This window comes from Pedobacter sp. V48, from assembly GCF_000523515.1.
Taxonomy (GTDB): domain Bacteria; phylum Bacteroidota; class Bacteroidia; order Sphingobacteriales; family Sphingobacteriaceae; genus Pedobacter.
On sequence record NZ_AWRU01000013.1, the window covers coordinates 143,129 to 200,799 of the forward strand.

Consider the following 57,671-nt stretch of genomic DNA (forward strand, 5'->3'; position numbering starts at 1 on the left):
TTTAGGAACCGGTTTTCGATCTGGAATTGCGGTATCAATGATGGCATTGAGCCATGAACCTTCTTCAACCTGATCTGCAAAAAGCCTGAGTTGCCCGGTAGTTCTTGCCAGTTCACCCGTTAAGCGTACTTTAGTTAAACCACTTTCCAACTGCGCACGCTGTACCAATTCTTCACTGAGATGCTCAAGTTCTTCTGCTATGCTTCTAAGAAAGGTAGCCCTGGTGCTTTTTGGGAGTTGTTTGTAATGGGCTTCTGTCGCTGCTGTCATTGCCTCATTCAAATCTTCGGCAACAGCATTGAAAAATTGCTCTTTAAGTAACTCACCTGATGCGGGATTACTTGCATAGAAGGCTTTAGTTGTCCTTTTTGAGTATTGGGATGCAATTATGCTGCTTCCGTTCATACGGTTGGTAATTCTAACACTCCCCAACTGTTTTCTGGCAGTACAGGCCTTGCCGCCAATGCATCATTAATAATCTTAAGCACACGCTCGCGTTCTTCACCCTTAATTTTTAATCGCGGTGCCCTTACGTTTTCTGTTCCTATACCGGTACCCACCTCAGCGAGTTTTATATATTGTACAAGTTTAGGATGAATATCCAATTCAAGAACCGGAAGGAACCACCTGTAAATTATTAAAGCTTCCTGTATCCTGTTAGATTTTACCAAACGATAAATTGCTACTGTTTCTTTCGGAAATGCATCTACAAGTCCTGCAACCCATCCATGCGCTCCCATTACCAGACTTTCCATAGCAATCGTATCTACTCCGGTAAAGATTTTAAACCGGTCTCCAAATCTGTTGATCATTCTTGTAATGTTCGAAATGTTCCTTGTTGATTCTTTAACAGCCTGGATGTTTTCATAGTTAGCAAGTTCTGCGAACATATCCAGAGTTACCTCAATTTTATAATCTACCGGATTGTTGTAAATCATGATTGGTAAGTCTGTACTTTCAGCAACAGCTTTAAAAAAAGCAAGCGTTTCTTCATCATCGGCATAATAACGCATTGGTGGTAAGAGCATTAAGCCGCTGGCACCTAATTCTTTAGCTGTTTTTGCAACTTGTACTGCTGCTTTGGTAGTTGATTCTGCAATATTCAGTAAAACCGGCACCCTGCCATTTACCAATTTTATGGTATGAGACAGTAACCCAAATTTTTCTTCGTTTGTGAGTGAACTTGCTTCGCCCAGGGATCCTCCCAGGATTAGCCCATCAACCCCCGCCTCAAGCTGGGCATTGATGTTTTTGTCAAATGCATTGAAATCTAACTCATCATTATCCGTAAACTTGGTTGTTACGGCTGGAAATACGCCCGACCATTTTATTTTCATAGCTTAATTTTTTTAACAAAAATAGCTTACTGAAAGACATGAAGAGATGCAGAATTTAGCTACATTTTCTAATAAATTGACAATATTGATAAAAGACGGTGGTGTCGCACAACTTGATGATTTTTTTTATCTTCCTAGTTCTCGATTAAAACCGTAAATTTAAAGTAATTAAGGTTTTAATATTTTTTGGGTATACCTTAATACTTTGGACGAGCGTATTGGTAAAATTTGAAAACTAATCAAAACAGCTTTATGGAAACCAAAATAAAAGAAAAGCAGACAGTGATCATGGATCCAGCCTTAACAGCAGAAACTGATAATTGGAATTCAATATTGAATGGCCCACCAGAAGACGACGATATCCAATTTGAAGATGATGATATGGACGATCTTGAGGATGATGAATTCCCAATTGAAGAGGATCTTGATAATCTCGATTTTGATGAAGAAGATGAGCTAGGGTTTGATGAAGAGGAGGATCTAGATTTTCTAGAAGCTGTATTGCATTGAAACAGTTATTCTACTCAAAGGACAGCGGACATCCGGATGACATCTATCATTATCGACCTGGAAAACCCTGGGTTAAAACCGCTGAACTTTTTTTTATCCGACCCGAAGGCAAACACCTGAGGGTAGAAAATAAAAATGTCAATTGTTTATTTAACAATCTGACCAGGGAATTATTTGACGTCCATTATAATCATTTTATACAGTTCCTGAACATAAATTTTAGTGCTATTAACGTACAAGAAAGAAATTATGAGCTACTGGGTTCAGAGCAAGAATTCCTGATACAAAAGATCATTACGAGCTGGATCTACTATTACACAATTAATAACCTTGAGGTAAAAGTTCAAAGGGATGATTTCATCCATCCCTATATGACTGATTACATTTTGAGCTTGCTGGATAAAAAATATGGCATAGATACACCTGCAAGCCTGGCGCTTGGTGCTCATCTATTGCGAATGAACTTAGACGATTATTGTAATACGGTTAAAGGAAGAAGAACATATTATAATCGTTAGGTCCATTCCTATTTAATCACTTTGATCTGCCCCTTCATTACCGTATAGTGGCCAGGATAAGAACAGATAAAAGGATATATCCCAGGTGTTTTTGGTACGGTAAAATAAATAGTATCTGATTTTCCCGGTTGTAATAATGCTGTATGTGCCAGAACCTTAGGGCTATTAGGGACAAAGCTATATTTTTCGCCATCGAGCCCCATTTTCATCACCATTTCTCCAACAACATTGCCTGCTCCTGGAGTTGTGAGCACAAAATTGTGCAACATGTCATCCGTATTGGCAAAGGTCAGTTTCACTTTAGTGCCTGCTTTTAAAGTCAAATTTGTAATGTCAAATTTCAATCCCGGTTTGGTTCCTAATAAAATGGTTTTATCCGGTCCGTTCTTCCAGCTTATTGGCTGTTTGGTAAGGTGCTTCCCTGCTGCAGTACTGCCAGTGATTTTGCTGTTGGCAGTTGTCATATTCCCCATGTGATGATGATCCATACTTTGTGCTGCGTTTGCAGTCGGCATGCTGCCAGTTGGTTTGTTTTCGGCCGTTGCCACTACTTTTTCTCCATCCGGAATCTTATTTAAAGTATAATATCCGTAATTGTGGAGCAAAGGAGTATTGCCATTTTCTGAGCGTAGTCCTTCAGTTCTGATCTCATGAATATACCCTTCTTTTAAACTATCAAGTACTAAACGTACGCGTTTATGATCTGGAGAAATTACGATTGCATTAATGTTGCGGGGAGATTGGTTTATCACCGGACTTCCGTAAATATGATGGTACTTATAAGTAAAAGTCGACAATTTATAAGAGCCAGCATTACGGGCAGTTTTTTCATCCACTGGCATGGTAAATTCCAGCTCGAAACCATCAGGCTGCGCCTTTACCGTCTGAATTTCAAAAGGCATAATGCCAGACCAGGTCAAACGCTGCAGTCCATATTCTTCTTTTCCGGTTGACGACCAGCCTCTTGAAGTCATACCTACAAGCATGCTGCCATCAGAACCCCAGTTCATTCTTAATATACCTGACGAAAATCCTTCGCGAAAAGGGAATACCATCCCTTGATAAACGCCTTTAACCTTTTCCAGGAATACCCTGCTGATTTTGCTCTGGGCCTGATCGCCAACAAACAGTTGCCCTTTAAAAGGGCCCATATTTCCATTATCTGAATAACTTAGGATTCCAGAAGTTGAATTGCCCATGATAGAATGCGGGATCCATACAGAAGGAGTTTTTAGTCCTGGTACTCTTTTAGCCACATCGTATTTGGGTTCACCTGTATCCGGAATGTCTTTTTTGCGAAGCTTTACCGGGGAGCCTGGCTGATCAGCCCAGATCAAGCCGGCAGGATTACCTAAAAAATCTCCCTCTTCAACATGTGTGATACTCCCCGAGCCTACCCAATCGCCCTGATTCTCTGCATAAAATATATCGCCATTGTCATTCAGAGCGAAGGCCGCAGGTGAACGGAAACCAGTGGCAAAGGGCTTCATTGCAAAATCAGGAGCGAATTTGAGCATCCAGCCGTGCCATTTGGACATGCTTTCTCCAAATCCTATCCAGCCTAAATTTAAGGTAACCACCATATTGCTATCCTTGTCGAGCATAGGGCCATAGGCATATTCATGATAATTGCCCGATAATGGCCAGGAATACATGGTTCGGTATTCATCGGCTTCACCATCACCGTCCAGGTCTCGGAGACGTGTCAGTTCAGCGCGTTGAGTAAGGTAAATATCACCTTTCACATAATTTAAACCTAATACCTCATGCATGCCATGTGCAAACAGACGATATTTAGGTTGTTGTCCGTTTTTCATGTATGGATTTGTGATAATCCATACCTCGCCACGGCGAGTAGCAACAGCCAACTCATCATTAGGTAAAAAGGTCATTCCACCAACTTCAAGTGCTATTTCTTTAGGAATAGGAACAGTAACGATTGGAAATATTTGACTTTCTGTTTGTGCGTTTGAATTTGCTATACCTGCACCTAGTAATAAAAGAGACAATAAGTATTTTGAATTTTTCATTCTTTGATTACCAGATTAGAGAATAGGTTAATGAATCAGTTCCATTGGCCAATGGAGCAAGTAGTTCCTGACCATTTTTTGTTTTTCTTATAAAAGCCTTTGCATCAGCAGAAACTTTTATAGTATATGCTTTATTTCCAATACTATAGGTATTGTCTTTCAGCGCATTGATAGTTTGTGCTGCTGCAATCCTGCAATAAAGAGGGCCCTTGCTATTGCTAATACTTATTGTACGGTCTACCCCACTCCCTCCGCTTTGCACTACTATTTTGTCACTTATATCAGCGCCATTTGAGGAATATAAAAACGTAGGTATTTTGCTCTTATCTAATACATATCCCTTGTTTTGGAGGTCATCAAAGCTTATTGAATCAGGCCATACCGCATTTTGCTCAGTCAGTGCTGTTATCGCAGGAGCTGCAGAAAGAGGTAACACAGTACCTAAAGGTTTAGCAAGTTGAGGCTCTCCTCTATCCTTCCACATCTCGGTCACATCAAGAAACTGCCCCCGCCATACCTGCAATAATGCTCCCTGTTTCAAATCATAAGAATAATTTACCTTTTCCGGAGTGCCCACGGAAATTACATGAGTATGCTTCTTTCCATCGAACATGAGATAACTACGCAATAAATAAGGTTTACTTCCTGCATTTAGGATATAAGGGTTGGCGCTTTGGGCCCAGGTATAAGTTGCACAGCAGGTGAAAAATGCCACGCAACACATAACTCGTTTACAGATCGTCATACTTTTATTTGGTTATTAAACAACGAAACAATCGATTGCCTAACAAATATAGAAAATTATTGTCTCACAGAAATAGCTGTGAGACAATAAAATGAATTATTTCAAACTCAATTCAATAACCGGAATTTGAAAATTTGGTTTTTGGGCTGGTAATTTCAAGACGAGACGACCAGAAGTCGATTTGTCTTGATCAATTAAGAGTTCTGAATTATCATGTAAAAACTGGGCATAAATGACATCGTCACCATATCCATCCAGCACTATTTTGCCATCTTTGGGATATTCAAAAAGATGAACGTAAAGTTTTTTGCCAGCTTTGTTGTAGGTAAGCTGGGTTCCCTGAGCAGGTTTAAATTTATCTGGTGCGAAAGTGCAACCGTAAATGGATTTAGAATTGGCATGCATCCAAAGGCCAAGACTATCTAGCGCAGTATTCGCCCGGTTATCAAACTCACCCCTGGCTGTTGGACCAACGTTTAACAGTAAATTACCCCCGTTGGCTACTGAAGTAATTAATAAACTCAGCAATTGTTTATTAGTTTTCCAGGTGTTTTCATCTCTGTAATAACCCCAAGAGCCTGAAAAAGTCTGACATGTTTCCCAGGTTTTACCTTTAAATTTAGCTAAAGCTTCGGTGCTTACCTGTTCTGGTGTTTCAAAATCTGCACCGTCTGTATAGTCATCTAAATCCAGTCTATTATCTACAATTATACCGGGCTGTAATTTTCTGATTTGCTTTAACAGGTCAACGGATGCCCAGTCTTCTTTGCCCTTGCCATGCTTGCCAGGGTATGAAAAATCAAGCCAGAGTATATCAATTTTTCCATACTTAGTTAAAATCTCGTTAACCTGATTGCTTAAATATTTGCGGTAATTGGCCATATTTCTACCTTTATTTAATGCCAAATATTGATTTTCATCGTTGTTCGCAGGTTTTAACGGATGGTATTCGTCGACCGTGAAATCTGGGTGATGCCAATCTATCAGTGAATAATAGAAACCTATTTTTAAGCCCTCCGCTCTAAAAGCATCAACAAATTCTTTTACTAAATCTCTTTTTGCCAAAGTATTGGTTGCTTTGTAATCGGTAAATTTACTATCAAACAATGTAAATCCTTCGTGGTGTTTAGTGGTTAATACAACATATTTCATTCCTGCGGCTTTCGCTTTTTTTGCCCATAGTTTCGGTTGAAACTGATCAGGATTAAATTGATCGAAATATTTCTGGTAACCTTCATTAGTAATGTGTTCATTACTTTTTACCCACTCGTGACGAGCAGGTAAAGCATACAAGCCCCAATGGATAAACATCCCAAATCTGGCATCTTTCCACCATTCCATTCTTTTGGCTTTTTGTTCAGGGGTTTCATTGCCAATCTTCTTTTGCGCTTGTACGGCTGAGGTGGCGAGCAAGATTAGCATCAAGCCCCATAATAGTTTTCTGTTCATGTTTTATCTGGTTTGTTCAGTTATGTGTATAAACAAATTTAGAAGATAAACAGTAGCAGAAATAAATAATATTGGCAATTGATTAAGCTTTTTTGTATAAAAAGTAAATTCTGTTAGCACATTGAGACTGATCTTGATTGAACCAATAAGTATGAAAACTTGCTGATCTGTCCAATTTTTAAATGTCGATTGTTTTCATGATAAAACAATCAAATTTTAAAATTAACATATGAAAATTGTCGTAATCGGAGGCTCTGGCCTCATTGGAACAAAGTTGGTAAAAACGTTAAGCGAAGCGGGTCATGAAGTACTGGCGGCTTCGCCGGGGACTGGAGTAAACGCTGTTACCGGAGAAGGACTGGCAGAAGCTTTAACAGACGCAGAAGTAGTAGTTGATGTGGCAAATTCTCCATCATTTGAACAAAAGGCAGTATTGAATTTCTTTGAAACTTCTGGACGCAACCTGGCCGCTGCAGAAAAAGTAGCCGGTGTAAAACACCATGTTGCCTTGTCGGTTGTTGGCACTGACCGCCCGAACGCCAACACCTATTTTCTGGCCAAACTTGCCCAAGAGCAGCTAATTAAAAAATCCGGAATTCCTTATTCTATCCTTCATGCGACACAATTCTTTGAATTTGTAGGAGGGATTGTACAGGCTGGAACTCAAGGAGATCAGATCCATGTTTCGTCGGCTAAATTCCAACCCATCGCATCAGATGATGTTGTTGCAGCTCTGGCTGATATTGCTGTGGGAACTCCCTTAAATGGTGCAACAGAAGTTGCGGGGCCAGAAAAAATTGGGCTTGATGAAATCGTAAGGCAATACCTTAGCCTTAAAAATGACAACAGGGAAGTGATCTCAGACGTCCATGCTCCATATTTTGGTGCAGAAATCAACGATCAGTCTCTTGTGCCCAGGGATAATGCCCGTATTGGTCAGCAAACTTATGGTGACTGGATTCGTAAACCAGGTAATCTAAGGTAGCCTAATACAAATTCTTCACCAAAAGGTTGCCTGCTGTATAATCAGGTAACCTTTTATGTTTTCTAAGAAGGCTTTTTAGTACCTTTAGCCAGGTTTAAAATTAGCTGAAGAACAACGTATTATAAATAAAGGATATATCGATGAAAAAATATACGGATACTGCCCAACTATTTCTTCGTATTGCGTTAGGACTTGGTTTTCTTTCTGCAGTGCTGGACAGAATTGGCTATTTGGGTACCGCAGGACAAGATAATATTGCCTGGGGTAACTGGGAGTCTTTCCAGGAATACACACACACCCTACTCCCATTTTTATCCAAGCCGATTTCAGATATAATGGGTTTTATTGCAACTGCAGCAGAAGCGCTATTTGGGTTGCTGCTTATTATAGGTTATAGAACCAGGCAATCCGCTATCGGAAGCTTCCTGTTGCTGTTGTCATTTGCATTCGTGATGACCATAACACTAGGGTTAAAAGCGCCATTAAATTATTCCGTTTTCAGCGCAAGCGCTGGGGCATTTGTACTGGCTACCCTGTCGTACTATCGTTGGAGCCTTGATAATTATCTGGGGAAAGTACCGAAGAATTAAGCAGTCAAGTGTTGAATGTGTCTGGTGATGGTTGCCTTGTCTGCATTTGAATTGGCGAGCAACAGTGCCTGTCTGTAATGTTGCAAAGCAACTGCATTATCAATATTTGTATACAGGTTACCCAGCAGTGAATAATAAAAAAGATTTCCAGTGAGTTTCAACTTTTCTGCTTCCACAATGGCTGCCGCCTTTCCATAAACCTTGCCCAGGGCAAAAGTTCTGTTCAAGGCAACAATAGGCGAATATTCTATAATCAACAGATTGTTGTAAAGTTGAAGAATTTGGAGCCATTTTTCTTGGGTGTCCTCTTTATGGGTATGCCAGTATGCGATACCAGCTTCCAAATGGTATTTGGTTAGCAGATTCCCATTGGCAGATAAACCTAAGTAGTACTTACCCTGATCAATCAATTCCTGGTTCCACAGGCTTTCATCCTGATCGTGATATAATATTGTTTCTCCATCCTGGTTTGCACGGGCATCAAAGCGAGAAACATGAAAACACATCAGTGAAAGCAATGCATTTACCTCGGGAAGATTTGTTCGCTCCTGATCAGTTAACAAATAGGCCAGACGCATCGCTTCTGCACAAAAATCTCTTCGGAGCGTTACGTTCTGGGTAGTTGAATAGTAACCTTCAGAAAACAACAGATATAAGGTGGTCAGGACGGTTTCCATTCGTTCGCTTATTTCAGCAAAACCGGGTTGTTCAATCCTGACATTCACCTCCTTCAACTTCTCTTTCGCTCTTTGAAGTCTTTTATAAACCACTTCTTTATTGGTGAGATAAGCATCAGCGATTTCCTGAATACCAAATCCACAAAGTAAATTCAATGCCAATGCTACCTGAGACTCGGTGGATATCTTGGGGTTACATACCGTAAAGATCATGGCAAGCTGACTATCCCCAATATTTTTGACAGACAGATCGAGCTCAAATTCTTCGGTTTTGGCGGCATGATACTGAATCTCCGGAGACAGTTTCTGCTGGAACAGATTATCACGCTTTAAATAATTTTTAGTTTTATTTTTAGCTACAGTATACAACCAGGCCGTTGGATTTTCTGGTATACCCTTGGTGCTCCAGGTCTCAGTAGCAGCAAGGAAAGTGTCACTAACAATATCCTCAGCTATTTCCATATGCGCGATACCAAACAAACGGCAGAGCACAGAAACGATTTTTTGGTACTCGCTTCTGAATAGATGTGGTATCAGCTCTTGTTGCTCCATGTAACTATAATTATCCCTCAGGATCGCTAGCCATCCTAACTTCTACAGTTCCACCGAGTTCGAGAATTGGGCAACTCTGCGCAATTTCAACCGCCTCTTCGTAATTTTCTGCTTTAACAATAATTAGTCCGCCAATAGATTCTTTAATTTCCACAAAAGGACCGTTGATCACATGCTTGTCTGCCTTCACAACTTTGCCAGCGATATCCCAGCGTTGTAAGGGCCTGGCAAGTTTATTCTGTGCAGCAATTCCACCAAACCAGTTTTGCCAGGCTTTAATAGAATTTTGCAATTCCTCTGGCGAAGGCTGCGCATCCTTATTCGTAAAATCTCTTCTGAAAATCAATAAAAAATCATTCATATTCCTTTAATTTTAATGTAATACAAACCCATGACAACCGAATAAGCAAAGTTGNGAMRRYWKWCANWGSATKWGANNAAYGKTYMTKYYSWSATGACAAACGAAAATTGATAATTAGACAAGGTAAACGATATTTATATTTAAAAGCCTGTAGCGTTTGACAATCATCGAACGTTTGTGATTAGATAAAGCAATATCGGATATATGAAACACATACCCCTACTCGTGTCCACAGGCCTACTTTTACTGGCCTCTTGCGGCACGAGCAAAGAACAAAATAATGGAGTCGCTTCAACAGCAGATACTGTTAATAAAACAGACACAGTTGCCGTCAATACACAAATGACTGCCCGCATGAGTATGAAACCGGTTATTGAGACTGGCGACTCTCTTGAGCTTAGGTTCACGGTGTATAACCGCTCTGTCAAACCACAATCGTTCTGTAAATGGCACACCCCTTTTGAACCACCAATGAGCAAATACCTAGATATTAAAGACGATCAGGGTGTAGAAGCCAGGTATCAAGGAGCCATGGCTAAACGGATCATGCCGCCTCCTGCAGATAGTTACATTGAAATTAAACCTGGTGATAGCCTTAGTGTGATGGTGAACATCAGCAAAACTTATCTGCTGGATAGACCCGGTACCTATGTCGTTAGCTACAATGCACAGGAAATCAGTGGTCTTGTTGTTAAAGATTCAATCACTTTCATCTACAATAAATAAAAACCTGGAAACTCGGTGATGATCTTAATCAATATAAACAGGTAACGTAAAATAGAAAGTGGATCCTTTGCCCGGTTCACTTTTTACTTTGATATCACTGCCATGCAGTTTCAGTATTTCTGATACCAGATGAAGTCCAATTCCAAAACCCGAAACATTCTTTAACTGCTCATTTTTTACCCGATAGAAGCGTTCAAACAATCGACGCTGGTCAATTGGGTCAATACCTACTCCCTGATCAGTAAAATTGATTGAAACGCTATCTTTTTTACGTGCACATTCAATGCGCACAAAGGTTCCCGCCAGAGAGTATTTAACCGCATTACTTAGTAAGTTGCTTAAAACCTGACTGATTTTCTCCCGATCTGCATAGATCTCCAGGTTAGTACATCCCTGGTATGTTATGGTATGATCGGGGGCGAGAATCTTAGCTTCGGCCATTAAATCATCCATCAACTGAACTAGCGTAAATCTCGAAAGGTTGAGCGACATTTTACCGTCCTCGAGTCTGGAAAGATCTAAAAAATCATGGATCATTGTGACCATCCTTGTTGTTTGTACTTCCGCCCTGGAAAGTATATTTTCGGTAAATGCATCTGCCGAATTCCTTGCCTGGGCCAGAGCCAGCTGTATATAAGACCTCACTGAAGTTAATGGCGTTTTAAGCTCATGGCTGGCAATGGCAATAAAGTCATTCTTGCGCTGTTCTTCCAGCTTTTTATCGGTAATATCACGGGCGATCTTAGATAAACCAATTATTTTTCCAGCAACATTTTTAACGGGTGATATAGTTAGGGAAACATCTATCAGCCGCCCCTGTTTAGTAACTCTTTTGGTTTCGAAATGATCTACACGCTGACCACTTTTGAGCATACTTAAGATTTTCGGTTCTTCTTCTATCCTATCTTTCGGAATCAATTTCATAATCGATTCGCCAATCATTTCTTCAGCGCAATAACCAAATATGCGTTGGGCAGAAAGGTTCCAGCTGGTTATAATTCCTTTAAGATTTTTACTAATAATTGCATCGTCAGAGGAGTCAACAATGGCAGCAAGCATCGCGCTTCTTTCTTCGACAAGCTGCAACGCAGCCAGCAGTGATTTCTGCTCTTGAGTATTTGTATCCAATTCAGTTGACCCAAGCTGATGCTCATTGGTACTACCGTCCGCTGCCTTAAAGTTATGCATAGTAATCCTTATTGTTCAAACACCCTGCCAGCTTATAAAAAAACTTCAGCAGAGGTCTGCCCGATTGAATAGATCAGGCAGTCACAACTTCTAAAGCGCTTTTGGCAAGATGAAACTTCCCATAAGATATGAATTTTCAGCTATCGCAGCAAACTAAAAATGACGCAAAAAGCAATCATTCAGACACTATCTCATTTTAATGCTATTGAAGACTGAGCCTTAATAGCATTAAAGCAAGCACCTGTTAAAAAAGGATTGTTTAATAATTTAGTTTATTTTTATTTGCTTTTTGTTAAACAATTTGACAGCCAGCATGTTTACTGAAAATCACAAAACAATCAGATTATAAATAAATTATCAACCTAATCAAAAAAACAACATGTCAGAAGGAACAGTAAAATTTTTCAACGAGTCAAAAGGATTTGGCTTTATCGTACCGGACAACGGAGATCCGGAAATCTTTGTCCATGTCACTGGTCTGATAAGCCCGGTAAGAGAAAAAGACCGGGTTAGTTTCGAGGTTGAAAACGGAAAGAAAGGAATTAACGCGGTCAAAGTAAAGAAAATCTGAAGCCCGAAAGAGCAAAAAGCATCTTCAAATCAAGATGCTTTTTTGTTGGGCTTTCTAATAAATCTTATTTTGTTTATTTATTTGTAATAAAAAATAAACAAAATGTCTTGCCAATGGTTATACCCATCTGAAGAAGAAATTAAACATCATCTAAAAAAAGACTATGGCAACTACAGCAAAATCAGGCGCAAAAATCGCCGCAAAATCTTCGAGCGTCTCAATCAGTACGCCATCAAAAACCGGTAAAATGGAAGATTCGGAATTCCATAAGTTTTTTGTTGATGAACTCAAAGACATCTATTGGGCAGAAAAACATTTGGTAAAAGCCCTCCCTAAAATGGTAAAGGCAGCGACTAATCCTGAACTTGCCAACGCTTTTCAAAAGCATACCGAAGAAACCAATACCCACATAGGTACATTGGAACGGGTATTTCAGTTGCTGGATGAAAAAGTTCAGGCAAAAAAATGCGATGCCATGGAGGGTTTGTTAAAAGAAGCAGACAGCATCATCGCAGATACTGATGCTGGTACTCAAATTCGTGACGCAGGGTTAATCTTAGCTGCTCAAAAAGTGGAACACTATGAAATTGCTACTTATGGTACGTTGGTGGTCTTTGCCGGTAACATGGGGCATACCAAGGTTGCAGAATTGCTGCAGTTTACATTAGATAACGAGAAAGCAACAGATGTAGCTTTAACCCAAGTTGCTGAAGGGTTCATTAACCAACAGGCAGCAGCAGAATAAAACAAGAAGAAGGTTTTAAATGACCCTTAGTGCAATGCTGAGGGTCATTATTTATTATCAACCACAGCATAAACAAAGTATTTAAAAACCTTCTTACTTATATTTCATGTCTTCAGCGCAGTACCTGGCAATGAATTCCTTTCGCGGAATCATATGCAGGTAAGGATAATTTCCAGATAGTTGCTGTCGTTGTTTTAGCTGGTAAAGAAAGTGCCCTCCCAGATCGACAATAATGGGGCATTTTGCCTGGTACCACACGCGATGTGGATGTTTCCAGCAAAAGGAATAATAGTGGCTGGTTAGCGGTATATTCTTGAGCTCAGGATGGTAGAAATTTAATATTTTGGGATGCCCGCTTCTTCCTAGCAAGTCAGACGTTCGGATCATAGAAAGATGATCGTTATGGCAAAACTCAAAGTCGGAAAGTTTGGGGTGATCTACATCTGGTAAATGCTTCAAAATACGGAAGCCTTTAAATTTTTTTCCATTCAATATCCATATCAATTTCGGATAAAAAGTTTCCCTGCTTTCCAGTTCTTCAATACAAATAGGTGAATTTTGGAACTCAAGGGTTGTTCCGCAAGGTGTGTATACATCAGCCCGATGCTGTTGCTCAGTAACCTCATCCCAAAAGCAGACTTCCCTGAATGAAGGAGGAAAAGCCATTTTCCAGCTCCTATGCCAAGGCGTTTCGCCGTAAGATCGCAATTGCTGTTTTTCCTGATGGATAATGACAGGCCGGGATGTAATTCTCTCAGGAAATACTAAAGCATTGAAATCCATAAAAACAAATGCCTTAGATTTTAGCAGGCGCCCAAAATTAAACTAATAATATTAGTATTCAAAAATTTAAATAAAAAATCAAAAATTTTATAAACCTCAATCCTGGCTTTAAGTGTGGTGATGGGTTTATAGGTTAACCAAATACCTTTTTGGCTTTATTAATCGCAGCTGTCAAATCAATGCCTTTTCCCAAGGCACCTTTAAAGAGATCCCCAGTTTCTTTTACCCTATCCACTGCATTGAAGATCGTAAAATCACCCATGGTCATTCCAGCTCTAACTTCTTCCCACGCCAGAGGCATGGAAACAGTTGCCCCGGGTTTGGGTCTAAGCGAATACGGACAGGCAATGGTGGCCCCTGGTCTGTTCTGCAAAAAATCAAGATACATTTTCCTTTACGATTAGCGACCATTCTTTCTAATGTCGTAAACTCAGGAACCTGCTGGTGGWSSWRRYTGACWATANNNATCYWRNGYAARSMYKYKWSAYYGWTSMYMRWYAKRYWTTSCTKNAWGWKSRMYATMAMNTGTGSWNTAMNGGWARWGYMKSAGSYCWTTNCAKRNCRYGSYWKWWYRRKCTGATMCAWNNNTTCCTTCACCATTTGCGCTACTTGGATCACCTGATCGAATGTATTCTTATCAGGATCCAGATCAATCACGCAATAGTCTGGATTGTCTGGAGACTGACTTCTGGAAAACCAGGGATTCATTTCTATGCACCCCAACGATGTCATCCAAAGTAAGGCCGCTTCATCGTTGCCCAACAGGTATTCCTTATGTTCACCATCACCTGTGGTGTAAGGAAATGTATCAGCCCATTCAGGCGCGATCTCTCTAACATCTTTCTGGTAAAAACTTTTGCTATGAATTCCACCTGGAAAACGATTTAAAGACATCGGTCTGTCTTTCAAGTAAGGAAGAATATAGTCAGCCACCTGATAATAGTAATTAAACATTTCTCTTTTGGATACCCCATCTTCAGGCCAGTAAAGCTTGCTTAAATGCGTAAACTTCAATTCATGACCTTTTACTTTTCGTACCTGAGTTTGATCTTTGGGATTAAGCAGCGTTTTACGCCCTGTAGCCTTTGGAGGCTTGATAGTGCTATCTTTCATATCTTTCTCTACTATAGCTTTAGTCTCGACCTCGGTCCCTGATCACCTCCTTAGCTTTTTATCGATGCGCATGCCCTGGAAAGAGGGATGGCGGAATACACCATCATCTGTCACCTCTGTAAAGGTGATTTCACAAACCAGTTCGGGTTTAAGCCAGTTACTTTGGTTTTGGGTGGATTAGGTCTGAAACGAGAAGGCTTATTGACATCAAGGATTTCCAAAAATGGACTTTTATTGGTAGTCAACGGCAGGAATTGACCGTTTTCATATACTCCTAATAATAGGGAACTAAATTGCTTGGGCGTATTATCTTTTTTAGTAACATCAGTTACCGAAGCGTACGCATCCTTATGTTTGATCAGTAGCCAGCCATTTCCTCCCATACAGTTGGTCTTCACCAAGGCATATTCTCCTTTTAATTTGCTGCCATGAAGCATTATTTTGAGTGAACCTGAATGTAACTGCTCCAGAAGAGGTTTTTCCTGCGCCTTTTTGCCCCTGATCTTTTCTATAGGTTAGTAAGTTGCTTTATCCCAAACAATTACTGTACCCCCACCATATTCACCCTTAGGAATAATGCCTTCAAAATTCTTGTAATCAAAAGGATGCTCTTCTACCATCACGGCAAGACGTTTGGTCTTTGGATCGGTTGAGGGGCCCTTAGGAACAACCCAGCTTTTTAGCACACCATCCATTTCCAGGCGGAAGTCGTAATGCAGGCGGGTAGCATCGTGTTTTTGAATTACAAACTGAAGTTTTCCTGAAGCTTTCGCTTTGCCAGATGTAGGCTCAGTTGTTTTATTAAAATCACGTTTTTTATTATATTCCTTCAAGCTCATGATATAGGGTACTATATCTCTAATTGACTGGTTCGTTTTGAAATTGCTTTGGATACAACAGTTTTTTGTTTACCCCAGTCCCTGTCTTCTTTAAAATCCTCATCAGGATGAAAGTAATAATCATGTTGTTTGAAAGTTTTTCCGGATTTTTGAATCCCTGGTTTTTCCTGTGGCTCAATGTTAATTCTTTCCATAAGTATCAGTTTTTTATTCCTTATAGAAAACACACATGGCTCCGTATTGTTTAAATATCTTTAAACTGCTGTAAAACGCAAATAATCAGATGTTTGTTTCCTCGGAACAACCTTTTAATAGGTCATATATAGAAGTAATATACACAGAGAATATACTGATTGAGGATGTACTAATTTAATGAGCTACGCCCTTTATCATTAAGATAAAGGGCCGGATATTTGGTCTTTTGTATCAGGATTAATAATAAGGTGTTATCGAAACCGGACCAGTAAGTCCAGAAGGCATAACTGTCCAGGTTGAAGCGTCAAAATCCTTGTAATTAATATTCACAAAATTAATCTCATGATAATTCTTCCATTTGATTTTCTTAATATCCATATCTCTGATACGGTTAGCCATCAAATTCACGACTTCTATTTTAATCGTATTTTCACCAGGGATCAGAAATTTTCCTATACGGACCTGAAAGGGAATGCTCCATATGATGCCAACTTCCTGTCCGTTTATCCATACCCGGGCACTTTCGTTTACCGTGCCTAAATCCAATACATATTCTTGTGCAGACTTTGATTCTATGTTAAAGACTGAAGAATATACCCCTGTCCCTGCAAAAGCAATTGACTTTGGATCGCCTGAATCAGTCCAGGAGCGTAAAGTGTTTAATGTTTGATCTGGAGGCAATTCAGGACCTCCCTTGGTAAAATGGAGAATCCATTGCTTATTAAGGGGTATTGCTTTTTCTGCCTTGTCCAAATATACCCAAGAAGTAGCTATTGGTTTAGGACGCTTCTCAACTCTTAAAAAAAGAGTTTGGCCTGAATTTATCTGAATCCGCACTTTGTTTTCTTTTTTGGCTGCAGTCCCGATAATCCCCGTCTGGGGATCAAGGATAGTGATATGCCCTTTTTCATTGAGTGAAAGGGTCGTATCAATTAATTTGGAACTGTGATTTACTAAATAATAATATTTTCCGGATGCAATTTGCCTTCTGATAAACTCCAATCCTGAATCGACAAGCGGTTCTCTTTTGATTTTATTGAAGTTTAAAATTCCTTCAATATCCTTTCCAAGGAAAATGATGCCTTTTCCGGTAACATATTGTTTAAAGCCGGCGGCTGAACTCTTGAATGTTAGTTTTGAAAGGCTTGAATTCAGCCGTCTTCTTCGCGCTTCCAAATCAGATAAACCGGGAACATCCTTGGGTAACTGCTGAAAAATCACTGTAGCTCCATTGTACGCTAACCCGATAATTTTGTCTAACGTCTCAGGATTTATCATTTCACATTCAGGAACGATTAGTGTTTTATAGGCTGTTCCATTTTCTGACGTATTGAGTAGCTTATTGTTCACCCTTGTTTTCCATAATAGCCTGTCTGAGGCAAAGTCAAATGAATAACCGATTTTTGAAAGCTGTTTTGACAACTTGTAAAATGAGGTTGGATGTAACCACTTATCTACATCATGAACTTTTAAGGCCATATCCATACCATTTGAATTATTCCAAATATCATAAATGGGCCAATAAATAAGCAACTCATTGTCTGGCTTTCCACTTTGTAATATTGACTGACATCTGGCTATATAGTCGTTTAAACCTTTGGCGTGTGGCCACAGGCTATTATTTGGATTCATTTCCACCGAGGCATAGAATAACCATCCAGGCCATGGAATATCCGATGGTGAGTATGTTGTTCCATGATAAAATATATGGTTGACACCCGAAAGAAATAATTGCTCGACCTCGGGCTTGCACTGCGAAAAAGAAGTTTTGAAATGCTCGGTAAGCCATGTGAACGTTTCTGATGAAGTTAATGCTTTGCCACCTGTATGCGCTGCAGAAGAAGCAAATTTGCTCATTATTGGATCTGGGTCAACGTTTCTAATATCGCCCGAATCTCTGCGAAGGCCGACGATGGGGAAATAGCTGGAGCCAAAGATTTCTGTTTCTGGAATATCGACCGCACCATAAAGATCAAGCAAATTTCCAGGGGAACCATGAGATTGGTTTTTTGTTAAGGATTTGAGGCTATGGGCCCAGTTTGTCCAGTTTTGAGTGAAGTTCTCAAGTAAAAGTTCATCCATTGTTTCGCGGTAATCTGACTTCAAGCGTGCGACGGTATCTCTTGTGTTGTCATTATTTCCACTGTCTAAAAGTTCGCGAATGTAATTTTCCAGCTTATATCCCCGGGTTTTTTGGAAATGAGCTAAGAATGTTGGTGTCCAGGTAGCGCCATATACTTCATAGCTATCGTTAAAAAAAGCCCTTACACCCTGGTGCCTTTTTCCAAAAGCATCTGTGAATCTTTTGAGGTAAACATTAACCGAATTTTTATCGAGATGATCTAAGGTGAACCCCTCGCCTCCTGGTGCTGCGCGCTTAACTTTTTGATTTGTTTTTCCTGCAAAAGCGGCGTAAATTTCCCAACTTCCGGATGTTGGAGACCAGTTTAGTGCTTTGTTGGCCTGTACAAGAGTAAGGAGATTCAGTACCTCTCGGCTGCCGCCATAGGCCGTCAAGACTTCTAGTTTCGCAAGTTCCTGTCCATCTTCTTTAACCAGAATTGGTTCATTTAGCCTTTCTCCTGCATTTAAGATGAACTTACGGGTAATGAGTTTTGTAGCTGCATTTTCAGGCTTTACCTGGGGTCCTCCGAAAGGCCAGCCAGTTCCGGTATTCATATCTACTCCCATTCTCATTGAATTAGCCTTAGTAACGGTGAAATGAATTGCGGATATCCATTCAGGAGAAAGAAAATTGATATACTTGTTCTCAAATCCCACTGCTCCGTAGATCGGCGTAATTTCTACACCTCCAAATCCAGACCGACTATACTGTTGCAAAGCTAATTCAAGATCTTTATGGTTTACTGCATTCCCCATCCACCACCATCTTGTCCATGGTTTCATTTGATTTTCTATAATCGGCCAACCGGCGGATTTTTTAATTCCAGAAGTTTGTGCCTCTGCAAGATTGAAGCTCAGCGTACACAAAAAAGTAAAAAGAATAAATATTTTGGTTTGCATTTGATGGTAATTTGATTAAAAAAAATTGTTTAAAAAACAGTTATTCTAAAACTCTTTATATATGCCTCTAGTAATTACACTTCGTTAAAGTAAAAATTTTACACAAAATCATCAAAATAACTGGTTTCTTTTGTCACATATCCATAAGTTTGGTTAACCAAAGAATATACCTTAATGATGAGAACACAGATCAATGCAGTTACTATTGCAGCTCAGGACTTGCTTAAACTTAAAACATTTTACATAGATACTTTTGGCTGGGAAATCCAGTCGGAAAGCACGGATATTGTTATGTTTAGACTCAAGCATGGTTTGTTGCTAAGCATTTACAAAGCAGAAGCCCATGCTCGTTATTTAGGTAGTGAACCAATTACATCGAAAATCCTACCTAAAACTTACCTTACCATATATACCGGATCTTTAAAGGAAACGGATGAGTTGTTCATGGAGCTGGAAAGCAAACAAGTTCATGTTATTAAAAAACCAGCAAAAGTATTTTGGGGTGGTTATGCTGGGATTATTACCGACCCAGAACACAATTACTGGGAGATTTGCTTTAATCCATTCATTTAATAGCAGGTGTTATTAACTTTAATGATATACTTAATATTTTATGGGTTTCCCTAAAAAATAGCTAAAAATATAATTAACTTATTTCTTTAACAATTATATTATAAATAAGTGATATATAAATAATTAAATATTATTAATGTAAGTAATTGTGTAGGTTGATTCGAAAACCCTACTTCTTTTTGCTTAATCAGATGTGGAGATAAAAATTATCGTAATTAATTATGTTGCTAACAGTATGCATCGAGCATATTGATATGAAACTCCTGGTACCATCTGTTTTCATGCCGTGTAGCAACCTCGCAAATGCGCTCCCGCCTTTTGATTAAGAAGAGTTTAACTAAGGCATTCAGTATCATTTTGTTTTTGGATTCAGTAATTCAAGTAATTTATTCTGTAAATCAGCACCTCGTAATCCTTTGGCAACTATCTTTCCTGAGGGATCTATTAAAAAATTACCAGGAATAGATCTTACACCATATAATTTAGCAACATCATTATCCCAATACTTAAGATCTGAAACATGTGTCCATGTCAATTTATCATCTTCAATTGCTTTTAGCCAGGCCTCCTTTTTACCCGGTTGATCTAATGAAACACCCAAGACAGTAAACCCTTTGTCTTTGAATTTTTCATAAGCTGCAACTACATTAGGGTTTTCGCGGCGGCAAGGTCCACACCATGAGGCCCAGAAATCTAACAAAACATATTTCCCTTTAAAGTCCGAGAGTTTCACGGGTTTATCATAAATATTATTCTGAGTAAAGTCAGGAGCCTGTAAGCCGATTTTAGTCCTTTTAGCAGCAGCAAATAGAACTCCAACTTGCTGGCCATTATAAGTTTGACGAATTCCAGAAGAGAGGTTTTGATATGCTTTTTCCGCATCACTCTGTAATATTTCATCAGAAGCCAGTTGTGAAAGGACTGTTAGGCTAACAAATGAATTGGGATGTCTTTTTGCAAAGTCCAGGTATATAGGAAATAACTCAGCGGAAGTATTGTCATAGCGCTTATAGAATCCTTCAAGGAAGGTTTCATCTTTTTTCTGTTCGACAGTGAATCCGGCATATTCTTCCCCAAGCGAAGTAAGTTTATCCTGCACCTTTTTTGACGCTGCTTTAAGCAAATAGTTATCTGCATTAACTTTTGATCCATTGATCAGGGAGTGCTGCAATGAGTCTGTACCGATAAGTTTTATGTTTCCAGGTTCGATATAAAATGATAGTACATCTACCCTATTTCCCTTAATAGCATCTTTTCTGTAAAGCGTACTTCTTGATGGATCTTTAATGCTTCCGTTAAAGCTAAATTTACCGTCAGTAACTATCGTTGAGTCTGCTTTGCTCTTCCCGTCTACACTGTAAGTAAGAAAAAGTTTTTCTCCCGTTCGGAGTCCTTTAACCTCTCCATTAAAAGTAAATGACTGCTGAGCAACGGCTATAAGGGGTAACATGCCGGCAATAAGTAGTAATATTTTTTTCATATTAATTGTTCAACTAAGTTTAATACGGAACAAATATAAATAAATACTACTAAATCAATAGACTTTATTTGAACTTCTCTTTCAAAAAAAAATTGGGTTTGAATCACCCTAAACTATTTATCGTAATGTAGGAAAAGGTCCGTTTCATAATTTTCAGCCAAAGGTTGATTAGGGTTATATTTCGGGCTATTCTTTACCGCCTCTACCGAAACATCCACCTCAACCGACGAGTCTGCCCAACTAACCTCTTTTATCCATTCGGGTGAAAGCAAAACTTTTTTTCCTGGAAACCAGCTACCGGTATCCACAATGAGAAAACGGATTATCCAATGCTCATCGACAATAATATCGGTTACATCGCCTATCTCTCCATCAGTGGCATGAATGTGATATCTTTTAACTTCACTGATGCTACGCAAGTGAGGATCTCCGGGTCCTTTTTTATTACGCGCGGCGATGGATGCCTCTAACGGTACTCTGGATTCAATCATTCCCGCCATACCAAGTTGCCCATAAAATCCTCCGCCTGTAGSMYMKMMAWWCSKCCRYYYRTAGKRKCKSYATAMGGCSAKNTCMTRSTGGCKSKATAMNGGCKWNNTYCTGYWKSYRYGNTMSSGGCTKNTCTKTAWNTWTGTYGSKKNTGTMNNTYTAAYYKGKWRSKNNTTGTWWKTCYARYCRGGAWKSWYTWNGNYTTYTSSWGWMAKRANTWCTTTAMNGNTTCYRKTRAMMWAMSWMCTKTWYNTTMCAWTRASMWAMCRYMTGKTYYWRSWWTSAKNATMAMRNTAWRRYYCAKSWWNCWTYWYCAAWWTMWMMSTCRKYARCWYYTMYARTKWMWCCGNTCRGWMKYWYNTATAGTRWRNASCNATNANANTTTTWATARTWWGKAKNCNATAAYTWTNATMATTWKNATWMRAYAANCYAKATYWKKWTWTRWNNAMCARNTYCRRATYWKRAWWNTSTKYAYMWKGWNTMGAWTYAWAWAAMNCTGNATATKRAATWKMTTWAAMTNNCCTGMYNATGMWRTTKNTTARNAMTMYTNGCCSWKGSWKTTRYYARSMAWANNAGSCCYSRKMYTKRCMAAYMMWWWKKMMYSRKMMWRRCMWRWAYKKKTKRRWSRSMWNNACCTGRMTSSNTGRKWMWSMTRMCTNNGGCWMMYSNATYAYNGRTGNACYCMKKSRWWYMMATMAYRRSYSYASMMMNNGGTNTTWAMNARTKMYMMMASAANASGWAKWWAYRGTTMTWMRMMWNNNAGRCGAAGRWWKGGKTNNAWTCKCWWYYMARRMNGAAKRTKRRRRTKNCMAYCTNCWACYAMAAWWKAANATGRRNNAATTWSMAMYKRSRACWAMAAWWKAAMTSGRRKAAWKWSARMKGRKKRCWAWAWMAKWMSNTCGRNTAAAKAYRGNNCKGATTRCKNATMYYNNATKCGKTCRSWANAATWTSRKRYTGATKASGGWWMCTGKRNGCGWTYAYWRGNNARTTKCWGRNTGRTGMSGSYRANTRTSSCKRYWATYRRRGARKKGMWSRWSKWKMYKNNCCGWYAKSMMNGMAAWSMWWRWWRSKWWCMRMKAWRWYWRCCRKMWNGGWAGAWWMKSTWAWWAMKYKMMNGANGMAGAMAGNCCAKMWNGGTRRATKSWRTAMARWWGMKNNTKATRCWGWWAKRSMNATNCNAGRKSWAWGRWMKRCAGTTGATTTATACTGTTATGGAGATACCAGTGTCCATGTAATGAATGGCAAGGTAATGATGGTTCTTTACCACAACAAGCAAATCGACAATGGAAAAGAATTACCCTTAAGAAAAGGAAAAATTCAAATACAATCGGAAGGTGCAGAAGTGTATTATAAAGGAATAAAGATTCAGCAAATAAGCAGTTTGCCCCCAATACTGTTGAAATAAATACGCAATATGGCTAAATTTTAAAACATAAAAGTGATTAACGAAGAACATTACCTATCAACATTTAAAACTACCATTGGGAATTACCATACAATTTCCGAAGAATCCTTTTCTCTACTTGTGTCTCTGATCCGTATACAGACCATCGATAAAAATGAATTCTTATTAAAAGAAGGACAGATATCCAAGTCATTATACTTTGTCTGCAAAGGAGCTGTCATCGCGTATTTTAGTGATGTGCAGGGAAATACCTATAATAAAAATATTTTTTTGGAGCGGCAATTTGCCGGTTCGACCGTTTCCGCATTGTTAAAAATTCCCTCCCAGTTTACATTACAGGCAATTGAAGACAGCACTGTTATTGCGATCAATCATGAAAAATACAAAGAACTTATTGAGCAACAAGACGATTTGAAAAATTTCTATATTGCTTATCTCGAAAGAAATTGGGTTATAGATAAAGAACAGAGAGAGATATCTATCGTAATGGAAACCGCCAGTGTCCGGTACTTAAAAATGCTGGCAAAACATCCGGGTATCGACAAAAGGATCCCATTACAGCACATCGCTTCCCATTTAGGAATTACGCCAACGCAGCTAAGCAGAATCCGAAAGGAAATAAAAAATAAATAGACCAATCAACATATGTAAAGTGAAATTGAAAAACATCAATCTAACTTTGCTATATGAATCAACAATTGGTCTCCATAGCCGCATTTTTGGGCGGTGTTTTTTTAGCTATTCAGGCAGGGTTTAATGCACATCTTGGTGTTTTACTTAAAAAACCGCTGCTAGCTACTATAGCCACATCCTTCAGTAGTCTTCTTTTTGCCTCAGTTTTTGTTTTATTGATTTCAAGCGAGGTCCCGAACACTAGCCTTCTTAAAAAAGTTCCCTGGTATTTATGGTTTACCGGGGGCCTTTTCAGTGTAGTCGGAATTAGCCTTTATTTTTATAGCATTCCTAAATTAGGGCTTTCTAAAATGATCTCATTAGGATTATGCGGCCAACTTATTTTTTCGGCTATCGCTACACACTTTGGTTGGCTAAATTTGCCGTTAGAACCAATAACCATAAAAAAGATAATAGGAATTATGGCCATGATGGCCGGTATACTACTCATCAATTCAAAATAACTACTATGAATGAACATGCCTTACTCAATATCAAAAACTTAATTACGCTCTGGGAAAAAGCCAGTAGCCCATTCAATGGATTTTTTACCGATGAACAACTTACTTATGTCCGCATTCCAAATTCGGACTGGCCAAATCGTGTCTGGCTGAAGCAAACATTAGATGAACCAGCCTTAAAGGAAGTTCTGGAAATTATCACCACCTCTCCCATTACCTTATCGTTTTCGTATTGGGATGATACAGAAAGTACCAGATACAAATTAGTTGAACAATATGGATTTGAGCAAAAATCAGCACAAATTGGAATGTCCATGGGGCTTGGTCAAAAGTTTAAAGAAGAGCAGCGGTTAACGTTTGAGCAGGTAAATCAGCCCGAACAGGCAAAAATCTGGACGGATGTATATCCCCAATCTTTTAAATATCATATTAATCCAGAAATACTAATCAAAACATTTAATCAAATAACCTACTATACCATTTATTTGGATAAAACTCCGATAGGCACAGTCCTTACCATTCAGGCCGAAAATGCAATTGGTATACACGGACTGGGAATTATTCCACAAATGCGGAAAAGAGGATTTGCTGAAGAAACGATGGCATACATCCTAAATAAAGCCATAGATAATCAGTTAACATATGCCTACTTGCAGGCTTCGGAATTAGGTAAAAATATCTACCTGAACATGGGATTTACTGTAGATTTTACAATGAGAAACTATATTAATCAATTGCCTGCAATATGATTTAGGTCCTCAAACTACTTAACGGCCTTAAAGCGAGCCAGTGGTRYYATNTMTGGYTTTRTKTAAAGATAAATCATCGCCGTTAAGGCTATAATTATCAGCGGCGATTAAGGCTTTACCCAGACCATTTTCAATCTCCATATTTTCGCAAGCCATCATGGTGGACATGCCCTGTGAAAATTTTATCCTTCCATTGTCTTGTAATTTAAACTCACCACCCATTCCGTTACAGCCTCCGGACGCAGAATAACGGCCATCACTTTTTTGAAGCAAGATAAATGGTTCTTTGCCATTTATTTTATCTGCAACCGGTTTGCCTGCAAGTTCAACTAACTTCCATTTACGATCTGTAATTTGACTGGTTTCCATAGTGTCTTTACCTGTTTGTGGTGCAGATGATTTTTTAAAAATATTACATGCAGCTAGAGACAGCAGGCATAATGCAAAGGTTAAGTATTGAGTTGGTTTCATACCGATCTGGATTTTAAAGGATAAACAAATAACGTTCAAAAATATCTATTTTAAACGAGAATTATTCTAAAATATGTCTCTTTCCACCTATGTTCTATACCTTTGTACAAAGTTTTTGTATGACTATTCTTTACCAAAGCCAAAATATCCTTATTCGTGAATTTATACCTGAAGACAAGCAGCTGTTTGCTCTGCTTTTTGAAGATGAAGAAGTTACCCGGTACATTCCTCAACGCTCAACCGCACAATATCTGGAATTGTTTGACAGCACGATAGCCGATTACAGCAAAGGCCCGCTAGGCCGATGGGGAATATTCGATACCCATTCCCGAGATTTTATAGGCATGTATCTTACAAGACATTTTGAATATGTGGCAGATCAGGTTGAGATTGGATATGTTTTGGCTAAAAAATACTGGGGGAAAGGTATAGCCAGCGAAGCGAGTAGCGCTTTAATTGAATATTGCTTTAGAAATACGGATACCAATCAGGTAGTTGCGGTAACAGATCTGGACAATATAGGTTCACAAAAGGTTCTCGAAAAAGCAGGTCTTAGGCGTTTGAATAATCTCAAGAGAGATGAACAGGAATTGGCTTATTTCATGATCGAACGGGCCTATTAACACTGATTCTCTATAAAAAAAAATACCTGAAATCGATGGTCAACTGGCATTGAAACTCTTATCTTGTAAATATAAAATGACACCGAGCACATCAAAATACTTATCTGAAATCATAAACAGGCTAACCGAAAAAAAGCCTTATGATAAAGTATCTGGACATACAGATCTCAAAAGTTATATTGGAACCCAGTATGATGTCATTGGCCTTTCAGTACCTATGCAACGATCAATACTGAAAACCGGTTACACTTTTAGTACATTACCCCTTCAGGATCAGCTTTCTATTTGGGATGCGATATGGAAAAATGCAGACGTTTACGAGGTGCTAAGCCAATGCATCTACTTTATTGAAAGAAACTTGCTAAAACTCGGCGTGAATGGAGTCTGGGAGATCGTACGGTTATGGGTAAAAAAGATCGACAACTGGGCACATTCTGACGGACTATCCGATATCTATGCACACCTAATGGAAAAGATACCGGAGGAGATATACAGTCAGTATGAGCGATGGAACAAATCAGAAAATCCTTGGGAGCGTAGGCAATCAGTGGTTGGAATGCTGCTATACAGCAAGAAGCGTAAAACCCTCCTCCCTGCAGCAAAATTGCTGAATATGGTTGAACCGTTAATTGCGGATAAAGATTACTTTGTTCAGAAGGGACTGGGATGGGCGCTTCGGGAGATTGGAAATATTTATCCCGATGAAGCAATGGCTTTCCTAAACAAATATTGTACAATTCTTCATTCGGTAGCTTTTACTACTGCTATTGAGAAAATAGATGTTCAGATTAAAGACACCTTGAAAGCCCGAAGAAAAGAACAAAGGCTTAAAGCTAAAATTTAGAATGTAATCGGAACTTTGCTATGTACTGGACTATGCGAAAAATATTATCATCTTTTTACTTCCAAAATCCCGTTTTTAAAGATATTTTGCGATCTAATTAACAAGATCAATATGGCTTCAGGTTTTTTTGCGATTTTAGATGATATTGCTGCTTTAATGGATGACGTCTCGGTGGCAGCTAAAATTGCAACGAGAAAAACTGCAGGTATCCTTGGGGATGACTTAGCTGTGAATGCGGAAAAGGCAACGGGATTTCTAGCCTCAAGAGAGATACCCGTGCTTTGGGCAATTACCAAAGGTTCATTTGTTAACAAAATAATTATTGTTCCGATTGCATTATTGCTCAATGCATTTTTTCCTGTCGCGATAAAGATCATTTTAGTTCTGGGTGGTTTTTTTCTCGCTTATGAGGGCGTTGAAAAAATAATAGAATACTTTTTTCATCGTAAGAAGGCAGGTCATGAAGTAATTAAAGAGGTAAAACAAGATGGTGTCGAAGCAGAAAAAGCAAAGGTCAAATCTGCTGTGATGACTGATTTCATCCTCTCAGTAGAAATCGTAATTATTGCGCTGGGAAGTGTTTTGGAAGAAAGCCTCGCTATCCAGATTTTAACGGTTTCAGTTGTTGCATTGCTGGCTACCGTCGGTGTTTATGGCATCGTTGCTATCATAGTTAGAATGGATGATGCCGGGCACAAATTGATCAAACATTCCAGCGACAAGGGCCTTGTGGCAGGGATTGGTCATTTACTTGTTAAATCACTGCCGGTTATCATCAGAATTCTGGGCGTAGTAGGAACAATTGCATTGATCTTAGTTTCAGGTGGTATTTTTGTTCATAACATTGAATTTCTACACCACTTATTGCCAAATATAGCCCTGATTATTAAGGAGTTCGGAATTGGCGTTGTCGCCGGATTGATCGTAGTAGCACTTATAAAACTTGGTAAAGTAATTTTAGGTAGTCTAAAATCGCGCTAATAAGAAGCATTTATACCTACAATTTTCCGATCAATATTAAATCAGTAATCATTAAGCCATCCTTATCAGGAGAAGTAAAATGTTTTAAATTGATCACCTCAAAGTTATTCTCCCGGAAGGCTTGAGTTAAATAATCTTCCTGATGATAATTTACCCACACCTGATCACCTGTACTTGATATCTGATATCTCGATTTATTATTATCATCCTCCTCCATGGTGCTTAAATAAAACAAACCACCTGGCTTTAATAATCCTGGAACATTCGCAATTAGCTCAATAGCTTCCTCACGCGTCAAATAAGGTAGGCAGAAACCACAAATGATTCCATCAAATTTTTCTTCGATCTTATCAATCTCCCGGCAATCCATGAGCTGGAATTTAGCTGTCGGGTTATTAGCATGGGCGAGTTCGAGCATTTTTTAGGACAAGTCAATTCCCAGGACTTTATAGTCAGGTCTCCTGTTTAGCAAGTATTTGGTAATATTTCCAGGGCCGCAAGCAACGTCTAAAATGTTCGCATTATCAGCCGTTATATTATCACAAAAAACACTGAGCAGGTCACCATATGAACTGACATCCATAAACTTATCCTGATATATTTTTGCCGATTTGTTAAATGCATCTGCCGCGTTTAATATTTTCATATAGTTATCGTTTAAATTGATCTTTGCTCATTGGCATTAATTCTTCATCCATGATTATAAACGCTTAAAGCTATAAAACATATATATATAAAAAGACCGCTAAAAGTGGTATATTTAATTAACTGTAAGATAATCCTTATGAAAACAATACTGCTGCTTTTTATATGCTGCCTCTGCTTTTCGGGTGGTTATAAGTATACCCAAAAGCCTTCGTATCTATTGGATTATAGTAAGGCACCTGTAGCAACATGTGGTTCTTTGTCGTCCTCAGAAAATATTGATATTGCCGATAATGGCAAATTTATGATACACCTGCCTGGCTGGGGACATTATTCATACCAAATATCAACAGTTAGCGACAGTGCACAGGTTTATTTTGATCAGGGGTTAACCATGTATTATAGTTACCATATGAAGGAGGCGCTCGCTTCCTTTAAAGAAGCAGCCAGGTTTGATCCCAACAGTGCCATGGCCTATTGGGGACAAGCACTGGCAATGGGGCCTTACTATAATTCTGCCCACAATTACACCATCCCTAAAAACATATCAGAAGTTTTAAAACTGATGAACCAATCTGCAGATAAGGCATCTGCAAAAGAGCGCGATCTATTGAAAGTAATGAACCTCAGGTATCCATCATCAGATGCCGATACTGTAAAAACGAAGCTGAACACGGGATATGCGCAAGGCATGAAAGCGCTCATTTCCATATATCCTCAGGATGCAGACATTAAGACGCTATTTATCGATGCGGTTATGCTGAGCCATGCCTGGGACTTCTGGAATAACGACGGATCAGCAAAAGAATGGACGCCTGAATTAGTAGATATATGTGAAAGTGTATTACAGGAAAACCCCAAGCATCCAGCTGCTTTACACTATTATATACATTTAACGGAAGCTTCGCGTAAACCTGACCGTGCTCTGGACAATGCACAGTTGCTTAAAGAGCTTTTTCCGGGAGTGGCCCACATGGTTCACATGTCTAGCCACGTGTATCAAAGAAATGGTTTATACGCGTTAGGTGTAGTGGCAAATGACAGTGCCGATGCGAGCCTTGTGCGTTATGATTCGCTGGTCAGGCATCTTTCGCTTAACAAACATTCCTCGCATTATTTTGCTGTTCAGGCCTTTTGCGGGCTAACAGGTGGAATGTATATAAAAGGACTGCAGGATGCCATATGGTGCAGAAAAAGTGTCATGCCAACTTACGAGGACACGTATACCCAATATTTGTTCATGATGCCGAAGTTTGCTTTGGTAAGACTTGGTAAATGGGATGAGATATTAAAGGATACTGTTCAGCCGGATGCCCATTGGACATATGCGGCAATACTGGACAATTTTGCCAAAGGGCTGGCATATGTATATACAGGTAAACCGGATTTGGCAAGAGGACAGCTTGTTCAGTTGCGCAGTAAAATAACAGATCCTATTTTAAAAAAAAAGCGTATCCCTTTTAATACAGCATTGCAAGGCGCAAAGATTGCGGAGGACATTTTAAATGCCGTTATTCTATTAGATCAGAAAAAGAATAAGGCGGGTATTAACAGCCTCGAAGAGGCCGTAAAAATTGAAGACGAAATGATTTACGCTGAGCCAATGGATTGGCCCATTCCTGCAAGACAATTTTTAGGAGCTTACCTTTTAAAGCTAGGAAAGCCGGCCGATGCGGCGCAGGTTTACAAAATGGATCTGGAGCTAAACCCAGGAAATGGCTGGTCATTAATTGGACTGTATCAAAGTTTGAGCGCCCTGAATAAAGTTGTGGGAATGACTGAATATAAGACTGCTTACCTTAGGGCGTTCTCTGACGCAGAGCAGATTCCACCAGCCTCTGTTTATGGCAGATAGCAATCTATATCCTTGGGTTCTTCAAGTGAACCGGGCAAAAAAACAGTTTAGGCAATTAAATCAAAACCATTTGAATTTTTAAACTGTTTAACTGTTAAAATATAATCATGAATAAATTTTTCAGAGCAATTATAGCTGGCTGGGGAGCTAAAAAGTTAGGTGGAGGCTGTTTGTCCACCATCATCATATTTATCGTAATTTATTCGCTTCTGGGAAAATGCAATCAGAAAACAAACTCGCAACCGAAAAAAGTGCAGACTGTTACTCCTCTATTCAAATAAGAATTCAGACTACCAAAAAACTCATTATTGAAAATCTCAAAGCTTCTTAAACCATGAAACAAAGGGAAACCTTATTTTAATGAAGTTTTTTTGACAAGTGTTAAAAATATATGCAAACTTCTTTTTTTTTAATTTGTTGTTATCTATGGAATTAGTTAAATCCTGATGATCATTAAAACAGTTAATTTAAAAGGAAGCATATRAAATTCACAATAGTCAATCCCACAGATCACACAGCCGTTAGACTCAGGACAATACCTGAAGATTATAACGGGGAACAAGGACTCCGTATCATTTTTCCGGAAAACGATTCTTTAGTTATGGTCAAAAAAAATGGACAATGGAATGTAATGGATGAAACTGATATCAATCCTAAACTTATCGAGGCCATAGCTAAAGAATTGAGACCTATTGCCCGATACACTTAACGAGAGTTCAGTACTCATAGACCAGCAATGGCCTAATCTTCACTCTTGCTAGTTACCTAAAGGTTACCGGTTACCCTTTGTTAACCAATAATTAAAAAAGCCCAGTAATTTCTAATTTTGAGCTATTAATCATCAACCATCAAAAATATGAAAAGACTGGATTATTATGTATTAGACGTTTTTACAGATCAACGGTTTAAGGGAAATCAATTGTCAGTTGTTTATATAGAAAATGAGCTTAGCCTTAGTCAGTACCACGATATATCAAGGGAATTCGGCTATTCTGAAACTTCCTTTGTAAATTATTCAGAGGAAGAAGGTGTTTTTAAAGTACGATCTTTTACCCCGGCAAAATTTGAGGTTGCAGGTGCAGGGCATAATCTTTTGGGCGCCGTCTGTCTGGCATTATTAAAAAAATGGGATATCTTTAAAAATCAACAAGGGGCGCCCTGGGTATTGATAAAGGATACCCCTATCCCTTTAAAAATCACTGAGGAATCAAAACTGCCTTATGTTGCTATGAAGCAAAGCCCGGCTAAAATAATCGGCAAAGTGCCGGCCAACCTCCTATCCAACGCACTGGGATTAAAGACTACTGACTTTGACTTGAATGCCTGGGACATCAATATCGTGCAAACAGAAGTTCCTCATTTAATGGTTCCTGTGAAAGATTTGGAAACACTTAAAAATGCTGTTTCTAATAAATCMYKAYKSWMWKSCCTATCTGAAAAATTTGATTTTGAAGGTTGTTATTTATTTACTGTAAATGGCATTGAAAATAATTATCTGGCAGAAACAAGATTTTTTAATCCCGGAATTGGAATCGACGAAGATCCTGCCACAGGGACAGCTGCAGGACCACTGGCAGGATATCTTGAAACGCTTGGCTACATTGAAAAAAACAGAGACTATAAGATCCTGCAAGGAAAATACGTAGAACATCCATCTACAATCCGCGTAAATGTAGCTAATGACGGTATCTGGGTTAGCGGCTCTTCTACGATTGTGATGGAAGGTCAGCTTTACTTATAATTGACATTAATCTATTACACCTATCCTACTGAATCAACTAAAGCAATCGGGCTCTAAAAAATAAAAGAATTTACTTTGAAAAACAAAGTACTTTTTATTATATTTATAGTATGTTTAAAAAGTGATCTGTATGAAAAATCATCAACACTCTCCAGCCCAGCCATCAGTACCAAGATTAATCAGATTCGTTTTGCTGGGTGCAATGATAGGCCTTGCAATCATCTCCTTTTTTGTATTCGGTGTTGGTCAGCAGAATCCGGCATGGCCAGACAACTGGAGAATCAGACCTCTGCTGGTAGTGCCATCAGCAGGTGCTGTTGCAGGGCTCTCCAGTTATTTTACAGTAAGATTTGGCACGAGACTCGGACTGAACAAGATTATTTTGTGGATCCCGGCAATACTGCTTTCTCTATTTGCACTTTGGATCGGCATTATACTGGGGCTGGATGGAACCCTGTGGGATTAGCGCTGATCCTAGTCAAAGCAGAGGTAATACGGGTATTTGGCGGGTGAGTGCGATTGTCAACAGAAAAACGTAATTTGGAATATGAAATCGATCCTCGCAATTCTTCTTCTGACACTCTGCATTCCATTGATAGGCGCCGCTCAAAAACCTGTGGGCGAAACCAGAGAAGTTACTCTAGCATGGGTAAAACAAAACCTCAGAAAAAACGGCCCGAGACTGATCCTTACTGCTGAAAGTTTAACACAGATCAAAAAGGCTGTAGACAAAGATGAAATTACCAAAGCTTATTACGCATATCTTTATAAAAATGCGGTGGCTCTGTTGGATCTCCCGGTTCTGGAAAGAAAGCTGGAAGGCAGGAGATTGCTTGGAGTATCCAGACAAGCAATTGCACGGATTGGCACTCTCGCCGCAGTTTATGCCATATCAAAAGAAAAGCGATTCTTGGATCGTATAAATACCGAATTGCTAAACATCTGCAATTTTTCAGACTGGAATCCAAGCCATTTCCTGGATGTTGGAGAAATGGCCTATGGCGTCTCCATCGGGCTGGACTGGACACTCGGCGACCTGCCGGAATCTACGATCCAACTGGTAAAGGATGCTCTGATAAGTAAAGCCATAAAACCCAGTTTGAATGAAAAATTCAATGGTTGGGTAAAAGTGGACAACAATTGGAACCAGGTGTGCCACGGTGGCATTACATCGGCTGCTGTAATGATTGCAGATCAGGATCCTGCTTTAGCCGCACTATTGATTTCCAGAATGCTCCACAACATTCCAAGAGCACTCAAGGCATATGCACCAGACGGGGCTTATCCTGAAGGGGCATCTTACTGGTCCTATGGCACCAGTTATACATTAATTACAATTAATGTTCTTGAAAGTGCTTTTGGAACTGATTTTGGCATTTCCAATACACCTGGATTTGTCAATAGTGCGCTTTTTGTGAAGAAACTGGTGGGTTCAAGTGGGCTGTATTTCAATTATTTTGATTCTGGCAGCGGTGGAGATGAAGGTCTGGAGAACCAGGAATTGCTGTTGTGGTTTGCGAATAAGACAGGCAATGATGTCTATTTTGATAGCGAAAAATTTCTAGGGGCCCTAACAAAGTCTGCTACCAGTGGCTATAACAGTTCCAAATTTAACGGGATGGTTCTGACCTGGCTGGCAAAACATAAAAAATCCACAGTGAAGTCATTACCTGCAAATTATAAAGGTGATGGAATCAATCCGATTGTTGTATTTGGCGGAGGAAAGGCTGATCCTAATGGGTATTTTCTTGGGGCCAAAGGTGGTGCAGCAAGTTTAAACCATGGCAACATGGATGCCGGTTCCTTTGTGTTTGACCTATATGGGGTCAGGTGGGCTGTAGACTTGGGGATGCAGAACTACTTTCAGCTGGAGCAAGCTATAGGAGTCAGCGGGTTATGGGACAGCAGTCAGCAAAGCAAGCGCTGGACTTTGCTGAGCAAGAACAATTTCGGTCACAGTACGCTGACGGTCAATGATGAACTGCACGTGGCTAAGGGTTTTGCACCATTAAGCTACTATAAAGGTAAAGATAACCGTCCTCAGGCAGGTTTTGATCTTTCTGCAGTATTCAAGGGGCAGCTAAAGAGCGCTAAAAGAGATTTTAAGCGGACGGGAGATCAAAGTCTTGAAATCACCGATATACTGGAGTTTTCTGAACAGACAAAAAACGTAACCTGGGCGATGATGACCCAGGCAGATGCCGAAATCATAGAAGGTGGAGTTCTGCTAAAGCAAAAAGGAAAAACCCTAAAAGTCATGATCAAGCAGCCCAAGGGCGTCCTGATCATGGTGGTTTCCGAAAATCCTCCTCCGTTAGACTATGATATGAAAGTAGACAATCTGAAAAGAGTTGAATTTAAGTTTCCTGCTGAACTATTTAAAAGCAAAGGACAAAGGATCGTTGTAGAACTAAGGGGGGATTAGGTGGCATTACCCTTTAATTATTTTTCAATTCAAAAGAATTGAAAATCGCTTTCTGACCTGAACCTTTAGCTACAATACCAGCCCTATACCCCATTCCCCATGGTGCATATTTTGAGGCATCGAATGTTACAGTATGGAAATTCACCCATTCTGATTGGGCCCTTTTATAAAAGAAACCAATTTGTTTTCCTCCTTCGCTGATCTGCATTTTCAATTCAATCAGGCCCTGAGATCGCTCTTTGACTTGTTTGAGTATAAGGTATTTTCCTTCAAGATTATTATATACTGTTATGCCATCCTCGGCAGCTGTTATTCCAATTCCACCTAATTCACCCGGCCATTTACTTTTGAAAATGGCTCCAGCGAAACAAACCCCACCTTGTGCCTCGCTAAGGACCACTTCCGCGCTAATGCTGAAATTCACGGTTTTAATATACTGACCTAAAAATGTTCCCAACTCGTGATTCTCGCTTGTAGATGCCAGATTAAGCCCATTATTGAAGGTCATATCAGGCTTTGGCAATTTCGATGGCCATTGCCAGGCTAGGTTCAGTTTCTTGTCTTTTTTAAAATCGTCATAAAAATCCAGTTCTACTTTTGGTCTGTTTGGAATGGTTGCATTGTGAAGAACCGGCCAGCCATCAGGCCCCATTTTTAATTCCTCAAGTATGCCTTCCCTGCCTACAAATACATCATAGTTTTTATTGAATGCATGGTAAAGCATAAAGAATCGGTTGTCTGCAGATTCTACCACCGTGCCGTGACCAGGACAGTTCCAGCGGTCATTGCTAACCATTACAGGGTTCTTATCATACTTCTCCCATTTTCCTGCTGCCAGATCTTTTGTACGGGCAATTCCGGTTTTATAGTTACACTTGGCATCACAACACCCTCCTACCGCGTATAAACTATAAATGTATTCACCCATTCTAAAGAAACAAGCACCCTCTACCAGAGCGGTTTCCCAAGGTTGACTGTTTGTATATACTTTTCTTTTCTCACCCAGCAATTTGGTGCGGCTTTCATTTATTTCCTGCACCCATATCCAGCTTTCCTTCCCGCAACCATTTCCGTCATTTTTCCAGAAGGCATAAATTTTCCCCTTGTCTTGAAATTCGAAAGCATCAATTGCCCCGCAGTCATCTTCTATAATTACAGGACCATTGTCTGTGAATTTGCCCGTTTCGATTTTATTGGCATCTATCCAGGCTACGCCGCACTGCAAGCCCGGATTTCCTTTGACTTTCCTGTTATGCGCAGTATAATAGGCATAAACTCTATTCTGTTCTGCATCATAAGCTAGTTCTGAAGCCCAGAAATTATTTTCTCCCCACTGATCCTTCATATCTTTAAACCCTTCCGGGAAAACATGATTGACCAATACCCAGTTCTTCAGATCTACCGATTTATATATGGTAAAATAAGGCGCCCATTCATTTGTAGTTGATGTAGCATAGTAAACCTTGCCTATTCTTATAATTGAAGGATCCGGATTGTCTCCAGGTAAGGCAGGGTTTATCAATTGAACATTGGCAGGAGCAATACTTTTATCTGCATCTTTTCTGTTAACTCCACATGATAGCAATCCACACATGAGAACAGCACATATTATTGCATTCTTAATATACCTTATATCCATAAAACGAGCATTTATCATTTCACAAATCTATATTTTTTTTTCATTTTTAGCCCAAGTTTGTCGTTCACGGATAGAAGGTTACTATTCCCGTGGTGATATCATGAAGACCCCCGATGATTCCGATTTGGCCTCCTTCTACCATTTCTTTGAGAATGGGGCTGCGCTCCAATATTGATTTAACAGACCTATTAACATTTATAGCGGCTACCTTCTCAACAAATTCGCTGTTGTTTGAATTGCGGTTCTCTTTTATTGTCAGCTCATCATCCACAGCGGGCCTGATTTTCGATAGCAAAGAAGTGAGGTTGCCCATCTCGATATGATCGCAGGCGCCTTTAATTGCTCCGCACCTGGTGTGGCCCAGAACAACGATAATTTTTGCGCCGGCCAGCCTGCAGCCAAATTCCATGCTTCCTAAAATGTCCTCGTTGAGAATGTTACCGGCGATCCGGATACTGAAAATATCACCCAAACCCTGGTCAAAAATTAATTCCGCAGATGTGCGACTGTCTATACAACTTAAAATTATCGCGAAGGGATGTTGACCATCCGAGGTTTCATTCGCTTGCTGTAAAAGATTTCGGTTGATTTTCAGGTTGTTAACAAATCGTTTATTTCCCTCTGCCAATAAATTTAGTGCCATTATTGGTGTTATAGCTTCTTGATCTTCTTTGGTTAACGTTTTCATGCCTGACAATTTTTTTTAAGCTGCAATCTATGAAAAAGTCAAAAAAAATGAGTCCTTATGATATTTTAGTTTCTATTTCCGCTTTTTGCCTGTCTAATCGATTGGCTATCTTTAAGATTAAAACGATAAACCACAGTTAAGCGATAACGTGAAGCATTGGGGTTACTTAGTTGATTATAAATGTAATTATCGCCAGTGGTTAAAGTTTTAGTTTTACGTGTATTGAGTACGTTAGTTCCATCTAAAGTAATTGTCATTTTATCTTTCAGTACATTTCTGCTTAGGCCGAAATCCAGATAATGAACAGACCAGGTATGGCTTTGTGCATTGGTTGTTGCACCTGTGTAATTGTAGCGCAACTGTAAATTCATCATCGTTGATATTTTTGCTTGAGTACTAAACCTTCCTGTTAGGGCATTTCCTTTAAAATTAAAATCCTGACCCAGATAAAATCCTTTTTGCTCGAACCCATAACCATTTAATTCGGCATTCAACTGTAACCATTTCAAGGGATTATAAAGTAATGAAAGTTCAAGCCCGTGTCTGATCTCACGTTCAATATTAACTGGAATGGTATAGAATACATCTGTGTTCCGATAGGTGTACATTTGGATAATATCAGAGTTATTCTGGTAGTAGATAGAAGGATTAAAGGTTAAATCTCCCCAATGCTTCAATAAACCAAGTTCCAGTACATCCGCATACGAAGGGTTTAGAGCAGGATTGCCAATGAATTGAGCATTAAGATCTGTAAGTTCATTAAATGGATACAACATCCATAAAGAAGGGCGATTAATTCTTTTGCTATAGCTAAACTGCGTCGTTGTTACTTCGTTGAACTGATAGCTCAGGTTAAGTGTCGGAAATATGCGGATGTATTTTTTTTTATTTTGGTAGTCCCCTAGCCGATCTTCAATACTAATTTCGGTAAGCTCTGACCGCAAGCCCAACATATAAGAAAACTTCTTGCCTTTATTGCTGAATTGAGCATAGCCACTGCCAATCAATTCATTGTACTGAAGTTTATTGTTAATGTTTTTGTAGGTAACCCATTGATCTCCTTGTTGTTGTTCCGCATTAAAATCACTGGTTACTTTTCGGTTCTCAAGTTTTAGGCCCAGTTCAAGTATCGATTTTTCGGTTAGTGGTTGTTCTAAATCTGTTTGAAGCAAGAAATCCTTGCTACCACCGACCGAACTGGTTCTTATACCCGGCAAAGCTTCAGGATGTGGAACATGTTTCTCTGTAGCCAAAGCCCATGTTTTGTTGCTATTCCAAAAATCATATTGCATATCAATAGTATATTTTTTTTGTGCATTTTCGAATGTGCGTGTGTAGTTAAATTCCAACTGATTGTAATCTCTTTTCTCTCGGGATTCACCATTTCTGGTTAGGTTGCTATCCASACWATASMNTGNCTRYRKYSNTAMTYTAAMMASGYKWYSWMANNTRATMTTKSRTMKCRWTWKTAWAKTWKKYYKSWGNCATTKTNNAWTGTGYGKRTNTARTWARATWSNCARCKSMYWGWWAKMTSWWYTNTRCYMTSRKYAYGNCGSTYKTCAKMYTRYGWYKGWKTTWASARMMGYARYYRWWNCRTYWTCGAWRAYGMWYWGMTWASWKCKGWARARMSCGTCGTAATCTGACAAGCGCGTACCCAGAGTAGAGAACAGATTAATTTTATCAGACTTATAATTCAAACTGGGATTTATCCGGTTATCATTTGGAAGCCCCCCTACCACCTTTAGCTGGCCATTAAGCCCACCGATTTTATTCTTTTTAAGTATGATGTTGATAATTCCGGCAGATCCTCCGGCATCGTAACGGGAAGAAGGATTGGAAATAACCTCAATCTTATCAATTAGACCGGCAGGGATTTGATCKWSYGANATTGCTTTGTGTTAATCCCGAACGGCGACCATTAATTAATACCATCACATTGCTATTGCCTCGTAAACTTACTGCGCCTTCAGGATTTACTGCTACAGATGGTACGCTGTTTAATATATCGTTAACCGAACCACTTTGAGATAAGATGTCTTTTCCAACCTCAAAGACCTTTTTACCCAGTTTTAAAGTAATCATACTTTTTTCTACAGTCACTGAAACTTCTTTTAAAACAGTTGCATCTTGTATAAGGCTAATATTTCCAATATCCAGTTTATAGGCTGAAGGATTTAGCACAACGTTTCGACTTAAGGTCTTATAGCCTATTAGGTTAAATTCCACTATGACATTTTCTTCCGGCAATCCTTCTAAAAGAAATTCTCCTTTCTCATTGCTAATGCTGCTTAAAATAAGTTTTCCAAGGGCATTTTTAACCTGAATAGTTACATAAGGCAGTGCGAGTTTTGCTTGGTCAGTTAATTTACCATTTACCGATCCCTTTGATGGCAGTTGATTGTTTTGTTGTGCATTAGTCGTAATGCTTACAACACAAGTAATGATAATGATGAGCAGTTTTTTCATGAGGCAAGATTAAGATTGCAGCAATTCAAAACCACAATAAAACATGCCAACAGCTCTATATCCTTCTGAAATACATTTTTCTGTCTTATATTCAGTTTAACTTTACATCATGGTTAAATTTCGCTTCTTATTCATACTACCTCTCTTTCTGTCATCCTGTAAACAGGATATTCATTATGAATATACAGAGGCCGTCTTTAAAAGCGGTGACGATTTGAGCTGGGGAGAAAAGAACTATGATGCCAATAGCTGGGATAAGGAACGGAATCCAAAGACTAGCGTTTTTTGGTCAAGAGTTAACGTACGCATAACAGACCGAGATATTAAAGATAGTATTCCTGTTGGTTTAGGGGTTCACAGTTTTGGTTCCTTCGATGTTTACTGGGATGGTGTATTCGTTGGTAAAAACGGTGAGTTTGCAAAAGATAGAGCCTATGAGGTTCCAGGTACCGAGTTGAGCGATTTTTTGCTACCTGATTCTCTGGCTAGATCCGGTTTACATACATTGGCCTTAAGAACTTCGCAACATTTTAGCACGGAGGAATTAAGAGGAGTCGATGTTAAGCTACAATATTATAAAGCGATGATTCAGCGACCCCTGATGGCCACTTCATATATAAATCTAATGGCAGGCGCATTCCTTGTAGCTGCCTTCTATTATTTCTTTCTGTACATTAACAGCAGTCGTAAAGAGCTTGATGTTCTAATTTTTGGAATCATTTGTCTGCTTTTCTTTGCGCTGCTGGGGGTCGAACATGTGAAGTTTTATATTACCATTCCTTACAACTACTTTTACACACGGTTGGAAATAGTTGGCTGGCTTACATTTGCCATTTCTCTTCTTGTCCCTTTCTATTTTACAATTCAGTTTTACTTTAAAAAGAAGTTCTGGCTTTTAGGTCTACAATTACTGGTGCTGATCTGGATTTACATCGATAATTTCAGACATTACGACTGGACAGCCATGTTGTTTAGTTACACCATGTGGTTTTTCTCGCTCATTATCGTAGTAAATGCGTTATTTAGAAAGGTAAAGGGTGCTTGGGTAGTATTTGTTGGCTTACTGATGAGTGCAGTAGCGAGTGCATTTATCGTCTATGATTTTTTTCTTTTCATATGTTATACCCTTATTGTATTGTCTATGCTTTATTTGCACACCATAAGGGCTAAACTACTGGAGAAAGAACACCAGTCTTCTTTATTACTTTCTTCGAGATTAAAATTGGAATTGCTGAAGAAAAATATTCAGCCGCATTTTATAAAAAATACGCTGACTTCCATGATCGATTGGATAGAGGAATCGCCCAAAGACGGTGTTGTTTTTATTCAGGCACTGGCAAAAGAGTTTGATATTTTAAATCAAATTGGTGAAGACACTTTAATTCCGGTCGCCAAAGAAATAGCACTTTGTAAAGCACATCTGAAGGTTATGCAGTTTAGAAAGGAAATTACTTATGTGTGGGAACAATCAGGTATCGATGAACAAGATTTGATTCCCCCGGCAATTATCCATACCATTTTGGAGAATGGCATTACCCATAGTATGCCGAGCGCTGATAAGATAATTATTTTTAAACTGAGCTTTGAAAAACAAGGGGCCAACAAGCAATATAAGGTGCTTACCATTGCCCGGAACAGAAAAAAGGGAATTGATAGAAAAACAGGAACCGGTTTTCAATACATTGCTGCAAGGTTAACTGAAAGCTACGGTGATCAATGGACTTTTGAATCGCAGGCCGTACCAGAAGGCTGGCTTACATGTATAAAAATACATATTAGATGATGAATATACTTCTCGTTGAAGATGAGGCAAGGATTGCCAAAAGGGTAGCGCGGATGAGTCGGGAATTCTTTGGATCAACGATTCAAAATCTTGTGGTTTGTGAATCCGTTAATGGTGGTATTAAATATTTGAGTCAACATACACCTGATCTGTTGTTGCTGGATCTGAATTTAAATGGTGAGGATGGTTTCGATTTGCTTAAAAGTGTTACCGCCAGGGCTTTTCATACGATCATTATATCGGCTTATACAGAAAAAGCGATTACAGCTTTTGCCTACGGAGTGTTGGATTTTGTTCCTAAACCCTTTGATCAGGAACGCCTCCACCTTGCATTCAGACGTCTATCTACTTCGGGGCCAAAATCCGAAGGTAAACTTGAATACCTGGCTGTTAAAAAGGCCGGTTCCATTGTATTGATTGATATTAAAGAAGTTCGGTACATCAAAGGCGCTGGTATTTATACCGAATTGCATTTACTTAGCGGAAAGAAAGTACTTCATGATAAATCGCTCGAAAAATTGGAACAGTTGCTTCCAGATTCCTTTGAGCGCATTCATAAATCTTACATTGTAGCGATTAATCAAGCGAAAGAAATCATTGTAAATTCCGGCAGTAAATATCTGCTTGAACTTAAAAATGGCGAAATATTACCTATTGGGAGGTCAAGATATAAAGAATTAAAACACAAGATTATTTAATACCATTAGACACCACTTTATCTTCTAATTAAAATCTCATGACATCTTTATCAAAATGAAAATTGGATATTATTTTTTTAATGGTAAACGTTTTCTGTAGCTTAATTGGCGCCAGATCCACTCTATTGGTCCATAATTATAGCGGGATAACCACCAATAGCTAAAATAAACCTGTAAGGTATAAATACCTATTGCAAGTACCAGATAAAACCAGATTGGTTGAGTGTTCCAAATACCTAATCCAAAACCAGAGAAGATGAGCATTCCGATCAGATTTTGCATCATATAATTGGTTAAGGTCATTCTCCCCATCACCGCTAAACTTGCAAAAAAGCGTTTGCATTTATCAGCAATGTACAACCAGCATATTGTGCAGCAAATACATATCATTGTACTTAAAATTAGCCAGTATTGCATGTTATAATACTTTTTAGTTGTCCATTTTAACTCTTTAGCAATCAGGAAAAAAGCCGTGAGCAGCAAGGTAATTCCCAATGAAATCCAGAATGTTCGTATGATGTATTTTCTCTTAAATTTAAGATCAGCAAGGAAATTAATTCTGTATAACGTAAATCCCCATAAAAAACAACAGAACATCACTACATGAACAGTATACAGATAGGGCTTACTGATCATCAAGGCAAGATAGGTGCCTTTAAGCCCAAACCACAGCACATCCGCTAAATTATTGCTTTTATACAGGTAAAATAATGAGCCGAACTCTTTTGAACCCGCATCATTCAATGAGCTGACATAAGAATGAAGCGCCGGAATGGATAACAACAAAATTATGCTTACGATAAAAGTGGTTTTGGCTGAACTTCGATAAAAGAGCAACAGTAGCAGTCCTAAAATAGCATAATCTTTCAGGATATCACCAAAGAAGATGGCACTATTAATTAACGCTAATAACAAAAGCCAGAACATCCGCCCTGCAAAAAAGCCATATGGATTGTCCCCTTTCTTGCTAACATTGTTCATTAAAACAGCAAAACCATAGCCAAATAAGAGACTGAGCATCGTCCATGATTTAGCTGCGAAAACGGTCTTCGCAACATACATTAATATGCTCGTTAAAGTATCGGGCTTAAAGGTTTCAAAATTTTTGTCAAGTGTAAAAAAATCGTAATAGTTCATTAAAACTACCCCAAAAAGTGCCCAACCTCGTAGTATATCTACTATTAGCGTGCGTTTATTGAGTTGCAAAGGCTGAGTGGATAGATCGTTCATGAGGATGTCATTATCATTGTAACCTCACAAATTGTATATAATCCGTATTAACAGGGTTAATGTTGTGCAACTTCATTTCTTTAGCTATTTGCGCACGGTGATAGGTGCCATGATTAAAAACGTGCATCAAAATATCATTAACGGATGTTTCAAAATAGCCAGCTGTTGAGGTTGTGTATTTTATAATCGGGGAATCTGTCGCTTCCAGGTATTCTATTTTTGACAAAGCATTTGAACTTTCTTCGAGTAGCATGCTGCATGTTTCAAGATTGTTTACCTGCCAAACAGCAATATTTGGTGCAGTGCCACTAATTCTGCAAACCCATATCTTTTGCGCATTTACGATGTGACTGAACAATATGATACATGATTCCGGAAGTGAACGAGAATTTGTTTTTAAGGCATCTAGCAAAAGTGAATTTGCCCAATTGTTGTATTTGCAGAATTGCTTTAACATATAAGCGGTGGTTTTATTTATGAATTTAAGATTTTTATGGGGATTTTTATTTGATACTTATTTACCTAAATGAAATTGTACTGCTGATAAGTTGAGCCTTACAGACAAGTAAATTGAGCCATATAGGAAATAGCAGGTGAATAAAAGTGATGATCTTTGATTCGTTAACACGTAAATTATCAGCTATGGAACAGATCACAAAAATAACCCTCGGCAAAAATGGTCCGCTGGTGTCTAAACTCGGATTAGGTTGCATGCGCATGTCCTCGGTTTGGGGAGGCCCGGTAAATGATGAGAAGGAAAGTATCGCTACCATTCAGGAAGCATTAGATAAAGGTATCAATTTCTTAAATACAGGAGACTTTTATGGCAGCGGACACAACGAGCTGCTGATCGGAAAGGCGATCAAAAACAGAAGGAACGATGCGTTCATCAGTGTTAAGTTTGGTGCGATCTTTTACAATGGTCAGTGGCTCGGTCTGGACCTGCGTCCAATAGCCATCAAGAATTTTATCAATTATTCTTTGGTCCGTTTGGGGATCGATACTATTGATCTTTATCAGCCATGCAGAATTGACGCCAGTGTACCAATTGAAGACATCATAGGAACTGTCGCTGACCTGATCAAAGAAGGAAAGGTACGCCATCTTGGCGTTTCTGAAATTACCCCAGTGCAACTACGGAAGGCGAATAGCATATACCCTGTAACTGCATTGGAAATCGGGTATTCACTAGCCGATCGCCAGATAGAAAGCGACCTGCTTCCAACAGCCAAGGAACTGGGTATTGGTGTAGTTGCGTTTGCCAGTACCGCTGAAGGCTTGCTTACCGGGGAGATGACCGCACCGCTTCCAGCTAATGACCACCACAATCACTTCACACGTTTTCAAGGAGAGAACCTCATTAAAAATCTGGAAAAAGTTGAGGTATTAAGACAAATCGCAAAAGAAAAAGGGTACACCCCGACACAACTGGCGATTGCTTGGGTCAACAATCAGGGAGAACATATTATGCCATTGGTAAGCATGAGCCGCAGATCAAGACTACCGGAGAATATGCAAGCAATGGAGATCATTTTCAGTCCGGAAGAGATTAACGCCCTTAACACACAGTTTTCGCCTGGGGCGATCCTGGGTGGCACCTATTTGCAACGATAATGGCCGGGGCTACAAAGCCCCGCCTATTTTAATATCTTTACATCATGACCAATCCAACTGAAATAATTCCTGGAGTGATCTTTTATTCCTATTTCTCGGCTCAGAGAAAAGAGAAAGTAGGATTTTTTGAGCACAGTACATTAGTGTTACAGGTTTCGGGGCAGTTTACCCTGGAGACCGCCAGCCAGAAGGTTTCCATGAAAGGCGGCCAGATGCTGCTGATACGGAAAAATCAGTTGGGAGAAATTACTAAAACACCGCTGGAAGGTTAGGATTATCAAACGATTATCATTTGCCTAAAGGAAGATTTGCTCCGGCAGGTTGCCCTGGAGAAGCAAATAGATACCGGGCACAAATATACTGGTCCGTCCAACGTTCTTATTCCGGAAAATGATTTCCTACATGGCTTTTTTCAATCCATAATACCCTATGTACGTCATTCGGAAGAAAAGATCACCAGGGATATGGGAATGCTCAAGGTCAGAGAAGCAGTTCAGTTGCTACTGCATACACTTCCTGAACTCAAGGATTTTCTATTCGATTTCTCAGAGCCGTATAAGATGGATCTGGAAAAATTCATGCTTAGCAACTTTCATTTCAATGTTCCCGTTGAAAAATTTGCACAATTAACAGGAAGAAGCCTTGCCGGCTTCAAGCGTGATTTTCAAAAGGCATTCAATATGTCGCCCCGACACTGGCTACAGGAAAAACGGTTGATGGAGGCCCGGCATCTTATTGAGAATAAGCAAAGGAAACCATCTTCGATCTACCTTGAACTTGGATTTGAAAGCCTTTCTCATTTCTCTCAKTYCTKWAMRNAAGARMKTYGNGYAAGGCACCTACCGAGGTAAACAGTACTTTCTAAGTATTAGAATTTACAGACTTAACGTTTTAGCTTCAACAGATAGATATCTGCCTCCAATTGATCGCTATCATTATCTTCACACAAAAGGAATGATAGTTCGTTCTCCGAGTCATACCGTAAAGTAAGTCCCTCAAATTTATGCCGGTCCGAGATTTCTTCGGTGAATACCACTTCCATTGTTTTGATGTCAATGCAGCCTATCATGCTTCCTGAAATTTCACCATCATTATAGGTAGAATTCGTATTTTCCGCTGTCGCCAAAAAGTAAAGTTTATTCCCCACATTAATGGCATCGGTAAAACCAGCGCGGATTCCTTTAATTACAGGGAGCTTTAATTCCGAAAATGTGATCTTAGCATTCCCCCCTAAATCCCTTCCATAAACAGTAAAAACAATATTTCGTCTGGAGTTTCCATTGCCCCGATTAAAGAAATACCAAGCATCTCCTGTGTAAACTACCCCTTCTATATTGAAATTTTCCACGTTTAATCCAGCTAATACCTGCATACTTTTGTATAATGCAGATAAATCAAGAACGGAAGTCGTTTCTTTAGTAGCTGAATTTAGCTGAATCATTTTTGTTCGGTTTGCTGTAGATCCTGATCCAAAAAGATAAAATGAATCTCCGTAAGAGGTTAACGCCTCAAAATCCGGTTTGATTTCTTTTTTTATATTTTCAGCCGGGTATTCGCTTAGCACATGACGCTTTAATGAGGATGATTTGAGCTCATATTCATAGAAATATGAACTATTGTCTCCAATGACATAAAGCGAATTATCCTTTAAAAATAAACCAGATGCAGAACCTATTCCAATAATATGAAATAACAATTCAATTGTAAACCTATTCATTTATCGTTATTCAAGATAGCTAATTTAGCTGACTAAATATGGCGTCATTCAGTTAGCACAATAATTATTTTAATTACGCTAAATTATCCTTAAATTAGGTAATGATGACAAGAACCTATCATGTCAAAAATAAATTACAATCCGGCGCTCAGGGCGCAGTATCAATATCTTTTTGATACCTGCATTATTAAGTCAGAGAAATATGTCACTGTAGATGCAGTGGTAAATAAGATTCTGGCCGGTAAGAGCCGTTATGATACAGTGGGACTCCCATTAAATATACCATGGTATTTCATTGGCATTGTACATTATATGGAAGGCAACTGTAATTTTAAAACCCATCTTCATAACGGTGATCCGTTAACAGCCAAAACTGTTCATGTTCCAGCCGGCAGGCCTGTTGGTGGAACCGCGCCTTATACATGGGAATTTAGTGCGCAAGATGCCCTTAAACTTAAAAAGCTGGAGCAATGGCCTGATTGGGATATTCCCGGCATCCTTTATAAGCTGGAACAATACAACGGGTTTGGCTACAGAAATTTAATGCAGCCTATTCCTAGTCCCTATCTGTGGAGCTTCAGCAATCACTATAATAAAGGAAAATATGTATCAGATGGACACTATGATCCTAATGCGGTGTCTGCCCAATGCGGTGCGGCAGTCATTTTAAGACGCTTCACTGAGAAACAGTTAATTGATGGTGGTATTGACAGGATCCGTCTAACCAGGCAATTAGGGCAAGAAGTAAGTTTTTCGCCGTTAAAATATGCTGCCAAAGCAGAGCAGTTACAACGCTGGCTGGTGAAATTAGGTGCTATTATAAAAATTGATGGTAAAGCAGGCCGTTTCACGAGTGACGCTTACAAAAATGTAACTGGTGAGTATCTTTCAGGAGATCCAAGATGATTGCCAAAGTCTATAAATATTGACGACGTATCTTTAAAGGGACAGTGCTGAAATACCAGACTGTCCCTCAATAGTGATTCGAGATTGGCTATACTGCTAGTTAACGATAACGCTAATGCTATAATCAATTACAACATTCTCAAAATAAGCCAAAGTGCTGCCATATTTAGAGGCCGAGCCGCAATAGAAGTTATAATTGTAGGTATGATAAGGTGTATCATAAGGAGCGGCAACCTCTACCCTTACATTATAAGTTCCCTGAGGTACATATAAACTCGCGTAACTATGCGGGCTGGCCGTTACAGAGCTATAATAGCCCGAAGAATTGCTAACGGTTACCGTTGCATTGTAATAAGTGCCATTTCCAAAGGACACGGTAACGTCAGAGAATGGTACTTTGGCTGTCTTGCTGGTCCATGAGCCACATAAAATAATGGTGCAAAAAATCAGGGATAATTGAATTGCTTTTTTCATAATGGTTTAAAATTTAAGGGTTAATGATTATTATAGAAGATCTTTTATAAAAATTAAGGCCATTGTGGAAAGTTCATCGACACGCTTTACCAGCAGTTGTCAGGCTTTATTTTTTAATGCTTTTTAGCCCAATGTTGAGTTTCCGGAATTCATATCTTTGTTCTTGATGATCGGTTATAGTTCGTTTCGGTGTTACAAGTTAATTTTTATTGATGTATAATCCTTGTAACATGTTGCCTGATTATGACTATATTGTATCATCTAAATCCTCCATTTACAATTAAAGGATTGTTCGGTTATGGCTTTTTATGAGCAGGCCCAACACTCAGATATCACGGCAGCTAAACTCAAGCTTAACTGGAGCACAGACCTGTTATACTCCTGTAAAGTAACTGTTGATATAATACCGTGACCGAACCATTTGTATCCCCTGATGATAGGACAGCAAGCATCCCGGTTAATTTTATAGCTGGTAGTGAATTACCTGGACGGGCGGGACACACAGAGTAGTATCCCGCCGCTTACCCCAGGCACCGAGCGCTACACAATATCTTATTTATTTTTTCTGTTCGGTATAAATTGCAACTCCATCAATAATGAGCGCTCTAACATACAGAGACATCTGGATGTACGAAGTCCTGTCACTAGCCATAAAGCTCTCAGCAACATTACCGCTTGTGCCCCCCTTAAAAGCTATTGTTCTGGTTGGCTTTCCAATCTCTGTGGCTTCCATACTTATCGATCCATCAGCCTCTTTAATTTCCCCGGCTATCCATTTTAAAAGAAATGGATCCATATCCTGCTTAAAATCGATACTAACAGCACAAGTACCTGGATCTTTGGCTAAACCGGTCTCCTGTGATTTTGTGAAGGAATACACTACATTATTCAACAGATAGGTCTGAGAGGTTTTGGTTTCAGGATCGGTCAGTTTTAATTTGATCACCCTTTCTGCTTGTTGGCCAAAGGCGTTAAGGTTAAAGGCCAGGCATACCAGCATTAATAATCCGCATACTTTTATGTTTTTCATTGGTAGATATTTACTTACTACAAAAATATTTCTCTATCTACCCTGAACCAAGAATTTGGAGACTACATACAGACTACTACATCCAATAGTTGCGTCTACAATACAACTACAAAAACTAATGCATCCATTAATACAAGTGTTCCATCTATTATTCCTGAGAACGGATAAAATTGTCGAGATTATCTTCTTTATCAAGGCCAAACTTTTGCTTGATTCGGTAACGTGCCATACGGATACTTTTGGGCTCGATCCCAAGTCTTATAGCCACCTCTTTATTTGATAAACCCATCAGGATATAAGCACAATATTTCAAATCAAGGCGGGTAAGTGCTTGATTTGCTTTCTTTTGAAGCCTATCAAAGAAAATCGGATTACTTTCAAAAAAATCAGTTTTGAGCTCCTCGAAATCTTTGTCTATCCTTTTCTGCTGATGTATAATTCGCTTAATCTGTTCATCGAGTGTAAGGTGGCTATCAGTGCTTACCTTTCCCGACAGTAATTCCAGCAATTCATTTTTTTGTTCCATCTGTAGGTTACCTGCCAATACCTCTYTNTSCRAWCGTTNCCTGACGTTCCTTAAGTAAAACCTGTTCTGTCTGGAGTTGCATGGCTTCTGTTTCCTTCAGCTGCGCCCGTAATTCTGCAGCTCCTTTTTCTTTGTCGATGAGTTCCTGTTTTCTGACTGACGCTTTCAGTTTATAATTGTATGACCTCAATAAAAAGAGCAATGCTGTTATGCCCGTTAATGCCAACAGGATATAAAAAATATTCCGCTTTTTGGTAAAGACAGCTTCTTGCTGTAAGTATGCAATTTTCTGTTCCTTTTTTTCAGATTGATATTGTGCTTCCACTCTTTGGATGCTATTGATCTTCTCTTCATCAAAAGCCTCCTTATTGAACTTAATATATTCTTTTAAATATTTCAGTGCCGCTTCCTGATCTCCTCTCTTTTCAGCGATATGAGAAAGACCCAGGAACATTCTGGCCTTGGTTAGTGGCATTTTTATGACACTACCTGCTACTGCGCTCAACCCTGTTAGCAACATCTTTTCGGCTTCATTATAATTTCCATCGCGTAAGGCGTACTCGCTTTTTAGGCCATAGCAGTTTACCAGAACTTCCTGCAAGTTGGTGTTGGTTGCAATTCGAATTGCGATATCAGTATATTTCTCAGCACTGTCTCTATAGGTATTCGGGAAATACTGGAAATAACTGTTGGCCGTATTTAATGCAATGGCTGCAGTATTGCTACGGATGAGCAGTCTGCCGCTTTGCTTTTCAGCCGTCAAGAGTGATTTCTTATAAATGTTTAATGCCGAATCTAATAAACTTCGTTTACTCGTGTCCTGCTTAAACCGATCAAAGTAAGTTTGGCCAATGGTAAAATATGCTGTGTTTAATGCATCTACCTGTTTACTTTTCAGTGCAGTTTCATAACATAGATCAGCATATTTTCTTTGTTTGGCCGGGTCATTTCCATATCCATAAAAGCTCGCCAGGTAGTGATATACGGTACTTTCATATTCATAGGCCTCCTGCCCTTTAAAAAAATCAAGTGCTCTCAGGAATTTTATTATCGCTTTATCATTTTCATCATTTATAAGATCTAACCAGCCATTTCTAAGCGATACAAAACCTAAGGTTTTTGGATCTTTGGTCTTTCCGGCATAATAAAGGGCGCTATCGCGACTTTCATAGGCGTGTTTCAGGTCTTTTTTCCATACGTAAAGATGGATCAATGTAGCAAAAGCCATGGCTTTACCCCTACCGTCTTTCATTCTAGCACCTATTTGAAGGGCTTCATTAGCCATTTTGAATGATAGCGGAAGGTCTTTTTCGAAATTAGCCTTTGCCAGTCTACATAGCGTATTTACACGCTCCGCTTCGGAAAGGCTACTTTGTGCCAATAAGCGATTCAGCGAATCGGTATAAATTTTTTGTGCCGTTGTATCTTTCAGAAAAATAAGACAGAAAACTGTGGTTATCAGTAATGGTTTCAGTGGTAGCTGCATATTCAAAAATATAAAAAAGAAATTCTCCTGTAAAACCGGAAATAAGGCTAAATAACTGAATTAAAATCTTTTAAACGTTTTATGTAGTTGCATTGTAGACGCTGCTAATGAAGGTAGTAGTCAGAGTGTAGTCCTCGAATTCTTGGTTCAGGGTATACTGGGGGCTAATTTTGTATCAAAAGTATCTATCAATTAATTTATATATCCATGAAAACTAAAACAATGGCCATTGTAGCCTACTTCACCATCATTGGATGGATCGTTTCTTATCTGGAGTTTAAAAAAACTACTGAAAAGAGTAAACTGGTTAACTATCATTTAGGGCAAGCCCTCGGAGTGATGATCACCTCTATTGTACTGAGTATCATTTGCAGTATTATCCTGGCGGTGATTCCCGCTTTAGGAACTATTTTTTATCTAATTATGCTGGTTCCATTAATCCTTCTGTTATTTGGTGCCATAGCAGCCTCCAACGAAGTTGAAAAACCTGTACCCCTGATCGGAAAAGTATTTGAGGGAAAATTCAATTTCGCTTCGTAGAAGAAGCGAAATTGAATTATTTATTCAAAAATGGTTTAACTTTTTCGCCAATTAATGCTATGGATCTCAATAGCTGGTCATGGCTCAGCCCTGCATTATCCATCTGAAAAGTAAACCTGTCAACGCCCCCTAAGGATTCACTATGTCTCAGCAGTTTCTCCGCAACCTGCTCAGGAGCACCCAATACCAACACTCCTTTTGGGCCAGTCAAATGATCAAACTGTGTTTTGGTTACCGGAGGCCATCCACGCTCCCTGCCAAGCTTGGTCCACAGTTCTGCATATCCGGGATAATAATCTGCAATGGCCTGCTCATTACTCGCAGCAACATAGCCTGGAGAGTGCAAGCCCACTTTTAACTCCTCGGCGGCGAAGCCTGCGCGGTGTCCCGCCTCACGGTACAAGTCGATCAAAGGGCGAAAGCGTTCGGTTTCACCGCCAATTATTGCTACCATAAGTGGTAAGCCTAATGAACCCGCTCGCGCAAAGGATTCGGGCGTACCACCTACGCCTAACCAAACTGGCAATTTATCTTGAAAAGCGCGTGGATATACCGGCTGGTTCTCCAATGCAGGCCTGAACCTGCCCGACCAGCTCACAAATTCCTGATCCCTAATACGCAAAAGGAGATCTAGTTTCTCTGCAAACAGCGCATCATAATCGTTGAGGTCAAATCCAAACAGCGGATAGGCATCTATTGCCGAGCCGCGACCAACAACAAGCTCTGCCCTGCCTTTGGAGATCAGATCCAGTGTTGCGAAATTTTGATAGACACGCACAGGGTCGGAAGTGCTTAACACGGTAACCGCACTGGTAAGTCGAATCCGTTTGGTCCTTGCTGCAGCTGCAGATAGAATCACTGCCGGAGCAGAATCTAAAAACTCCTTTTTGTGATGTTCGCCAATACCAAAAACGTCCAGTCCGACCTCATCAGCCATGGATATCCTGTCCAATAACTGTTCCATCGCCGCTACGCTGCTTAATGTTTTGCTACCGTACATTGCCGAAGCAAAACTGTCTATTCCTATTTCCATATTATTAGCTAGTTCTAATTCACCCAAATTTACGTCTCTAAACACTAAGTGATATTAACCTATGATAAGAAAACTCATTTTCCATATCTGTTATGGCTCCCAAAACAGATATGTCCTCTCATCGTTAAACAGCGCATCAACTAACCCGGAAATTCCAAATATTTTTGACTAGTTTTGTTTAAAGTTATCGACATGAACAGAAAGAGTTGTCTTCCTCCTCCTAGGCCTTAATAATTAACCTGCACTACAAACCCATGCTTTGCTGATCAGTAAGCTTAAGCCTAGGTTACACATTTAGTTTATTTATTAATTCTTAGTTCCTGTTTTTAAGAACAGGCAGACAATTCCTTTATGAAAAAATCATATTTAGTATTACACTTTGCTGTACTACTTGCGGGCTTCACCGGCATATTCGGTAAACTCATTTCTCTTAACGAAGGACTTCTGGTTTGGTACAGGGTATTTTTCTCTTCGATTATCCTCTTACTAGTTCTAAAAATGTTTAAAGTAAAGGTCAGCATAACCTCCAAACAGAAGTTTGATATTGCAAAAATCGGGGTTTTTATCACCATACACTGGATATTTTTTTATGCGAGTATCAAGTACGCCAATATCTCCATAGGTGTAGTCTGTTACTGTCTGACCAGTTTTTTTACTGCAATTTTCAGTCCGTTGATTAACCGACAGAAATTCAACCTCACCGAACTTTTATTAAGTTTGCTCACACTTGCTGGCATTGCCCTGATCTTCCATTTCGATTCTTCCTATCAGCTAGGAATAGGACTAGGTGTCTTATCCTCAGCTTTCGCTGCAATATACACCATTTACAACGAGCGGCTGGTCAGAAAATACGACAGCAGGATCATCAACTATTACCAGATGATTGGAGGTACAATTGCTTTAGGTATATCGCTTCCTTTTTATCTGCATTATTTTCCAGCACCATCCCTCCTTCCGAGTTTGAAGGATACCGCGTACTTGTTGTTACTCGCTTCCTTTTGCACGGTTGGACTTTATGTGCTTTTTGCTGAATCATTAAAACGGATCTCTGCATTTACAGTAAACTTAAGTTTTAACCTTGAGCCTATATATGCCATCATACTTGCCTTTCTGTTCTTTAACGAAAGCAAAGAACTAAATGTTTCCTTTTATGTAGGTCTGCTATTTGTGATGGCTTCAGTCATCTTACAGACTATATTTTCACTTAAGCGGTCACCCGGAATTGATGGTACTAAAGGTACTCTAGTGTAGCTCCTACAGATTCTGGATTGAATTAGCCAGGGATTTTCGGTACTTCCAGTTCCTCGCCGTATTGGAGCAAAAATATGCCTTTTAAAATAGTATTAACTCTCCTATCTTTAGTCTTTGTGAAATGAACTATGAGTGATGCAATACCGTATTTGAAGGGTTGTTTTTTTGGATCTAAAATAAAAGAATCTGTTTTTGGTAGTGTAACTACCAGTGAAACTGTATTTTCTGCGGGTTTGTCTTCTGACTGGCACTATCATGCCAACCCCCATTTTTCACACATTCTTTCGGGTGGAAGTACCGAGATCAGAGCTTCTGATGCCCAGTTACAAGAAGGAGGTAAAGGACTTTATTACTACCCGGGGATACCACATCAGAATATATATTACCGTCCAGATACCAGAATATTTAATGTAGAACTTGACTACTCCTTTTTTGAAAAACATCAGCTAGAAGTTCCCGGAGAATCTTTAATGTTTGATTCCAGCATTCCACTTAATACAGGCGGCCTTATCCGAATACTCAGAGAACATAGGCTTAATGATATTAATAGTGGAATCTCTATTGATCAGCTGTGTATCAACTTGATACGTTCGAATTCCAAGCTAGATGAGGATCATCCCGACTGGACCAATATAATAAGGGATATTCTGAATGATAACTGGAATGGTCCTTTATCACTGGTGGAACTCAGTAATTTGGTTGGACTTCACCCGGTAACGGTATCACGTTATTTCACAAAATACTTTGGTTGTACCTTTGGGGAGTACCTTCGTCGAATTAAGGTTGAACGTGCTGTTCTTCTTCTCAGAAACGGTAAAATCCCGTTAACTGAGATTGCTTATCACTGCGGTTTTTTTGACCAGGCGCACTTTACCAAAACATTTAGAGGTATTACTGGGTTCCTTCCTAAGCATTACCGAAATATCTGACAGTAGTAACGCTAAATTCATACAATTTTCTCATTCAAGCCTGTTTTACCTTTGGAGAATAATTCTTGTATTATGAAATTGGTTATACAAAACAGGATGCTATTTGCATCGATGTTAGTCTTTTGTTTAAATCACACTTCCGCTCAAGTTAATAATAAAAAGCTAAGGAAGCTGTTCGAACGGTATCATCAGGAAAATCTAAGGTTTCATCCTTTAGACGCTACATTTTCCGGCAGCCATTTATATGACGACCAGCTTGAGAATGATGGTTCTGCTAATTACATAGCAGCTACAGCATCCTTTAATCAGAAATACCTTCGTTTGCTAAGTGATTTCAACAGATCGAAACTAAATACAGCTGACCGCATCTCCTATGATGTAATGAAGGAGTTACTAGAAGTTGACGTAGAGAAAAGAAAGCTCCATCTTCACTATATACCTATCAATCAGTTTTCTTCTGTTCCACTTCTATTTGGTCAGCTTGGTTCGGGTAATTCTGCTCAGCCATTTAAAACTGTGCAGGATTATGAAAACTGGATTAAAAGGATTGGAGATTTTAGAACATGGACCGATACTGCTATTGCAAACATGAAAAAAGGAGCGCTGATAGGTATGGTCTTGCCAAAAACATTGGTTTTAAAAATGATTCCACAGATGGAGGAACTCGCTCTTAATGACCCTGAAAAAAATATTTTCTTTTCGCCTTTAAAAAATATACCCAACACATTTTCCCCATCTGAAGAACAACATGTAGTTAAAGCATTGAAACACGCAATAGCATCTGAATTGCTCCCGGCATATGATAGGATGGCCGGTTATCTCAAAAATGATTATATGCAACATGCAAGTGATGTATCCGGTTTATCTGGAATTCCGGGAGGGCTGGATATATACAATTGGTATATCCGTTTCTATACCACCACCAGGAAAACCCCGGAAGAAATTTACCAAACTGGATTGGCAGAAGTCAATAGAATTCAGGAAAAGATGACACTAATCATGACTCAGGTCGGCTTTAATGGCTCATTGGGTGCATTTTATGAATATTTGAAAAAGGATCCGAAATTTATGCCCTTTAAGTCACCTGAAGAGGTGTTGTCAGCTTATAGAAATATTTACGAGAAAGTAAAACCGAATCTTCCTAAACTTTTTAGCGTTTATCCGAAAAATCGATTTGAGATCAAAAGAGTTGAGTCTTTCAGGGAAGCCTCACAAAACGGACCATCTTATACTTTAGGCTCCATTGACGGTTCTCGTCCGGGTACTTTTTATGTCCCTGTTCCTGATGCCACAAAGATTAATGTTACGAATCTGGGGCTCGAAGCTACTTTTATTCATGAAGCCATACCTGGTCATCACTTCCAGATATCCTTACAGCAGGAAAACACTGCTCTCCCCTCTTTCAGAAGGCAAATCAGTTTCAGCGCGTTTACTGAAGGCTGGGCTTTATATATCGAATCCTTAGGTAAACAACTGGGATGTTATACGGACCCTTATCAGGAAATGGGCGCTTTAAATAATGAAATTCTCAGGGCCATCAGATTGGTGGTTGATGTGGGAATTCATACCGGAAAGATGAGCCGGGAACAAGCCATTGCTTATATGTTATCTAATCAGTCCATTAGTCAGCAAGATGCAGTGAATGCAGCAGAGCGGTATATGGCCCTGCCCGGGCAAGCACTCTCTTATAAAACAGGAGAACTGGAGATTCAAAGGATAAAAGAAAAACTCAAAGTCAAATTAGGAAAGCGGTTTAATATCATTCGTTTCCATGACGCATTGCTTAGTCAGGGAGATATGCCGCTAACGGTTTTGGATAGGTACATGGAAGATTGGGCATCTGGGCAGTAACCTTTCCAAATCAAAAAATGGTTAGTAGTTTAGCTTGACAAAAACATAATTGCTAAATTTGGTCCGGTTTAGATATTACTGAGATTTACGAAATCAGGGTATTCGATGACGTCAAACTAATAAGAGATATAATAAATGGAAAACGATTTTGTTTCAATTTGGCTGGAAGAAACTGGAAATCCGGCAATCGAGGAATTAACCAGGGCGAACCGAAAAGTTGCTGATGAAACAGCGAACTTTTTATTAGAGAAAGGGCTTAATTCAGGCGATCTTTCAACTATACTAGATATCAACCACGACGAAATTGCCAGATGGCTAAGTGGCAAGCATGCTTTCAGTATAAAAAGCCTAAAAGATATGACAGACACACTGGCAGGTCACCAGGTGTAATAATAAACTGCTCGTTTGTTAATTTCACATGGTATTTGCACAATTACGCATTATTGAAGTGTGGCTGATACTATAAAAAAGATAAAAGATCCGGCCCATATTGCCCAGCAGATTGTCCGGTTTGCTTGGTTATTGAGCCGATGATTTTTAAATTCCTGAAATATAAGTTCACTCTTGCCCTTATTCATTAAATACAGCTGAAGAATAATCAGGATGATGATATTTAAGCCCAGTACGAGTGGCTTGGTCCAGGATCCCATTGACCAAAATCCAGGATCAGCTAATAACCAGAGACTCAATATCAGCCAACATATACTGAGTTCTACCAGGAGCACACTTCTGAAATCACCAACCCAGCTTTCAGGCTTGTTACGGTAGTGGTAAAGGAATGTAAAGTAATAGAATCTTAGCAGTTTCATTTAATTCTTCATTTTAAGGATATTGAATCGATATTGATAATTTAACATAACATACCTTCTTAGAATAAGCTGTTCGTTAGTAATCAGGGCATTCAAATATCCATACCTGTTTACAGAAATATTTTGGTTCAGCAGATCATAGACAGATAGTTTCAACTGCCCGCGATCTTTTTGATGTGTCAGTAACGACAGCGCTAAGTTAACAATATGCGAGCTTCTTGAAAAACCCTGAGCAATTTGAGGGTTATACATGAACGAATATTTTGCATCAATGACAATCCGCTTAGGAAGCCTGAACGAACCTGAACTGCCCAGGTTATGGGAATAGTTTAACACAGTTTTGAAATCCTGATTTATGTAATCGACCAATGACCTTCGATACATGTAGTAGAAATTTATCATGACAACTGATTTATAATTGAGACTGAAATCCTGGTTTACTCCAAATGAACGGACGCGCTGTCTGGTTTCATCATCATTTAAAAAAACGATTCGGCTATTGTAACTACCAGATAAGCCTGTTCGCATACCTATCTGCCATTGTTGTGATTTCTTAAATTGCTTGCCGATTGAACCACCGCCATCCATCCACTGCCCACCGTCTTTGTTTACCGTGGTCGTAGTCGTAAAACCTTTATCGTCTATCACA

At 39.3% G+C, this 57,671-nt stretch carries 58 protein-coding genes and 6 pseudogenes (2 of these 64 running past the window's edge); 30 read left to right on the top strand and 34 right to left on the bottom strand.

Annotated features, from left to right (window positions below; all coding sequences use genetic code 11):
- Both N824_RS12870 and N824_RS12875 read right to left on the bottom strand, forming a co-directional pair.
- Positions 1-405: the 5' portion of an aldehyde dehydrogenase (NADP(+)) gene (locus N824_RS12870; protein ID WP_048905550.1), read on the bottom strand. It extends 1,167 nt beyond the left edge of the window; only the first 405 of its 1,572 coding nucleotides appear in the window; it begins with the start codon at positions 403-405; its stop codon lies beyond the left edge, outside the window.
- Positions 402-1,337, bottom strand: a complete 936-nt coding sequence (locus N824_RS12875) for a dihydrodipicolinate synthase family protein (protein WP_048905551.1) — start codon at positions 1,335-1,337, stop codon at positions 402-404. The genes N824_RS12870 and N824_RS12875 overlap by 4 nt, the downstream gene beginning before the upstream one ends.
- Before the next feature lie 252 nt (positions 1,338-1,589).
- On the opposite strand from N824_RS12875, the gene N824_RS12880 reads away from it, so the two are divergent.
- Both N824_RS12880 and N824_RS12885 read left to right on the top strand, forming a co-directional pair.
- Positions 1,590-1,847: a hypothetical protein gene (locus tag N824_RS12880; RefSeq protein WP_048905552.1), complete on the top strand. Its 258-nt coding sequence runs from the start codon at positions 1,590-1,592 to the stop codon at positions 1,845-1,847.
- Positions 1,844-2,365, top strand: coding sequence for a hypothetical protein (locus tag N824_RS12885; RefSeq protein WP_048905553.1), 522 nt, complete (start codon positions 1,844-1,846; stop codon positions 2,363-2,365). The genes N824_RS12880 and N824_RS12885 overlap by 4 nt, the downstream gene beginning before the upstream one ends.
- A gap of 8 nt (positions 2,366-2,373) precedes the next feature.
- On the opposite strand, the gene N824_RS12890 is transcribed toward N824_RS12885, so the two are convergent.
- The 3 genes from N824_RS12890 to N824_RS12900 all read right to left on the bottom strand — a co-directional run bounded on the left by N824_RS12890 (position 2,374) and on the right by N824_RS12900 (position 6,589).
- Positions 2,374-4,395, bottom strand: a complete 2,022-nt coding sequence (locus tag N824_RS12890; protein ID WP_048905554.1) for an auracyanin family protein — start codon at positions 4,393-4,395, stop codon at positions 2,374-2,376.
- 7 nt (positions 4,396-4,402) lie between these two features.
- On the bottom strand, positions 4,403-5,110 hold the full coding sequence (locus N824_RS12895) for a hypothetical protein (protein WP_048905555.1): 708 nt from the start codon (positions 5,108-5,110) through the stop codon (positions 4,403-4,405).
- Positions 5,111-5,236: 126 nt separating this feature from the next.
- Positions 5,237-6,589 carry an alpha-L-fucosidase gene (locus N824_RS12900; protein ID WP_048905556.1) on the bottom strand — a complete coding sequence of 451 codons (1,353 nt, stop codon included), beginning with the start codon at positions 6,587-6,589 and terminating at the stop codon, positions 5,237-5,239.
- 229 nt (positions 6,590-6,818) lie between these two features.
- On the opposite strand from N824_RS12900, the gene N824_RS12905 reads away from it, so the two are divergent.
- On the top strand, positions 6,819-7,574 hold the full coding sequence (locus N824_RS12905; protein WP_048905557.1) for an SDR family oxidoreductase: 756 nt from the start codon (positions 6,819-6,821) through the stop codon (positions 7,572-7,574).
- Positions 7,575-7,714: 140 nt separating this feature from the next.
- Entirely contained in the window at positions 7,715-8,164 is a 450-nt protein-coding gene (locus N824_RS12910) for a DoxX family protein (RefSeq protein ID WP_048905558.1), read from the top strand.
- Here N824_RS12910 and N824_RS12915 read toward each other — a convergent pair.
- Both N824_RS12915 and N824_RS12920 read right to left on the bottom strand, forming a co-directional pair.
- The gene (locus N824_RS12915) at positions 8,161-9,393 is read right to left on the bottom strand and encodes an RNA polymerase sigma factor (RefSeq protein ID WP_048905559.1); all 1,233 of its coding nucleotides are present in this window, start codon (positions 9,391-9,393) and stop codon (positions 8,161-8,163) included. The genes N824_RS12910 and N824_RS12915 overlap by 4 nt on opposite strands.
- Before the next feature lie 10 nt (positions 9,394-9,403).
- A complete protein-coding gene (locus N824_RS12920) occupies positions 9,404-9,754 on the bottom strand; it encodes a YciI family protein (RefSeq protein ID WP_048905560.1) in 351 nt (116 codons plus the stop codon).
- Between the two features lie 204 nt (positions 9,755-9,958).
- Here N824_RS12920 and N824_RS12925 point away from each other — a divergent pair, with 204 nt between their 5' ends.
- Positions 9,959-10,480: a hypothetical protein gene (locus N824_RS12925; protein ID WP_048905561.1), complete on the top strand. Its 522-nt coding sequence runs from the start codon at positions 9,959-9,961 to the stop codon at positions 10,478-10,480.
- Between the two features lie 24 nt (positions 10,481-10,504).
- Here N824_RS12925 and N824_RS12930 read toward each other — a convergent pair whose 3' ends face one another.
- Entirely contained in the window at positions 10,505-11,668 is a 1,164-nt protein-coding gene (locus tag N824_RS12930) for a cell wall metabolism sensor histidine kinase WalK (RefSeq protein ID WP_048905562.1), read from the bottom strand.
- A 379-nt stretch (positions 11,669-12,047) separates the two neighbouring features.
- On the opposite strand from N824_RS12930, the gene N824_RS12935 reads away from it, so the two are divergent.
- Positions 12,048-12,239, top strand: coding sequence for a cold-shock protein (locus N824_RS12935; protein ID WP_048905563.1), 192 nt, complete (start codon positions 12,048-12,050; stop codon positions 12,237-12,239).
- 163 nt (positions 12,240-12,402) lie between these two features.
- On the top strand, positions 12,403-12,984 hold the full coding sequence (locus tag N824_RS12940; RefSeq protein WP_048905564.1) for a ferritin-like domain-containing protein: 582 nt from the start codon (positions 12,403-12,405) through the stop codon (positions 12,982-12,984).
- Positions 12,985-13,077: 93 nt separating this feature from the next.
- On the opposite strand, the gene N824_RS12945 is transcribed toward N824_RS12940, so the two are convergent.
- The 8 genes and pseudogenes from N824_RS12945 to N824_RS12965 form a co-directional block, all read right to left on the bottom strand.
- On the bottom strand, positions 13,078-13,767 hold the full coding sequence (locus N824_RS12945) for a hypothetical protein (RefSeq protein ID WP_048905565.1): 690 nt from the start codon (positions 13,765-13,767) through the stop codon (positions 13,078-13,080).
- A 133-nt stretch (positions 13,768-13,900) separates the two neighbouring features.
- Positions 13,901-14,155: a hypothetical protein gene (locus N824_RS37315; protein WP_306413894.1), complete on the bottom strand. Its 255-nt coding sequence runs from the start codon at positions 14,153-14,155 to the stop codon at positions 13,901-13,903.
- Between the two features lie 257 nt (positions 14,156-14,412).
- Positions 14,413-14,880: pseudogene (locus N824_RS38445) on the bottom strand (DNA ligase); the annotation flags it as partial.
- 42 nt (positions 14,881-14,922) lie between these two features.
- Positions 14,923-15,021, bottom strand: a complete 99-nt coding sequence (locus tag N824_RS37320; RefSeq protein ID WP_306413898.1) for a hypothetical protein — start codon at positions 15,019-15,021, stop codon at positions 14,923-14,925.
- Positions 14,991-15,317, bottom strand: a complete 327-nt coding sequence (locus tag N824_RS37325; RefSeq protein WP_306413895.1) for a hypothetical protein — start codon at positions 15,315-15,317, stop codon at positions 14,991-14,993. The genes N824_RS37320 and N824_RS37325 overlap by 31 nt, the downstream gene beginning before the upstream one ends.
- A gap of 78 nt (positions 15,318-15,395) precedes the next feature.
- Entirely contained in the window at positions 15,396-15,719 is a 324-nt protein-coding gene (locus N824_RS37330) for a DNA polymerase ligase N-terminal domain-containing protein (protein ID WP_306413896.1), read from the bottom strand.
- An 11-nt stretch (positions 15,720-15,730) separates the two neighbouring features.
- Entirely contained in the window at positions 15,731-15,913 is a 183-nt protein-coding gene (locus tag N824_RS12960; protein WP_048905566.1) for a hypothetical protein, read from the bottom strand.
- Positions 15,914-16,151: 238 nt separating this feature from the next.
- Entirely contained in the window at positions 16,152-18,938 is a 2,787-nt protein-coding gene (locus N824_RS12965; protein ID WP_048905567.1) for a glycosyl hydrolase, read from the bottom strand.
- Positions 18,939-19,112: 174 nt separating this feature from the next.
- Here N824_RS12965 and N824_RS28005 point away from each other — a divergent pair, with 174 nt between their 5' ends.
- Positions 19,113-19,511 carry a VOC family protein gene (locus N824_RS28005; protein WP_152542239.1) on the top strand — a complete coding sequence of 133 codons (399 nt, stop codon included), beginning with the start codon at positions 19,113-19,115 and terminating at the stop codon, positions 19,509-19,511.
- A 352-nt stretch (positions 19,512-19,863) separates the two neighbouring features.
- On the opposite strand, the gene N824_RS12975 is transcribed toward N824_RS28005, so the two are convergent.
- Together N824_RS12975 and N824_RS12980 are read right to left on the bottom strand one after the other, a co-directional pair.
- Positions 19,864-20,991: a TlpA disulfide reductase family protein gene (locus N824_RS12975; RefSeq protein WP_048905568.1), complete on the bottom strand. Its 1,128-nt coding sequence runs from the start codon at positions 20,989-20,991 to the stop codon at positions 19,864-19,866.
- A gap of 113 nt (positions 20,992-21,104) precedes the next feature.
- Positions 21,105-21,482, bottom strand: a complete 378-nt coding sequence (locus N824_RS12980) for a PRC-barrel domain-containing protein (protein WP_152542242.1) — start codon at positions 21,480-21,482, stop codon at positions 21,105-21,107.
- Between the two features lie 1,172 nt (positions 21,483-22,654).
- Between N824_RS12980 and N824_RS38450 the strand changes: the two are divergent.
- The 4 genes and pseudogenes from N824_RS38450 to N824_RS12995 all read left to right on the top strand — a co-directional run bounded on the left by N824_RS38450 (position 22,655) and on the right by N824_RS12995 (position 24,767).
- A pseudogene (locus tag N824_RS38450) lies at positions 22,655-22,885 on the top strand (family 16 glycoside hydrolase).
- A gap of 33 nt (positions 22,886-22,918) precedes the next feature.
- Positions 22,919-23,518: a Crp/Fnr family transcriptional regulator gene (locus N824_RS12985; RefSeq protein WP_152542247.1), complete on the top strand. Its 600-nt coding sequence runs from the start codon at positions 22,919-22,921 to the stop codon at positions 23,516-23,518.
- 53 nt (positions 23,519-23,571) lie between these two features.
- A complete protein-coding gene (locus N824_RS12990) occupies positions 23,572-24,021 on the top strand; it encodes a DMT family transporter (RefSeq protein ID WP_048905569.1) in 450 nt (149 codons plus the stop codon).
- Between the two features lie 5 nt (positions 24,022-24,026).
- Positions 24,027-24,767: a GNAT family N-acetyltransferase gene (locus N824_RS12995; protein ID WP_048905570.1), complete on the top strand. Its 741-nt coding sequence runs from the start codon at positions 24,027-24,029 to the stop codon at positions 24,765-24,767.
- A 27-nt stretch (positions 24,768-24,794) separates the two neighbouring features.
- Here N824_RS12995 and N824_RS13000 read toward each other — a convergent pair.
- A pseudogene (locus tag N824_RS13000) lies at positions 24,795-25,238 on the bottom strand (META domain-containing protein).
- A 119-nt stretch (positions 25,239-25,357) separates the two neighbouring features.
- Here N824_RS13000 and N824_RS13005 point away from each other — a divergent pair.
- The 3 genes from N824_RS13005 to N824_RS13015 all read left to right on the top strand — a co-directional run bounded on the left by N824_RS13005 (position 25,358) and on the right by N824_RS13015 (position 27,686).
- Positions 25,358-25,861: a GNAT family N-acetyltransferase gene (locus N824_RS13005; protein WP_048905571.1), complete on the top strand. Its 504-nt coding sequence runs from the start codon at positions 25,358-25,360 to the stop codon at positions 25,859-25,861.
- Between the two features lie 76 nt (positions 25,862-25,937).
- Positions 25,938-26,705, top strand: a complete 768-nt coding sequence (locus N824_RS13010; protein ID WP_048905572.1) for a DNA alkylation repair protein — start codon at positions 25,938-25,940, stop codon at positions 26,703-26,705.
- A 111-nt stretch (positions 26,706-26,816) separates the two neighbouring features.
- A complete protein-coding gene (locus tag N824_RS13015) occupies positions 26,817-27,686 on the top strand; it encodes a DUF808 domain-containing protein (RefSeq protein ID WP_048905573.1) in 870 nt (289 codons plus the stop codon).
- Positions 27,687-27,702: 16 nt separating this feature from the next.
- Here N824_RS13015 and N824_RS13020 read toward each other — a convergent pair whose 3' ends face one another.
- Positions 27,703-28,104: a methyltransferase domain-containing protein gene (locus tag N824_RS13020; RefSeq protein ID WP_048905574.1), complete on the bottom strand. Its 402-nt coding sequence runs from the start codon at positions 28,102-28,104 to the stop codon at positions 27,703-27,705.
- Between the two features lie 3 nt (positions 28,105-28,107).
- The gene (locus N824_RS13025) at positions 28,108-28,332 is read right to left on the bottom strand and encodes a class I SAM-dependent methyltransferase (RefSeq protein WP_048905575.1); all 225 of its coding nucleotides are present in this window, start codon (positions 28,330-28,332) and stop codon (positions 28,108-28,110) included.
- A gap of 138 nt (positions 28,333-28,470) precedes the next feature.
- Between N824_RS13025 and N824_RS13030 the strand changes: the two genes are divergently transcribed.
- The 4 genes and pseudogenes from N824_RS13030 to N824_RS13045 all read left to right on the top strand — a co-directional run bounded on the left by N824_RS13030 (position 28,471) and on the right by N824_RS13045 (position 34,352).
- On the top strand, positions 28,471-30,186 hold the full coding sequence (locus N824_RS13030; protein ID WP_048905576.1) for a hypothetical protein: 1,716 nt from the start codon (positions 28,471-28,473) through the stop codon (positions 30,184-30,186).
- 856 nt (positions 30,187-31,042) lie between these two features.
- Positions 31,043-31,927, top strand: a pseudogene (locus tag N824_RS13035) (PhzF family phenazine biosynthesis protein).
- A 130-nt stretch (positions 31,928-32,057) separates the two neighbouring features.
- Positions 32,058-32,393 carry a hypothetical protein gene (locus N824_RS13040; RefSeq protein WP_048905578.1) on the top strand — a complete coding sequence of 112 codons (336 nt, stop codon included), beginning with the start codon at positions 32,058-32,060 and terminating at the stop codon, positions 32,391-32,393.
- Positions 32,394-32,474: 81 nt separating this feature from the next.
- A complete protein-coding gene (locus N824_RS13045; RefSeq protein ID WP_048905579.1) occupies positions 32,475-34,352 on the top strand; it encodes a heparinase II/III family protein in 1,878 nt (625 codons plus the stop codon).
- Between the two features lie 13 nt (positions 34,353-34,365).
- Here the strand turns inward: N824_RS13045 and N824_RS13050 are convergent, their stop codons facing one another.
- From N824_RS13050 to N824_RS13065, 4 genes and pseudogenes are all read right to left on the bottom strand, one after another.
- Positions 34,366-35,991 (bottom strand): glycoside hydrolase family 43 protein, encoded by a 1,626-nt coding sequence (locus tag N824_RS13050; RefSeq protein ID WP_161662312.1) that lies wholly within the window; start codon positions 35,989-35,991, stop codon positions 34,366-34,368.
- 64 nt (positions 35,992-36,055) lie between these two features.
- Positions 36,056-36,679 (bottom strand): carbonic anhydrase family protein, encoded by a 624-nt coding sequence (locus N824_RS13055; protein ID WP_048905581.1) that lies wholly within the window; start codon positions 36,677-36,679, stop codon positions 36,056-36,058.
- Between the two features lie 65 nt (positions 36,680-36,744).
- A pseudogene (locus N824_RS13060) lies at positions 36,745-38,199 on the bottom strand (outer membrane beta-barrel family protein).
- A gap of 334 nt (positions 38,200-38,533) precedes the next feature.
- The gene (locus N824_RS13065) at positions 38,534-39,145 is read right to left on the bottom strand and encodes a carboxypeptidase-like regulatory domain-containing protein (RefSeq protein ID WP_048905582.1); all 612 of its coding nucleotides are present in this window, start codon (positions 39,143-39,145) and stop codon (positions 38,534-38,536) included.
- A 109-nt stretch (positions 39,146-39,254) separates the two neighbouring features.
- Between N824_RS13065 and N824_RS13070 the strand changes: the two genes are divergently transcribed.
- Together N824_RS13070 and N824_RS13075 are read left to right on the top strand one after the other, a co-directional pair.
- Positions 39,255-40,928, top strand: coding sequence for a histidine kinase (locus N824_RS13070; protein WP_200869876.1), 1,674 nt, complete (start codon positions 39,255-39,257; stop codon positions 40,926-40,928).
- Positions 40,925-41,626: a LytTR family DNA-binding domain-containing protein gene (locus tag N824_RS13075; protein WP_200869877.1), complete on the top strand. Its 702-nt coding sequence runs from the start codon at positions 40,925-40,927 to the stop codon at positions 41,624-41,626. Before N824_RS13070 ends, N824_RS13075 begins: the two co-directional genes overlap by 4 nt.
- A 69-nt stretch (positions 41,627-41,695) precedes the next feature.
- Here the strand turns inward: N824_RS13075 and N824_RS13080 are convergent, their stop codons facing one another.
- On the bottom strand, positions 41,696-42,856 hold the full coding sequence (locus N824_RS13080; RefSeq protein ID WP_048905584.1) for a DUF418 domain-containing protein: 1,161 nt from the start codon (positions 42,854-42,856) through the stop codon (positions 41,696-41,698).
- A gap of 13 nt (positions 42,857-42,869) precedes the next feature.
- Positions 42,870-43,313, bottom strand: coding sequence for a DinB family protein (locus N824_RS13085; RefSeq protein WP_048905585.1), 444 nt, complete (start codon positions 43,311-43,313; stop codon positions 42,870-42,872).
- A 185-nt stretch (positions 43,314-43,498) separates the two neighbouring features.
- Here N824_RS13085 and N824_RS13090 point away from each other — a divergent pair, with 185 nt between their 5' ends.
- From N824_RS13090 to N824_RS13095, 3 genes and pseudogenes are all read left to right on the top strand, one after another.
- Positions 43,499-44,470, top strand: coding sequence for an aldo/keto reductase (locus tag N824_RS13090; protein WP_048905586.1), 972 nt, complete (start codon positions 43,499-43,501; stop codon positions 44,468-44,470).
- 44 nt (positions 44,471-44,514) lie between these two features.
- Entirely contained in the window at positions 44,515-44,742 is a 228-nt protein-coding gene (locus tag N824_RS34245) for a hypothetical protein (protein WP_235207111.1), read from the top strand.
- 36 nt (positions 44,743-44,778) lie between these two features.
- Positions 44,779-45,321: pseudogene (locus tag N824_RS13095) on the top strand (helix-turn-helix domain-containing protein).
- A gap of 32 nt (positions 45,322-45,353) precedes the next feature.
- Here the strand turns inward: N824_RS13095 and N824_RS13100 are convergent.
- A complete protein-coding gene (locus tag N824_RS13100; RefSeq protein ID WP_048905587.1) occupies positions 45,354-46,187 on the bottom strand; it encodes a hypothetical protein in 834 nt (277 codons plus the stop codon).
- A 120-nt stretch (positions 46,188-46,307) separates the two neighbouring features.
- Between N824_RS13100 and N824_RS13105 the strand changes: the two genes are divergently transcribed.
- Positions 46,308-47,093 carry a hypothetical protein gene (locus N824_RS13105; protein ID WP_048905588.1) on the top strand — a complete coding sequence of 262 codons (786 nt, stop codon included), beginning with the start codon at positions 46,308-46,310 and terminating at the stop codon, positions 47,091-47,093.
- Positions 47,094-47,189: 96 nt separating this feature from the next.
- On the opposite strand, the gene N824_RS13110 is transcribed toward N824_RS13105, so the two are convergent.
- The 3 genes from N824_RS13110 to N824_RS34250 form a co-directional block, all read right to left on the bottom strand.
- A complete protein-coding gene (locus N824_RS13110; protein ID WP_048905589.1) occupies positions 47,190-47,567 on the bottom strand; it encodes a hypothetical protein in 378 nt (125 codons plus the stop codon).
- A gap of 556 nt (positions 47,568-48,123) precedes the next feature.
- Complete coding sequence (locus N824_RS13115; protein ID WP_048905590.1) at positions 48,124-48,597, bottom strand: hypothetical protein; 474 nt, start codon at positions 48,595-48,597, stop codon at positions 48,124-48,126.
- Positions 48,598-48,745: 148 nt separating this feature from the next.
- A complete protein-coding gene (locus tag N824_RS34250) occupies positions 48,746-49,123 on the bottom strand; it encodes a LuxR C-terminal-related transcriptional regulator (RefSeq protein ID WP_235207112.1) in 378 nt (125 codons plus the stop codon).
- Between the two features lie 1,693 nt (positions 49,124-50,816).
- Between N824_RS34250 and N824_RS13125 the strand changes: the two genes are divergently transcribed.
- Positions 50,817-51,149, top strand: coding sequence for a DUF4870 domain-containing protein (locus N824_RS13125; RefSeq protein WP_048905591.1), 333 nt, complete (start codon positions 50,817-50,819; stop codon positions 51,147-51,149).
- A 16-nt stretch (positions 51,150-51,165) separates the two neighbouring features.
- On the opposite strand, the gene N824_RS13130 is transcribed toward N824_RS13125, so the two are convergent.
- Complete coding sequence (locus N824_RS13130) at positions 51,166-52,182, bottom strand: LLM class flavin-dependent oxidoreductase (protein ID WP_048905592.1); 1,017 nt, start codon at positions 52,180-52,182, stop codon at positions 51,166-51,168.
- Between the two features lie 351 nt (positions 52,183-52,533).
- On the opposite strand from N824_RS13130, the gene N824_RS13135 reads away from it, so the two are divergent.
- The 4 genes from N824_RS13135 to N824_RS13150 all read left to right on the top strand — a co-directional run bounded on the left by N824_RS13135 (position 52,534) and on the right by N824_RS13150 (position 56,603).
- On the top strand, positions 52,534-53,433 hold the full coding sequence (locus N824_RS13135) for a DMT family transporter (protein WP_048905593.1): 900 nt from the start codon (positions 52,534-52,536) through the stop codon (positions 53,431-53,433).
- A 128-nt stretch (positions 53,434-53,561) separates the two neighbouring features.
- Positions 53,562-54,362 carry an AraC family transcriptional regulator gene (locus N824_RS13140; protein ID WP_048905594.1) on the top strand — a complete coding sequence of 267 codons (801 nt, stop codon included), beginning with the start codon at positions 53,562-53,564 and terminating at the stop codon, positions 54,360-54,362.
- A 72-nt stretch (positions 54,363-54,434) separates the two neighbouring features.
- Complete coding sequence (locus N824_RS13145; protein ID WP_048905595.1) at positions 54,435-56,213, top strand: DUF885 family protein; 1,779 nt, start codon at positions 54,435-54,437, stop codon at positions 56,211-56,213.
- A 135-nt stretch (positions 56,214-56,348) separates the two neighbouring features.
- On the top strand, positions 56,349-56,603 hold the full coding sequence (locus tag N824_RS13150; RefSeq protein WP_048905596.1) for a hypothetical protein: 255 nt from the start codon (positions 56,349-56,351) through the stop codon (positions 56,601-56,603).
- A 50-nt stretch (positions 56,604-56,653) separates the two neighbouring features.
- On the opposite strand, the gene N824_RS13155 is transcribed toward N824_RS13150, so the two are convergent.
- Positions 56,654-57,022, bottom strand: a complete 369-nt coding sequence (locus N824_RS13155; protein ID WP_048905597.1) for a hypothetical protein — start codon at positions 57,020-57,022, stop codon at positions 56,654-56,656.
- Positions 57,023-57,671 carry the end of an outer membrane beta-barrel protein gene (locus tag N824_RS13160; protein ID WP_084498307.1) on the bottom strand. Its footprint extends 2,066 nt past the window's final position, so the window shows 649 of its 2,715 coding nt (coding positions 2,067-2,715); its start codon lies off the right edge, out of view; it ends in the stop codon at positions 57,023-57,025. It abuts the gene before it with no gap.

Bases quoted from the DNA above. Each gene is read 5' to 3' on its own strand.
- N824_RS13070 (WP_200869876.1), top strand. From the start codon at position 39,255: ATGGTTAAATTTCGCTTCTTATTCATACTACCTCTCTTTCTGTCATCC.
- N824_RS34250 (WP_235207112.1), bottom strand. From the start codon at position 49,123: ATGGAACAAAAAAATGAATTGCTGGAATTACTGTCGGGAAAGGTAAGC.
- N824_RS13055 (WP_048905581.1), bottom strand. From the start codon at position 36,679: ATGAAAACGTTAACCAAAGAAGATCAAGAAGCTATAACACCAATAATG.
- N824_RS13090 (WP_048905586.1), top strand. From the start codon at position 43,499: ATGGAACAGATCACAAAAATAACCCTCGGCAAAAATGGTCCGCTGGTG.
- N824_RS13015 (WP_048905573.1), top strand. From the start codon at position 26,817: ATGGCTTCAGGTTTTTTTGCGATTTTAGATGATATTGCTGCTTTAATG.
- N824_RS13045 (WP_048905579.1), top strand. From the start codon at position 32,475: ATGAAATCGATCCTCGCAATTCTTCTTCTGACACTCTGCATTCCATTG.
- N824_RS13085 (WP_048905585.1), bottom strand. From the start codon at position 43,313: ATGTTAAAGCAATTCTGCAAATACAACAATTGGGCAAATTCACTTTTG.
- N824_RS13110 (WP_048905589.1), bottom strand. From the start codon at position 47,567: ATGAAAAAAGCAATTCAATTATCCCTGATTTTTTGCACCATTATTTTA.
- N824_RS12990 (WP_048905569.1), top strand. From the start codon at position 23,572: ATGAATCAACAATTGGTCTCCATAGCCGCATTTTTGGGCGGTGTTTTT.
- N824_RS13145 (WP_048905595.1), top strand. From the start codon at position 54,435: ATGAAATTGGTTATACAAAACAGGATGCTATTTGCATCGATGTTAGTC.
- N824_RS13125 (WP_048905591.1), top strand. From the start codon at position 50,817: ATGAAAACTAAAACAATGGCCATTGTAGCCTACTTCACCATCATTGGA.
- N824_RS13020 (WP_048905574.1), bottom strand. From the start codon at position 28,104: ATGCTCGAACTCGCCCATGCTAATAACCCGACAGCTAAATTCCAGCTC.
- N824_RS12945 (WP_048905565.1), bottom strand. From the start codon at position 13,767: ATGGATTTCAATGCTTTAGTATTTCCTGAGAGAATTACATCCCGGCCT.
- N824_RS13080 (WP_048905584.1), bottom strand. From the start codon at position 42,856: ATGAACGATCTATCCACTCAGCCTTTGCAACTCAATAAACGCACGCTA.
- N824_RS13100 (WP_048905587.1), bottom strand. From the start codon at position 46,187: ATGAATAGGTTTACAATTGAATTGTTATTTCATATTATTGGAATAGGT.
- N824_RS13005 (WP_048905571.1), top strand. From the start codon at position 25,358: ATGACTATTCTTTACCAAAGCCAAAATATCCTTATTCGTGAATTTATA.
- N824_RS12920 (WP_048905560.1), bottom strand. From the start codon at position 9,754: ATGAATGATTTTTTATTGATTTTCAGAAGAGATTTTACGAATAAGGAT.
- N824_RS12975 (WP_048905568.1), bottom strand. From the start codon at position 20,991: ATGAAAAAAATATTACTACTTATTGCCGGCATGTTACCCCTTATAGCC.
- N824_RS13150 (WP_048905596.1), top strand. From the start codon at position 56,349: ATGGAAAACGATTTTGTTTCAATTTGGCTGGAAGAAACTGGAAATCCG.
- N824_RS37330 (WP_306413896.1), bottom strand. From the start codon at position 15,719: ATGAGCTTGAAGGAATATAATAAAAAACGTGATTTTAATAAAACAACT.
- N824_RS12930 (WP_048905562.1), bottom strand. From the start codon at position 11,668: ATGCATAACTTTAAGGCAGCGGACGGTAGTACCAATGAGCATCAGCTT.
- N824_RS12890 (WP_048905554.1), bottom strand. From the start codon at position 4,395: ATGAAAAATTCAAAATACTTATTGTCTCTTTTATTACTAGGTGCAGGT.
- N824_RS12995 (WP_048905570.1), top strand. From the start codon at position 24,027: ATGAATGAACATGCCTTACTCAATATCAAAAACTTAATTACGCTCTGG.
- N824_RS13010 (WP_048905572.1), top strand. From the start codon at position 25,938: ATGACACCGAGCACATCAAAATACTTATCTGAAATCATAAACAGGCTA.
- N824_RS12875 (WP_048905551.1), bottom strand. From the start codon at position 1,337: ATGAAAATAAAATGGTCGGGCGTATTTCCAGCCGTAACAACCAAGTTT.
- N824_RS13155 (WP_048905597.1), bottom strand. From the start codon at position 57,022: ATGAAACTGCTAAGATTCTATTACTTTACATTCCTTTACCACTACCGT.
- N824_RS12910 (WP_048905558.1), top strand. From the start codon at position 7,715: ATGAAAAAATATACGGATACTGCCCAACTATTTCTTCGTATTGCGTTA.
- N824_RS13050 (WP_161662312.1), bottom strand. From the start codon at position 35,991: ATGGATATAAGGTATATTAAGAATGCAATAATATGTGCTGTTCTCATG.
- N824_RS12925 (WP_048905561.1), top strand. From the start codon at position 9,959: ATGAAACACATACCCCTACTCGTGTCCACAGGCCTACTTTTACTGGCC.
- N824_RS13025 (WP_048905575.1), bottom strand. From the start codon at position 28,332: ATGAAAATATTAAACGCGGCAGATGCATTTAACAAATCGGCAAAAATA.
- N824_RS13040 (WP_048905578.1), top strand. From the start codon at position 32,058: ATGAAAAATCATCAACACTCTCCAGCCCAGCCATCAGTACCAAGATTA.
- N824_RS12900 (WP_048905556.1), bottom strand. From the start codon at position 6,589: ATGAACAGAAAACTATTATGGGGCTTGATGCTAATCTTGCTCGCCACC.
- N824_RS13135 (WP_048905593.1), top strand. From the start codon at position 52,534: ATGAAAAAATCATATTTAGTATTACACTTTGCTGTACTACTTGCGGGC.
- N824_RS13140 (WP_048905594.1), top strand. From the start codon at position 53,562: ATGAGTGATGCAATACCGTATTTGAAGGGTTGTTTTTTTGGATCTAAA.
- N824_RS12915 (WP_048905559.1), bottom strand. From the start codon at position 9,393: ATGGAGCAACAAGAGCTGATACCACATCTATTCAGAAGCGAGTACCAA.
- N824_RS37315 (WP_306413894.1), bottom strand. From the start codon at position 14,155: ATGTATCTTGATTTTTTGCAGAACAGACCAGGGGCCACCATTGCCTGT.
- N824_RS12880 (WP_048905552.1), top strand. From the start codon at position 1,590: ATGGAAACCAAAATAAAAGAAAAGCAGACAGTGATCATGGATCCAGCC.
- N824_RS37325 (WP_306413895.1), bottom strand. From the start codon at position 15,317: ATGCTTCATGGCAGCAAATTAAAAGGAGAATATGCCTTGGTGAAGACC.
- N824_RS12905 (WP_048905557.1), top strand. From the start codon at position 6,819: ATGAAAATTGTCGTAATCGGAGGCTCTGGCCTCATTGGAACAAAGTTG.
- N824_RS13130 (WP_048905592.1), bottom strand. From the start codon at position 52,182: ATGGAAATAGGAATAGACAGTTTTGCTTCGGCAATGTACGGTAGCAAA.
- N824_RS13105 (WP_048905588.1), top strand. From the start codon at position 46,308: ATGTCAAAAATAAATTACAATCCGGCGCTCAGGGCGCAGTATCAATAT.
- N824_RS13075 (WP_200869877.1), top strand. From the start codon at position 40,925: ATGATGAATATACTTCTCGTTGAAGATGAGGCAAGGATTGCCAAAAGG.
- N824_RS28005 (WP_152542239.1), top strand. From the start codon at position 19,113: ATGATGAGAACACAGATCAATGCAGTTACTATTGCAGCTCAGGACTTG.
- N824_RS13115 (WP_048905590.1), bottom strand. From the start codon at position 48,597: ATGAAAAACATAAAAGTATGCGGATTATTAATGCTGGTATGCCTGGCC.
- N824_RS34245 (WP_235207111.1), top strand. From the start codon at position 44,515: ATGACCAATCCAACTGAAATAATTCCTGGAGTGATCTTTTATTCCTAT.
- N824_RS12935 (WP_048905563.1), top strand. From the start codon at position 12,048: ATGTCAGAAGGAACAGTAAAATTTTTCAACGAGTCAAAAGGATTTGGC.
- N824_RS12980 (WP_152542242.1), bottom strand. From the start codon at position 21,482: ATGATTGAATCCAGAGTACCGTTAGAGGCATCCATCGCCGCGCGTAAT.
- N824_RS13030 (WP_048905576.1), top strand. From the start codon at position 28,471: ATGAAAACAATACTGCTGCTTTTTATATGCTGCCTCTGCTTTTCGGGT.
- N824_RS12960 (WP_048905566.1), bottom strand. From the start codon at position 15,913: ATGGAAAGAATTAACATTGAGCCACAGGAAAAACCAGGGATTCAAAAA.
- N824_RS12940 (WP_048905564.1), top strand. From the start codon at position 12,403: ATGGCAACTACAGCAAAATCAGGCGCAAAAATCGCCGCAAAATCTTCG.
- N824_RS12965 (WP_048905567.1), bottom strand. From the start codon at position 18,938: ATGCAAACCAAAATATTTATTCTTTTTACTTTTTTGTGTACGCTGAGC.